The 56,378-nt window shown below is 68.5% G+C and carries 54 protein-coding genes and 6 pseudogenes (1 of these 60 running past the window's edge); 36 read left to right on the top strand and 24 right to left on the bottom strand.

Translation table 11 applies throughout. From position 1 onward, the window contains the following. Window positions 1-390: 390 nt before the first annotated feature. The 5 genes and pseudogenes from IG78_RS52810 to IG78_RS0133275 all read left to right on the top strand — a co-directional run. Window positions 391-441, top strand: a pseudogene (locus IG78_RS52810) (hypothetical protein); the annotation flags it as partial. Between the two features lie 107 nt (window positions 442-548). Further along, window positions 549-758, top strand: a complete 210-nt coding sequence (locus IG78_RS51805) for a hypothetical protein (protein WP_225882329.1) — start codon at window positions 549-551, stop codon at window positions 756-758. 341 nt (window positions 759-1,099) lie between these two features. After that, window positions 1,100-1,633, top strand: a complete 534-nt coding sequence (locus tag IG78_RS52815) for an AAC(3) family N-acetyltransferase (RefSeq protein WP_404827797.1) — start codon at window positions 1,100-1,102, stop codon at window positions 1,631-1,633. Window positions 1,634-2,062: 429 nt separating this feature from the next. Beyond that, window positions 2,063-3,229 (top strand): cytochrome P450, encoded by a 1,167-nt coding sequence (locus IG78_RS0133270; protein ID WP_051853153.1) that lies wholly within the window; start codon window positions 2,063-2,065, stop codon window positions 3,227-3,229. A gap of 376 nt (window positions 3,230-3,605) precedes the next feature. Next, on the top strand, window positions 3,606-5,072 hold the full coding sequence (locus IG78_RS0133275) for an aminotransferase class I/II-fold pyridoxal phosphate-dependent enzyme (protein WP_030570595.1): 1,467 nt from the start codon (window positions 3,606-3,608) through the stop codon (window positions 5,070-5,072). A gap of 94 nt (window positions 5,073-5,166) precedes the next feature. On the opposite strand, the gene IG78_RS0133280 is transcribed toward IG78_RS0133275, so the two are convergent. Continuing rightward, window positions 5,167-6,372, bottom strand: a complete 1,206-nt coding sequence (locus IG78_RS0133280; RefSeq protein ID WP_030570598.1) for an amidohydrolase — start codon at window positions 6,370-6,372, stop codon at window positions 5,167-5,169. A 331-nt stretch (window positions 6,373-6,703) separates the two neighbouring features. Between IG78_RS0133280 and IG78_RS0133285 the strand changes: the two genes are divergently transcribed. Further along, on the top strand, window positions 6,704-6,931 hold the full coding sequence (locus tag IG78_RS0133285; RefSeq protein WP_030570601.1) for a DUF5133 domain-containing protein: 228 nt from the start codon (window positions 6,704-6,706) through the stop codon (window positions 6,929-6,931). A gap of 31 nt (window positions 6,932-6,962) precedes the next feature. Continuing rightward, window positions 6,963-7,412 (top strand): DUF6098 family protein, encoded by a 450-nt coding sequence (locus IG78_RS0133290; RefSeq protein ID WP_030570603.1) that lies wholly within the window; start codon window positions 6,963-6,965, stop codon window positions 7,410-7,412. Window positions 7,413-7,842: 430 nt separating this feature from the next. Here the strand turns inward: IG78_RS0133290 and IG78_RS0133300 are convergent, their stop codons facing one another. The 4 genes from IG78_RS0133300 to IG78_RS0133315 form a co-directional block, all read right to left on the bottom strand. After that, a complete protein-coding gene (locus IG78_RS0133300; protein ID WP_051853154.1) occupies window positions 7,843-9,084 on the bottom strand; it encodes a PP2C family protein-serine/threonine phosphatase in 1,242 nt (413 codons plus the stop codon). Between the two features lie 760 nt (window positions 9,085-9,844). Further along, window positions 9,845-10,045: a hypothetical protein gene (locus tag IG78_RS0133305; protein WP_030570611.1), complete on the bottom strand. Its 201-nt coding sequence runs from the start codon at window positions 10,043-10,045 to the stop codon at window positions 9,845-9,847. Window positions 10,046-10,070: 25 nt separating this feature from the next. Then, entirely contained in the window at window positions 10,071-10,481 is a 411-nt protein-coding gene (locus tag IG78_RS0133310; protein ID WP_030570614.1) for a DUF2795 domain-containing protein, read from the bottom strand. Window positions 10,482-10,562: 81 nt separating this feature from the next. Beyond that, the gene (locus tag IG78_RS0133315; RefSeq protein ID WP_030570617.1) at window positions 10,563-11,783 is read right to left on the bottom strand and encodes a baeRF2 domain-containing protein; all 1,221 of its coding nucleotides are present in this window, start codon (window positions 11,781-11,783) and stop codon (window positions 10,563-10,565) included. 401 nt (window positions 11,784-12,184) lie between these two features. Between IG78_RS0133315 and IG78_RS43050 the strand changes: the two are divergent. The 3 genes and pseudogenes from IG78_RS43050 to IG78_RS51810 all read left to right on the top strand — a co-directional run. After that, window positions 12,185-12,663: pseudogene (locus IG78_RS43050) on the top strand (DUF6328 family protein). A gap of 107 nt (window positions 12,664-12,770) precedes the next feature. Beyond that, complete coding sequence (locus IG78_RS50330; RefSeq protein WP_169749736.1) at window positions 12,771-12,872, top strand: NAD-binding protein; 102 nt, start codon at window positions 12,771-12,773, stop codon at window positions 12,870-12,872. Between the two features lie 50 nt (window positions 12,873-12,922). Next, window positions 12,923-13,288, top strand: a pseudogene (locus tag IG78_RS51810) (UDP-glucose/GDP-mannose dehydrogenase family protein); the annotation flags it as partial. A 106-nt stretch (window positions 13,289-13,394) separates the two neighbouring features. Here IG78_RS51810 and IG78_RS50340 read toward each other — a convergent pair. The 3 genes from IG78_RS50340 to IG78_RS0133350 form a co-directional block, all read right to left on the bottom strand. Next, window positions 13,395-13,565, bottom strand: a complete 171-nt coding sequence (locus IG78_RS50340) for a hypothetical protein (RefSeq protein WP_169749737.1) — start codon at window positions 13,563-13,565, stop codon at window positions 13,395-13,397. Window positions 13,566-13,595: 30 nt separating this feature from the next. After that, window positions 13,596-13,787: a hypothetical protein gene (locus tag IG78_RS0133340; protein WP_030570624.1), complete on the bottom strand. Its 192-nt coding sequence runs from the start codon at window positions 13,785-13,787 to the stop codon at window positions 13,596-13,598. 806 nt (window positions 13,788-14,593) lie between these two features. Beyond that, a complete protein-coding gene (locus IG78_RS0133350) occupies window positions 14,594-15,142 on the bottom strand; it encodes a hypothetical protein (protein WP_157855963.1) in 549 nt (182 codons plus the stop codon). Here IG78_RS0133350 and IG78_RS0133355 point away from each other — a divergent pair. After that, the gene (locus IG78_RS0133355) at window positions 15,116-15,688 is read left to right on the top strand and encodes a hypothetical protein (RefSeq protein WP_225882315.1); all 573 of its coding nucleotides are present in this window, start codon (window positions 15,116-15,118) and stop codon (window positions 15,686-15,688) included. The genes IG78_RS0133350 and IG78_RS0133355 overlap by 27 nt on opposite strands. 140 nt (window positions 15,689-15,828) lie before the next feature. Here IG78_RS0133355 and IG78_RS0133360 read toward each other — a convergent pair whose 3' ends face one another. The 3 genes from IG78_RS0133360 to IG78_RS0133370 all read right to left on the bottom strand — a co-directional run bounded on the left by IG78_RS0133360 (window position 15,829) and on the right by IG78_RS0133370 (window position 18,643). Further along, complete coding sequence (locus tag IG78_RS0133360; RefSeq protein WP_030570636.1) at window positions 15,829-16,566, bottom strand: phosphotransferase family protein; 738 nt, start codon at window positions 16,564-16,566, stop codon at window positions 15,829-15,831. A 120-nt stretch (window positions 16,567-16,686) separates the two neighbouring features. Beyond that, window positions 16,687-17,250: a dihydrofolate reductase family protein gene (locus IG78_RS0133365; protein ID WP_030570639.1), complete on the bottom strand. Its 564-nt coding sequence runs from the start codon at window positions 17,248-17,250 to the stop codon at window positions 16,687-16,689. Between the two features lie 217 nt (window positions 17,251-17,467). Further along, window positions 17,468-18,643, bottom strand: a complete 1,176-nt coding sequence (locus IG78_RS0133370; protein ID WP_030570640.1) for an epoxide hydrolase family protein — start codon at window positions 18,641-18,643, stop codon at window positions 17,468-17,470. 103 nt (window positions 18,644-18,746) lie between these two features. Between IG78_RS0133370 and IG78_RS0133375 the strand changes: the two genes are divergently transcribed. From IG78_RS0133375 to IG78_RS0133385, 3 genes and pseudogenes are all read left to right on the top strand, one after another. Further along, a complete protein-coding gene (locus IG78_RS0133375) occupies window positions 18,747-19,316 on the top strand; it encodes a CGNR zinc finger domain-containing protein (RefSeq protein ID WP_030570643.1) in 570 nt (189 codons plus the stop codon). A gap of 499 nt (window positions 19,317-19,815) precedes the next feature. After that, window positions 19,816-22,841 (top strand): annotated as a pseudogene (locus IG78_RS43055) (CARDB domain-containing protein). Window positions 22,842-22,959: 118 nt separating this feature from the next. Next, on the top strand, window positions 22,960-23,730 hold the full coding sequence (locus IG78_RS0133385; RefSeq protein WP_030570646.1) for an ATP nucleotide 3'-pyrophosphokinase: 771 nt from the start codon (window positions 22,960-22,962) through the stop codon (window positions 23,728-23,730). A gap of 343 nt (window positions 23,731-24,073) precedes the next feature. On the opposite strand, the gene IG78_RS0133390 is transcribed toward IG78_RS0133385, so the two are convergent. Further along, complete coding sequence (locus tag IG78_RS0133390; protein ID WP_030570649.1) at window positions 24,074-25,393, bottom strand: amidohydrolase/deacetylase family metallohydrolase; 1,320 nt, start codon at window positions 25,391-25,393, stop codon at window positions 24,074-24,076. Window positions 25,394-26,349: 956 nt separating this feature from the next. On the opposite strand from IG78_RS0133390, the gene IG78_RS0133395 reads away from it, so the two are divergent. Further along, the gene (locus tag IG78_RS0133395) at window positions 26,350-27,558 is read left to right on the top strand and encodes an alpha-lytic protease prodomain-containing protein (protein WP_030570652.1); all 1,209 of its coding nucleotides are present in this window, start codon (window positions 26,350-26,352) and stop codon (window positions 27,556-27,558) included. 154 nt (window positions 27,559-27,712) lie between these two features. Further along, window positions 27,713-28,624 carry a polysaccharide deacetylase family protein gene (locus IG78_RS0133400; protein WP_030570655.1) on the top strand — a complete coding sequence of 304 codons (912 nt, stop codon included), beginning with the start codon at window positions 27,713-27,715 and terminating at the stop codon, window positions 28,622-28,624. A 68-nt stretch (window positions 28,625-28,692) separates the two neighbouring features. Here the strand turns inward: IG78_RS0133400 and IG78_RS0133405 are convergent, their stop codons facing one another. Then, complete coding sequence (locus IG78_RS0133405) at window positions 28,693-29,145, bottom strand: MarR family winged helix-turn-helix transcriptional regulator (protein ID WP_030570658.1); 453 nt, start codon at window positions 29,143-29,145, stop codon at window positions 28,693-28,695. A gap of 63 nt (window positions 29,146-29,208) precedes the next feature. Here IG78_RS0133405 and IG78_RS0133410 point away from each other — a divergent pair, with 63 nt between their 5' ends. The 8 genes and pseudogenes from IG78_RS0133410 (at window position 29,209) to IG78_RS0133445 (ending at window position 38,178) form a co-directional block, all read left to right on the top strand. After that, window positions 29,209-29,577: a VOC family protein gene (locus tag IG78_RS0133410; protein WP_030570661.1), complete on the top strand. Its 369-nt coding sequence runs from the start codon at window positions 29,209-29,211 to the stop codon at window positions 29,575-29,577. Beyond that, a complete protein-coding gene (locus IG78_RS49670; protein WP_157855964.1) occupies window positions 29,570-30,037 on the top strand; it encodes an SDR family oxidoreductase in 468 nt (155 codons plus the stop codon). The genes IG78_RS0133410 and IG78_RS49670 overlap by 8 nt, the downstream gene beginning before the upstream one ends. 136 nt (window positions 30,038-30,173) lie before the next feature. Next, window positions 30,174-30,827 (top strand): class I SAM-dependent DNA methyltransferase, encoded by a 654-nt coding sequence (locus IG78_RS0133420; protein ID WP_030570666.1) that lies wholly within the window; start codon window positions 30,174-30,176, stop codon window positions 30,825-30,827. A 198-nt stretch (window positions 30,828-31,025) separates the two neighbouring features. Beyond that, a complete protein-coding gene (gene rph, locus IG78_RS0133425; protein WP_404827800.1) occupies window positions 31,026-33,650 on the top strand; it encodes a rifamycin-inactivating phosphotransferase in 2,625 nt (874 codons plus the stop codon). Window positions 33,651-33,781: 131 nt separating this feature from the next. Beyond that, window positions 33,782-34,795, top strand: coding sequence for an urea transporter (locus tag IG78_RS0133430; RefSeq protein WP_225882317.1), 1,014 nt, complete (start codon window positions 33,782-33,784; stop codon window positions 34,793-34,795). Between the two features lie 300 nt (window positions 34,796-35,095). Continuing rightward, a pseudogene (locus IG78_RS51815) lies at window positions 35,096-35,623 on the top strand (dienelactone hydrolase family protein). A gap of 220 nt (window positions 35,624-35,843) precedes the next feature. After that, window positions 35,844-36,656 carry an SAM-dependent methyltransferase gene (locus IG78_RS0133440; RefSeq protein ID WP_030570676.1) on the top strand — a complete coding sequence of 271 codons (813 nt, stop codon included), beginning with the start codon at window positions 35,844-35,846 and terminating at the stop codon, window positions 36,654-36,656. Between the two features lie 1,225 nt (window positions 36,657-37,881). Further along, on the top strand, window positions 37,882-38,178 hold the full coding sequence (locus IG78_RS0133445; RefSeq protein WP_157855965.1) for a hypothetical protein: 297 nt from the start codon (window positions 37,882-37,884) through the stop codon (window positions 38,176-38,178). A 199-nt stretch (window positions 38,179-38,377) separates the two neighbouring features. On the opposite strand, the gene IG78_RS0133450 is transcribed toward IG78_RS0133445, so the two are convergent. Beyond that, window positions 38,378-38,686: an STAS domain-containing protein gene (locus IG78_RS0133450; protein ID WP_078968725.1), complete on the bottom strand. Its 309-nt coding sequence runs from the start codon at window positions 38,684-38,686 to the stop codon at window positions 38,378-38,380. A gap of 488 nt (window positions 38,687-39,174) precedes the next feature. Between IG78_RS0133450 and IG78_RS0133455 the strand changes: the two genes are divergently transcribed. Together IG78_RS0133455 and IG78_RS0133460 are read left to right on the top strand one after the other, a co-directional pair. Next, window positions 39,175-39,732, top strand: a complete 558-nt coding sequence (locus IG78_RS0133455) for a DUF5994 family protein (protein ID WP_037687034.1) — start codon at window positions 39,175-39,177, stop codon at window positions 39,730-39,732. Continuing rightward, the gene (locus tag IG78_RS0133460) at window positions 39,729-40,025 is read left to right on the top strand and encodes a hypothetical protein (protein ID WP_037687035.1); all 297 of its coding nucleotides are present in this window, start codon (window positions 39,729-39,731) and stop codon (window positions 40,023-40,025) included. The genes IG78_RS0133455 and IG78_RS0133460 overlap by 4 nt, the downstream gene beginning before the upstream one ends. Here IG78_RS0133460 and IG78_RS0133465 read toward each other — a convergent pair whose 3' ends face one another. From IG78_RS0133465 to IG78_RS0133475, 3 genes are read right to left on the bottom strand one after another with little or no spacing between them, the layout of a single operon-like run. Then, a complete protein-coding gene (locus tag IG78_RS0133465; protein WP_030570691.1) occupies window positions 40,026-40,382 on the bottom strand; it encodes a PRC-barrel domain-containing protein in 357 nt (118 codons plus the stop codon). It abuts the gene before it with no gap. Window positions 40,383-40,428: 46 nt separating this feature from the next. Further along, the gene (locus tag IG78_RS0133470; protein ID WP_225882318.1) at window positions 40,429-40,791 is read right to left on the bottom strand and encodes an ANTAR domain-containing protein; all 363 of its coding nucleotides are present in this window, start codon (window positions 40,789-40,791) and stop codon (window positions 40,429-40,431) included. Between the two features lie 55 nt (window positions 40,792-40,846). Further along, entirely contained in the window at window positions 40,847-41,098 is a 252-nt protein-coding gene (locus IG78_RS0133475) for a hypothetical protein (protein ID WP_225882319.1), read from the bottom strand. A gap of 387 nt (window positions 41,099-41,485) precedes the next feature. Between IG78_RS0133475 and IG78_RS43070 the strand changes: the two genes are divergently transcribed. From IG78_RS43070 to IG78_RS0133520, 9 genes are all read left to right on the top strand, one after another. Next, the gene (locus IG78_RS43070) at window positions 41,486-41,665 is read left to right on the top strand and encodes a hypothetical protein (protein ID WP_037687037.1); all 180 of its coding nucleotides are present in this window, start codon (window positions 41,486-41,488) and stop codon (window positions 41,663-41,665) included. Between the two features lie 141 nt (window positions 41,666-41,806). Then, entirely contained in the window at window positions 41,807-42,433 is a 627-nt protein-coding gene (locus IG78_RS0133485) for a hypothetical protein (protein ID WP_063760836.1), read from the top strand. Then, window positions 42,430-42,849 (top strand): hypothetical protein, encoded by a 420-nt coding sequence (locus IG78_RS45010; protein WP_030570704.1) that lies wholly within the window; start codon window positions 42,430-42,432, stop codon window positions 42,847-42,849. The genes IG78_RS0133485 and IG78_RS45010 overlap by 4 nt, the downstream gene beginning before the upstream one ends. Window positions 42,850-43,736: 887 nt before the next feature. Then, a complete protein-coding gene (locus tag IG78_RS0133495; RefSeq protein WP_225882320.1) occupies window positions 43,737-44,159 on the top strand; it encodes an STAS domain-containing protein in 423 nt (140 codons plus the stop codon). A gap of 65 nt (window positions 44,160-44,224) precedes the next feature. After that, on the top strand, window positions 44,225-44,821 hold the full coding sequence (locus IG78_RS43075; protein WP_225882321.1) for a hypothetical protein: 597 nt from the start codon (window positions 44,225-44,227) through the stop codon (window positions 44,819-44,821). Beyond that, window positions 44,821-45,564, top strand: a complete 744-nt coding sequence (locus tag IG78_RS0133505) for a GAF and ANTAR domain-containing protein (protein WP_037687069.1) — start codon at window positions 44,821-44,823, stop codon at window positions 45,562-45,564. Before IG78_RS43075 ends, IG78_RS0133505 begins: the two co-directional genes overlap by 1 nt. 89 nt (window positions 45,565-45,653) lie before the next feature. Continuing rightward, window positions 45,654-46,370, top strand: a complete 717-nt coding sequence (locus tag IG78_RS0133510; protein ID WP_030570716.1) for a GAF and ANTAR domain-containing protein — start codon at window positions 45,654-45,656, stop codon at window positions 46,368-46,370. 398 nt (window positions 46,371-46,768) lie between these two features. Further along, the gene (locus IG78_RS0133515) at window positions 46,769-47,887 is read left to right on the top strand and encodes a hypothetical protein (protein ID WP_488356436.1); all 1,119 of its coding nucleotides are present in this window, start codon (window positions 46,769-46,771) and stop codon (window positions 47,885-47,887) included. Window positions 47,888-47,928: 41 nt separating this feature from the next. Beyond that, the gene (locus IG78_RS0133520) at window positions 47,929-48,936 is read left to right on the top strand and encodes a TauD/TfdA family dioxygenase (protein ID WP_030570722.1); all 1,008 of its coding nucleotides are present in this window, start codon (window positions 47,929-47,931) and stop codon (window positions 48,934-48,936) included. Between the two features lie 471 nt (window positions 48,937-49,407). Here IG78_RS0133520 and IG78_RS52285 read toward each other — a convergent pair. The 7 genes and pseudogenes from IG78_RS52285 to IG78_RS0133550 all read right to left on the bottom strand — a co-directional run. Continuing rightward, a pseudogene (locus tag IG78_RS52285) lies at window positions 49,408-49,551 on the bottom strand (3-oxoacyl-[acyl-carrier-protein] synthase III C-terminal domain-containing protein); the annotation flags it as partial. A 180-nt stretch (window positions 49,552-49,731) separates the two neighbouring features. Continuing rightward, window positions 49,732-50,040, bottom strand: a complete 309-nt coding sequence (locus tag IG78_RS0133525) for a MarR family winged helix-turn-helix transcriptional regulator (protein WP_159398277.1) — start codon at window positions 50,038-50,040, stop codon at window positions 49,732-49,734. A gap of 477 nt (window positions 50,041-50,517) precedes the next feature. Further along, complete coding sequence (locus IG78_RS0133530; protein ID WP_225882323.1) at window positions 50,518-51,687, bottom strand: amidohydrolase family protein; 1,170 nt, start codon at window positions 51,685-51,687, stop codon at window positions 50,518-50,520. Next, complete coding sequence (locus IG78_RS0133535; RefSeq protein WP_078965779.1) at window positions 51,684-52,508, bottom strand: ABC transporter permease; 825 nt, start codon at window positions 52,506-52,508, stop codon at window positions 51,684-51,686. The genes IG78_RS0133530 and IG78_RS0133535 overlap by 4 nt, the downstream gene beginning before the upstream one ends. After that, window positions 52,505-53,317, bottom strand: coding sequence for an ABC transporter ATP-binding protein (locus tag IG78_RS0133540; protein WP_030570731.1), 813 nt, complete (start codon window positions 53,315-53,317; stop codon window positions 52,505-52,507). Before IG78_RS0133540 ends, IG78_RS0133535 begins: the two co-directional genes overlap by 4 nt. After that, on the bottom strand, window positions 53,314-54,087 hold the full coding sequence (locus IG78_RS0133545) for an ABC transporter permease (RefSeq protein WP_051853162.1): 774 nt from the start codon (window positions 54,085-54,087) through the stop codon (window positions 53,314-53,316). The genes IG78_RS0133540 and IG78_RS0133545 overlap by 4 nt, the downstream gene beginning before the upstream one ends. Window positions 54,088-54,278: 191 nt before the next feature. After that, entirely contained in the window at window positions 54,279-55,406 is a 1,128-nt protein-coding gene (locus IG78_RS0133550; RefSeq protein ID WP_225882324.1) for an ABC transporter substrate-binding protein, read from the bottom strand. Between the two features lie 228 nt (window positions 55,407-55,634). On the opposite strand from IG78_RS0133550, the gene IG78_RS0133555 reads away from it, so the two are divergent. Then, on the top strand, window positions 55,635-56,378 hold the 5' portion of the coding sequence (locus tag IG78_RS0133555; protein ID WP_030570740.1) for a LacI family DNA-binding transcriptional regulator. The gene runs 315 nt beyond the window's last position; the window shows 744 of its 1,059 coding nt (coding positions 1-744); its start codon is at window positions 55,635-55,637; its stop codon lies beyond the right edge, outside the window.

A 56,378-nucleotide genomic window follows, 5' to 3' on the forward strand; every position in this document is an offset into this window, starting at 1 on the left:
AGCGACATGTTTTAGGTGAATCTTGGAGGCCAGCACACCGCCGGGACGGTAGGCCATTTCCAGGGCCAACGTCCGTCTGAGCATTCTCAAGTTGACCTGTCCGTCGGGGATTGCAGTGAGCCCGAGCCGCTGTCCGGCCGGGGAGTTCACCCAGTTCTAATGACCAGTAAAAACGCCCGCGCTGCGGCAGAAGCCCTGCGGGCACGGCTGAACGTCATCAGCCAACTCGCCGAGGAACATCTTCCCGACCCGGAGGTGGAGGCCAGGCTACGGCGGCTCAAGGACGGTGCCAAGGAACACCGTTCCGGTGAACGCGTCAGTATCCACGGTCGCCGCCCGCTGCTCGATGCCCTGCTCGCGCTGGTGCACAAGCCACAGCAAGGACCCATTGTGCTCGCCGGGCCGGGTGGAGCAGGCAAGACAACGCTGGCCGTGGCACTGGCAGAGGGTGTCCGGGCTCAGGGCGGACAGGTGTGGTGGATCTCGGCTCGCGATCCGGTCACGCTGTCCCAGGACCTGGGGGCCGTGGCGCAGCAACTGGACGGAACGTGTCCGACGTCGAGGCGATCACTCGTGGTAAGGCAGACGCAGCCGACCGGTTCTGGCGGTTGCTCGACAGGGCATTTCCGGACTGGTTGCTTGTGTTCGACGAGGCTGATGACCCCCACAGTCTGGCTGTTGCGAACTCGCCCGCCGGAATCCAGGACCTGACACCATCAGTCTCGTCGATCAAGGAGGCCTGCGATGATCCTGGCTGAACATCTCCAAAGAGCAGCGGACCAGTTACTGCCGCCGGACCGCCCCGTCATGGTGCACGCCTCGCTGCGCTCCTTCAAGGCGCCCGTCAACGGTGGTGCAGACACCGTGCTCGACGCACTGCTGGCGAACGGCCGTACTGTATTGGCGCCTGCCTTCACCGAGCCCCAGTTCGGCGTGGCTGCCCCTGCCTCCCTGCGGCCCGCGCGCAACGGCATCGACTACGCCGCACTCCCCCCCTGCATCGAACCTCGCAGAGGGCACCACGTACACAGTCGACTGCGGCCTCATCAACCCAGGTCTAGGTGCGCTCCCAGCGACTCTGGTCAACCGTCCTGGCGTCGTGCGCGGCACGCACCCACTCAATTCATTCGCTGCTCTCGGCCCGCTGGCGAACAAGCTGATCTCGGCACAGAATCCGACACATGTATACGGCCCGATCCGGGAACTAGCCGCCCACGATGGCCGAATCCTCCTCATCGGAGTGGAACTCAACCGTATGACAGCACTCCACCTGGCCGAACAACAATCAGGACGCCACCTGTTCCTGCGCTGGGCACGAGACAGCGTCGGCAACGTCTCCATGGTCGAGGTCGGATCCTGCTCCGAAGGATTTCCACGACTGGGACCAGCCCTCCGTCCCTACTGCCGTTCCGTGACCGTCGGCTGCTCTCAGTGGCAGGCCTACCCCGCGGCCCTGACACTGGCAGCCGCGACAGCAGCCATCGCCGCCGACCAGACCATCACCCGCTGTTCCGACAGCGATTGCTTGCTGTGTCGAGACGCAGTCGCCGGGGGTCCCAGCACAGCATCACACCAATCTGCCACACAGAACGGCATGGACGAAGCGCTCAAGGCGTCAGGAACACACCTATGAGGTCGCCAGAAGGTGCCACAGTGGACCTTACGCTGCCATTGACTCTGAACAACCCGCGCGCGGGGACAACCTCCTGCCCGCCCCGGAAAAGAACCGAAGCCTCGGACCATCGCCGCACGTGCAGGGTCGACACCGACCCGTACGCCACGCCGCCACCGCGAAGAGAGCATCCCCCGCGCGTGCGGGATCGACGCCACCAGGGCCTGGCTCCGCGTCTCGTGTCAGGACGTGCAGGCGCGAGGTGCTCTTCTGCCGAGGCCGTCGGGCGGGAATAGTCAGACATATACGTCACCTTTTGAGTGACACGGTGAAGGGACCAGTTTCTCACTCCCTGGCACGGGCATCCCGTGGTCGGTATGACATCGGCCCGGGGCCCGGCACTGCCGGTCCGGCGTCCAGGTGCCAAGAAGCCGGGCAGGAGGTGACGGAATGAGGATCAGCGACAGGCGTCAACTCCGGCGAGACCCACTGGCCCACCTCGACAACCTCCGTCGTCGCAGCACGACAGGCCTGATCCAGCTTCCCTGGGGTGGTTGGTGCGTCAGTGATTCCCATCTGGCACAGACACTGCTGCGCAGCCCCGAATATCATGCGGGTAAGTCAGGCTTCTTCGGCGATCTGCTCCCTACACGCAGCGCCCAGGTCGATGTCGGACATGCGGTACGCAACCTTCTGCGGGCGGGCATGCCCCACTACCGCGCCGCCCTGACCCAAGCAGTAACCGAACTCCCCACGGCCAGCCGATGGCCAGCCGCCGGCACCCGGCTGCTCTTCCGTTGCCTCACAGATCTGTTGCTGCATCGCGGCACACCCGCCGGGACGCGCAGATTGCTGCAACGGTCCGCGTACGGAGGCGTAGCGGTCCGCGCACCGCACGTGTGGCAGCGAGCCCGAGCGGAGTTACTGCGCGCACAACTGCTCGCTGCGGTGACCGAACAGGTGGGACACCGCCGGAAACACCCGGCCGGTGAGCAGCGCGATGTCCTGGACGCCGTGCTCAGCGCATGCCCGGCCGACCGGACGTCCGACCGGACCGCTGCCGAGCTGCACTTGATGATGTTCCGGGCGATCATGTCCCCCCTCAGCACCTCACTGGCGTGGACGGTGCTGCTGGCCTGCCTGCACCACACAGCACCCACACCATGGCCATGGCCCGCCGATCACGTAGTGCGTGAGGCACTGAGACACCGCCCGGTGGCCTGGATGGTCGGCCGCACTCTCCCCCGTCCCGTCGACTTCGGTGGCATCGTCCTGTCGCCCGGTGTTCTCCTGTCCATTAGCCCCTACCTGCTCCACCACGACGAACACCTGTGGAGCGCCCCCGAAGCGTTCCGGCCCGAACGCTGGGCCACCAAACGCGGACACGGCCCCTACATCCCCTTCGGCATGGGCCCCTTCATCTGCGCCGGCGCGGCGGTGGCACACACCCTGCTCACCGAATCACTGACCGCCCTCTGTGACAACGCCCGCCTGACCGTCACCGGCGGAGACCCCCGGGCCGTCATGGCTGAAAGCACTGTCCCACGGCCATTTACCCTCCACCGCTTTCTCAGGCCACTGACCACCACACGACAGAGGGGAGGTGATAATCCATGACCGCGATGCGACGCATCTTCACCACCAAGCCCGCGAGGCGCTGGTACTGGTACTGACAACAACAAACACACCCACGGCCCGGACACCCACCAGGCGTCCGGGCCCGACCGCGCCCGCCCCCTCCCAGCGGCACCGGCAGGCGGGTCCCCGGACCGAGCCGCAAGGACTCCTCCCCGCCCCCGGGGTGATCATGTCGCCGCTTACACTCCGGGAGAAGGGGACACATCGGGCAAATCTGTAACCCTTATGGCCGCATCGCCGATCAGTCATCCCGACCCCCGCGCCACCACGGTCGGCCTCACGTGTGGCCGCCGCCTGCGGAGTCACGACAACCAGTGCGGTTTTTGCCCCGTTTCTCCGGGGAATCCGCTCTGCCATGGACCACTCCCAGGCACCCGTGCTCGACGCGCTCGTCGCATACCACGCCGAGAACCAGACCCCGTTCACGCCACCCGGCCACAAGCAGGGACGCGGCGCCGACCCCCGCGTGCGCGCGATCCTCGGTGACGCCGTGTTCAACTCCGACGTGCTGGCCACCAGCGGCCTGGACGACCGGACGCAGTCCAAAGGGGTCCTGGCCAAAGCCCAGGAACTGATGGCCGACGCCGTCGGAGCCGAACACACCTTCTTCTCCACCTGCGGCAGCTCCCTCTCCGTGAAGGCCGCCATGCTCTCCGTGGCCGGGCCGCACGAGAAGCTGCTCGTGGGCCGCGACGCCCATAAATCCGTGGTCTCCGGCCTGGTCCTGGCCGGCATCGTGCCCATCTGGGTGGACCCCCAGTGGGACGCGGGGCGCCACCTCGCCCACCCGCCCTCCGCCGACGCCTTCCGCACGGCCTTCACCGAGCACCCCGACGCGCGAGGCGCCCTGGTCACCACGCCCACGCCCTACGGAACATGCTCCGACCTGTCCGCGATCGCCGACATCTGTCACGCACACGGCGTGCCCCTCATCGTCGACGAGGCGTGGGGGGCCCACCTGCCGTTCCATCCCGACCTGCCGACCTGGGCCATGGACGCGGGCGCGGACCTCTGCGTGACCTCCGTACACAAAATGGGCTCCGGCCTCGAACAGAGCTCCGTCTTCCACCTCCAGGGCAACCTGATCGAACCCGCGGTACTCAAGAACCGCGAGGACCTGCTCGGCACCACCAGCCCCTCCGTCCTCATCTACGCGGCATTGGACGGCTGGCGCCGGCAGATGGTGGAACACGGCCACGGCCTCTACGACAACGCGCTGGCCCTGGCCGCACGAGTACGCGCCCAACTCGGTGAGATCGAGGGCATGCACGTCCACGGCCGCGAAGACTTCTGTGGCCCCCGCCTCGCCACCGACCTCGACCCCCTGCAGATCACCGTCGACATCACCGCCCTGGGTACAACCGGTTACCGCATCGCTGACTGGATCCGCGAACACCACCACATCAACCTGCACCTCTCGGACCACCGCCGCATCAGCGCCCAGCTCACCCACGCCGACGACCACCGCAGCACCGAAGCCCTGACCGCCGCGCTGCGCGACGCCGCCGCCCACGCGGAAAAACTGCGCCCGGCCTCCCGGGTCCAGGTACCCGACCCCTGCGAACTCCGCCTCGAACAAGTCATGCTCCCCCGGGACGCCTTCTTCGGACGCACCGAACAAGTGCCCCTGGACGAAGCGGTGGGCCGCATCAGCGCCGAGATGCTCACGCCCTACCCGCCCGGCATCCCCGCCGCCCTGCCCGGCGAACGGCTCAACACCGAGGTCCTGCAGTACCTGCACAGCGGGGTCGAAGCCGGCATGGTCGTACCAGACGCAGCCGACACCCGGATCAGAACAGTACGAGTATCCGCAGAAGACTGACCAACAGCAGCGACAACCGGGACCGACACCCACAAAGCCGCCGCACGCCGGGCACCCCCCATACAGGGACGCCACCACCCACACGCGGTTGAGATCACAAACCGGCCGCAGCCTTCTTCTCGAAGGCCGCCCAGGCACGTGCAGGGACGTCCGGCCTGAGCAGCACATCAGCGGCCGTGCCCGCCAGGGCGCGCGCCGCGGCCAGCATGACCCGGCGCCCACGCGGACCAGCCGCGGCCCGCGCGAACTGCGGCGTGTGATCGGAGCCCTTCGACCCCATGATCGCGACAAACGGATGGATCGCGGGCACCCGCGTGCTGACATTGCCGATATCGGACGACCCCAGATAAACACCCGCCTCCGGCTCCGTAAGAGTGATTCCCGCAGCCTGAAGATGCCGCGCGAACAACCCCGACAGAACATCATTGACGCGAAAATGTTCATAACGGCCACCCACATCAGTGACTTCCGCCGTAGTGCCGGTGGCGAGGGCCACACCCTGCGCACACGAACGCAGCTCGTCCACGAGTTCGGCAAGCGCGGACGTGGTTTCGCCGCGCAGTCCGAACAGGCCCTCCGCGTAGTCGGGGACGATATTCGTGGCCCGACCCCCCTCGGTCACGATGCCCTGGATGTGCGATCCGGCAGGCAGCCGCCTGTCCAGAACGCCGAGCGTGTTGAAGAGCTGGATCAACGCCCCCAGCGCGTCGATGCCCTCAGTCGGGTTGCCCGTAGGGTGTGCGGCCCGGCCGTGGAAACCCACTCTGACCTGAGCGCTCGCTGTCAGCGGTGCCCATGTCCAGTCGTAGACACCGGGATGGAACATCAGCGCCGCGTCCACCCCGTCGAACAGGCCCGCCGCCACCTCGTCGAGCTTGCCGCCGCCGGTCTCCTCCGCGGGCGTCCCGACGGCCGACAGGGTGCCGGCGATCGGGTCGAGCGCGGCACGCACGGCCAGCGCCGCTCCGAGCCCGGCCGCCGCGATCAGGTTGTGGCCACAGGCGTGCCCGAGCTGGGGCAGCGCGTCGTACTCCATCAGCAGCGCGACGCTGGGCCCCCCGCCGAGCTCGGCCGCCGTCCCCGTGCGAGCGGTGAACGCGGTCGGCAGTCCCGCGACGCCGCGCTCCACCAGAAAACCCGCCCGCTCGAGCTCACCTGCCAGGAGCCCGGCCGCCCGCCGTTCCTCGTAGGCTGTCTCCGGTTCACGGTGCAGGGCGAGGCTCACGTCCCAGAGCCTGTCGGCGCGGGCAGCGACCTCCTGCTCGATACGGGCATACACAGATTCCAGGCTGTGTGTCACGTGACCTCCTCGACAGGACCCGCGCGGTCTCCGCGCGTCGGCACGGCACGTGTTCCACGGAACATGCGGGTCAATGCCCAACGCCAGGGACGCCCTGGCCGACGAGGCGACCAGCCGCTGCTGGAGGGAGCTGCGACGCGCCGACCGGAACATCGCAGCCATGCCGGTTACCCTGCTCATAAGGACGCCGCGCAACCGTGTAGAGAACCGCAAACGTCCGATTGCATGGCCCCGGTCTCGCAGTCATGCAATCGCACGCATAGGTCTTGGGCCCCAGGGCAAGCGAATCGGTGTATTACCCATGTGAAAGATGACGAAAGGGAGACTCCTGATGCTCATGGCGCACCCGGCGGTCCTCTGTGACCTGATCGAGGAGTACGAGACGCTGCGGCTGCTGCACGCCGAGAGTGGCACCGAGCAGGCACGGCAGCGTATGGACGACGTCGCGTACACCTTGTGCGTGTCCACTGGTACCCGTGACATCCAGACCGCGCTCGTCGCCGGACGCCATCGGCTTCCCGGCGCCCGGGCGACGGACGATTCCCTCCTCCCCGTCTGAACGTCTTTCGAAGTCGCGAGCGCGCAGGATCATGATCCACACCGAGAGACTGCCGACGTTTGCAGGCCTGGACGAGCTGACCCGGCTCGTCACCAGCCGCCGCGGTTTGTACGTGCGTTGGTCCCGCGGCCCGCAGCATGATCTGCCCGAGGCAGCCAGCACGGACGACCTGACCGGGGTGAAACTTCCGGGGCTGTCCGCCAACTGCCTGGACATCGAGGCCTGGTGGGGACAGCGCCCCGTACACGTCTGGGTTGCCCGGCGGCTCTATGACTACTGCCACCTGCCTCGGGTCAAGGACCCCCACGCCCGTCCCTGGCTTCTGCGGGGCCGTGAAACCGCCCGCGGCCCCGACAACGAACCTCTGGTCATCGACGTCGCACCGCTCGGCTGGATCGCCGACCACGTCATCGACGACGCCCGCGGCATCATCACTGGCCTGCCGGGCAACTGGGGGCCCCTGCACCGCGGTACGACCTGAAAGACGGGACCCCGCAACCGACCAAGGGGCGCGTCGGGGGCGGAACCCTTTCGCAAACCCCACTGAACCGCCGAAACCTGCACGAGGACAGTGGGGCGCCGGGGAGCACGTGGTTCAGAGGCTTTTGCGCGCGATGACGGCGAGCGCGGCGGCTGCGAGAAGGACCCAGGCCAGCCCGGCGAGCGCCCTTTGACCGACACCCCGGACGTGCTCATACCTGTCGCGTCCCGTATCCGGTCGTAGCGGTCAGCGGCACCCCCAGGAGGACGTCGGCCTGCGCCGACTCGGGGTGGCGTGGGAGGCGACCCGCCACACCTATAACGGCACGCTTTACTCCGGGCCGCCACCGCGCTGTTCGAGCATCTGGCCGAACGGCCGTTCGTACGCAGCCGCCGGTTTGGCGAGGTCGGCAGCAGGGAGTGACCAATGCTCACCGGCGGCCATTCGCTTCCCTTCCATGCTGGTCCACGGCGGTCGTGCCGCTCTCGCCGTGCCATTCGCACAGCAGGACGGTGGCGTCGTCGTTGAGTCGTCCGTTGTGGTGGTCGAGTACGGCGTGGACGAGGCGGCGCAGTGTTTCGGGGGTGGCCAGGCCGTCGGCCTGGCGGCGGATGATGAAGTCGACGAAGCGGTCGTGACCGAACTCGCGGCCCTGGTCGTCACGGGCCTCGACGATGCCGTCGGTGTACAGGAGCAGTTGGTCGCCCGGCTCGAGATGCTCGCGGCACAACGTCACCGGAAGGCCCAGGCCGGTGCCCATGGGGTGGGTGGGCGGGCAGCCGAGGTGAGTGGTCCAGCGTCGGCCGCGGATCAGGACCGGAGGGTGGTGACCGCAGTTGATCCAGGTCAGGAGGCCGCTGGTGAGGTCGAGGTCGGCCAGGACCGCTGTTGCGTACCGGCTTCGGGTGAACTGCTCCATCAGGTTCGCTTCGATGGCGTCACGGGCTTCGACAAGGCCTTTGCCCTGGCGCCGCTGACTGCGGCAGGTGGCCATGGCGAGGTTGGCCGTGAGGCCTGCCGATGTGTCGTGACCCATGGCGTCGAAGACTGCGAGGTGGGCCGTGTCGCCGGCCAGAGCGTAGTCGAAGGCGTCACCCGCGGTGGCGTAGGCGGGTTCCATCGCGGCGGCGATCGTCACCCACTTGTTCGAGAAGGTGCGCGGTGGCATGAGGGTCCACTGCATCTCGGCGGACACCGACATGGGGTTGATCCGGGTGAGGCGGGCGTGTGAGTCGCTGTGGTGCCGTTTGGAGACCAGCAGCATGCCCAGGAGGGAGGCTAGGTCCTCCATCGCCGTTCGGATGTGCTCGTCGGGGGTGTGCACGGTCTCGACGCTCAGTACACCGAGGCGCTCGGTACCGTCGAGCACCGCAAGCCAGTGCTGTATGTGGCCGTCGGCGGTCGCGGTGTGTGTGCGCCCGCTGGTGAAGACCCGGCCCGCCAGCGTGGCATCGATCCGCAGCTCCTGCCCGCCCTGCCCCGCGTCGCTGCCCAGTCCGGTGACTTCGCGCAGCACCACTTCCTGCAGATCGGCCAGGTAGAACCGTGCACGGTGCAGACCTGCCTTGACGGCGTGGCTGCCGATAAGGGCGGGCAGTTCCTCGAAGGCGGAGAGGTGACTGGAGCGCAGCAGGGCATGAAGCATACGGGCGGAGTCTTCGAGCGACGTCATGCGATCAGCCTGTCGGACAGGGACGGCCCGTCCGCCCGTCAGCCTCTGGGACGCGGGCAACGGGTCCTGTTGATCGGCAGACGAAAACGAGAAGCCCAATCGAATGTCACCACCACCTTACGGCCGCAGTACCGGGCGATGTGGCGAATCACGGCGGTTGCCCTCCGCGGCACGATTGCACTCCCTGGTGGGGGCGTTCACGACGTCGCCGGGGGGCGAGATGGCTGAAAAAGTCTGTGTGGGTCTCGCAATTCTGGTGACTCGACATCTGTTGCAGACCGCGCGCCACCATGGCCGGAGCAGCGGCTTGGCCAGCCGTACGCGGTCGCGGTGACGTTCGGGGCGACGACCTCCTGATCGTCGGTGAGGTCGGTGTCCACGAAGCCGCCGCCCCCAGCCCAACCCGGCGTTGAAGGCGGCGAAATCGATCGTCAGGCCATCGAGCAGGGCCACCGTGCTGCGCCTGCTGCCTCCACGGGCCCGACCGGACGATTAGTTCGTTTCTCCGGTCGCCAAGCCCTGGTGAGGAGGGCAGCTCATCGGCACTCCCAACCCTTGTACGACTGCCGTACGTCTAACCCGCAGAACAGCGCTGACAGCACCTGTGCGCAGACCGTAGGACATCGGAGGCTTGGTAAGGGGTGGCGGCGAGCAGTGCTGGTCGGGGCGGTGCGGCTCCGTGCGGACCGTGATCGATCACAGTGCGCGGATGTGATGGCCGCTGCATTCAGCGGGGGCGGGACGTCGAAGGGCTATGGGGTCAGTCGGCGTTTTCGGTTTGCTCGCCCTTCGGGCCCCGGCCGCGTTCGGTGCGCGGACCTCGGCTCTGCCAGTCGGGATCGTCCTGGAGCGTCTCGTTCGCGGCCTGGCCGGCCTCCTGGTCGCTGACTCCCGACTGCTCCGCCTCCTTGCGCAACCGCGCCCGGCGGGTGTCGTACTTCTTGCTTCCTGGTTCAGGCATGGCCGTCGCCTCCTGGGATCGTGTCTCACTCCGCCTGGCGGCGGTCGCTCTCGGTTGCGAGGAGTCCGGACACATTCGCGTACGTGCCGCTGTCCGGCAGGCTTCGCACGAAGTCCAGCAAGGTGTCCGGCGCGTGGTGTGCTTGGAGGGCTTCCAGTACCGTCTGCCGGTCGGCCGGGAAGACGGAAGGTTCCAGGTGGCGCGCCAGCTCCAGGCGCAGTGACTCCGTCTCGCCGTCCGCCCGGGCTTGCTCGCGTTCCGCGCCCGGCGGGGGTACCGGTCCTCCCGGGTCGACGCGGATGTCGTCGTCCGCCGGGGGCTCGGGGTCGTTGCCTTCCTCCACGTGCGTGTGCTGGCCGGACTGGAGATAACCCTTCAGTTCGTGCTTCAGCTCGTCGTCCTTGCGGGGACCGACCGGGTTGCTGCCTCGCTCCATGCGCGCGCACCTCCGCTGACTCTTCCGAATCGTTTGTTTTTGATTACCGTGCGCTACCGGACGGGTCGGACGTCCAGTGGGCTAGTACGTCCAGCGCAGCAAGGCGCCGATGCCCCCGGCCGGGGTGTCGGTGTCCGCCGTGCCGACCGCGCTCGTCGTGCGCCCAGGACGGGCGCTGACGTCCGTGTCGTCCCTGGTTTCCCGATCCGCGTCGCCCGACAGGGAGGGCTCTTCGTCGGGTACGGGGATGAGCAGTACGTCCGCTCCCGTGGCGGCGGCCGAGCGCAGCAGTGCGTCGTCCGCGCGTACGGAGACAGGGTCGCTCTCCCCCAAAGTCTGCGCGTCGCCTCGCCGGACCGCCACTTGGTCGGGCTCGGTGCCCACCCAGGTCTCCCGGCTCAGGTCCGGGCCACCGGGCCGGAGCAGCAGTGTGTCGATGCGGTGTTCGCGGGCGGCCTCCACCACGGCCGGGACGCCCTCGACCGCGTCCGTCGGCCGGTCGGTGCCCACCCGCCCGGCGCGGAAACGGTCCATGGCCACCTCGACGCGACGGGCGGCGCACTCGCGGCGGGCACGCTCGATGGCCTCTTCCAGCGCCGGGGAGTCGGAGCCGGCGGCCCGCCCGCCGTGCTCGGTCTCCACCGTGGCCTCGCGAACGGCGTCGGGGAGCTTCTCGCGCACCACCGACCGCTCACGGGGGTCGCCCACGAGGACCGCCACCTCGGCGCCGGACTCCTCGTACGCCGTGACCAGTGCTTCGGCGATCTCGCCTGCGTTGTGCTCCCAGGTGTTTTCCACCTTGAGCTGGAAGTGCCGCTCGGACCAGTCCGACGTGGACGTGCGGTGGACGGGCCACTGCTGCCCCTCGACACCGCCCGCGTCTCGCGGCCCCTCGGCTCCTCGGCGTTCGAAATCCGCACCCGTGCGGTCGATGTACGCCACAAGACAGACGGGGTCCTGGCCACACAGCTCCAGCAGTGGAGCCAGGCGGGGCAGCGGGGACCAACACGCGATCTGCCCCTGCGGGGCCCGGGAGAGGCGAAGGCTCAGCACCACTTCCCCGCCGGCGGCGAAGAGAGCCCGGCCGGCCGGGTTCTCCGCCACCGACATGCCGGCCAATGCCTCACCGACCGCCTCCTTGGTCACCGCGTCGGCGCCCTGCTCCTCCAGCGTCCGGCGCACCTCTCGTACGGACAGCTCACGCCTCTTGGCACCCGACTCGTCGTGCCGGCCCGGATCGAAGTAGACCGTGGCCCACGGACCGGAGCGGTCGAAGAGCGGTTCAAGGAAAGACAGTTGCATGCTTCCTCCTCAGTCGTCCCGGTTCCTGCGGGTTCACGGAGTTCCGGCTCAAGCGCCCGGACGGCAGGGAAGGACACACGCGAGGATCTCGACCTCGAACGTGCTGGGCACAGGCCCGGGCCGCCGCAGTACTCGCAGGGGCACTGCAGCGGCGCCCCGCGCTTTCCGCGCCGGCTTTCCCAAGCTACCGCCGAGCGTGGCGCGGGCCAGATGGGTTGAGCCGTACGGGTGAGATGGCCGATCAGACTTCGCCACGTACACGAGTGCCGGATCCGGTCGTCCAGATGGGGGGGGTGGACGGAGCACGACCGTGACCGACCACCGCACCATCGTCGGCAAGAAACCATCTGCACGGAAAGGTGCGGGCGGGGCATCCGGTTCCCTCAACCTGGGAGGATGCCATGGCCATGACGGAGCGACCGGTCGAGTCGGTGCAGGAGGGCACCGCCTGCTGTGCCGACCACCACAGCCGGGATTGGCGAGCCGAACGTGCCGAAGAGCCGGAGACGGCGCGCGAGAGTCAATCGTCGCTGGCACGAGATCCTGCAGGAGACGAGGGTCGCCCAGACGGGTGTGCAGATCCTCTTCGGATTCCTGCTCAGCGTTGCGCTCACCCGTGTCCCTGCACCGCTTCCTGTCGGGCCAGCGCATGAAGGACGAACTGGTGGAGACCGCAGAGCGCCTGATGACGTGTGGCATGGTCCTCCTGGCACTGACCATCGGATGCACCCTCCTGTTGATCCTGCGCATCGTGATCCCCGGCCCTCTCGCCGAGACCCTGGCCACAGGGGTCATGCTGTGGTTCGGCATCCGCTGGTACGCACTGCCCCTGAGGCTTCGCCGCCGCGTCGGTCGTCGCTCCCGCATCGACAGCGCGTAGCGTGCTCCTTTCGCTGGGAGTCACCCGTCTGCCCACCGCAGCCCTGTCGGCTCCCGGGCAGGCCTGCTGGCGCGCGGTGACCGTGCGCGGCGAAGCGGGAGGACCTCATGCGTGTCGCAGTCGTCGGACAGGGCTACGTGGGGGTGACCGGTGCCATCGCCCTCGCCCGGCAGGGGCACCGGGTGAGCGGGATCGAGCAGGACCCGTGAGGGAAACCGCGGTCTTGCTGCCCGCACCGTATGTGGTGCTCAAGTCGACCGTGCCGCCAGGAACCAGCGAGGCCCTGCCGGCCGCGTATCCGCGGCTGCGCCGGCGCTACGCGTACAACCCGGAGTTCCTCAATCAGGGCAGCGCACTCGACGACTGGACCAGTCACTCCCGGGTGGTGTCCGGAGCGTGGTGCGAGGCGATGACAGACGTCCTGCGTGAGCTGTACGGAGCGCTGACCTGCCCGTGGGTGACCACCACGCCCACCACCGCGGAGATGGCCAAGTACATCAGCAACACGTTCCTGGCCATGAAGATCAGCTTCTCCAACGAGGTGGCCAGGCTTTGCGCGGCGCCGGAGACGAACATCGACGACGCGCTGCGCACCGCGGGCTGCGACCCCCGGATCGGACACGCCTTCCTGCCCGGGCTCGGTTTCGGCGATTCCTGCCTGCCGAAGGACGGCGCGGACCTGACCGTACGGCCGCCCTCGACCCGGAGGGCGGCGGGCACAGGCGTGGTCGTCACGTGTCGTCCCGCACGTCCTCCGGTTCGATGCCGGCTTCCTCCATCGCCTCGCGCAGCGTGCGACTGGTGGCGCCGTTGTCCTTACCGGCGTCCTCCCGGTCGGCGCCCGTCGCGATGACCTCGTCGGTGGAGGTCGTCTTGGGGCGGTTTTCCTCAGGGACGGTCATGCTCTCTCCTCGCGTAGGAAGGGGACCTGGTCAGGCCGGGTGGTCGGGCTGCTGTTCGGGAGGAGTGCCGCCGCCCTCGCCGCCGCCCTTGTTCCCCCGGTCCGTACCGTGGGCGTGCCCGCTGCCCTTGGCGGGCTGTGCGGCCTTGCGGGCCTGGCTGTCCTGCGGGGTACCCGCCCCCTTGTCGCTGCGCCGCAGCTCAGGCTGCTGAGGATTCGACATGAGTACTGCTCCTTTCCTGCGGACCTTGCCTGCGCGCGTCCGCCGTGGCGCGCTTGCCGATCACTCGGGTAACCCGGCCCACAAGAGACGAAACACGCGCAGCTCTGTGACAGCGATGGCGACAACGACCAGTCCCGTTCAGTTCGCGGGCACGCGCCCAGCACCGCCTCCGCAGAACCGTCACACTGCGCTCCGCCGGTCAGGCTCCGCCAGGCCTGGGACGCTGCACGCCGAGAACGGGAAACCCCGGCGGCGAGGCCGCTCGGCGGCCGTCGCTGCACAGCAGGCCGACGCGGAGCCCGTACTGCCGGGCCGAGTCCTCACACAGCGGTCGGCGTGGCCGGGCCGTTGCGGCGTTCGGGCGGCTCTCATGGTGCGGCGCAGAGCGGTCTCCGCGGCGTCGATCAGCGGATCGCCCTCGGTCCGTGGATGCCGTGCGACACCGAGTTCGACATCGTGGAACGCGGGCAGGGCGTCCGCGTCGTGGCAGGCCGTGCCCGGTTCGAGGTTCGCGGGGAGGGGCGGCAACGCGGCCCGGGCAGTGCGGACCGAGACGAGGGAATTCAGGTCGAACGTGTCGGACGACTGCTGCAGCACGGACGATCACACCGGAGCTCAAAGTCACCGGCGTGACCGGCGTGTCCGTGGACCTTTCCGAGTCCGGGTCCTGCCGATGTTCCCGGCCTGACGCCCGCGTGCTCCATGGTGCTCAGGCCGCTGCTCCGAGCGCGAGGGTCTGTCCCGGCGGGATGGGGTCGGCCGCCGCTGGTGGCGGCCGATCCGCTCCCTGTGTGCGGTCGCGGTACTCAGGTGGCCTTGCCGCGGGCGATGTAGAGGTTCATGTCGGTGAAGTCGACGGTGATGTTGTAGGGCTTGTGGAAGCTGTGGAAGAAGGCGGCTCGAATGTCGAACCCGTAGGGGGCGAGCGTGGCCTGTGGGTGCGTCTCGCAGTAGATGTCCTTTGCGGCGGCGTCGCCGAGGCGGATCTCCTTCGGGTAGCAGGGGTAGGTGACGGCTGGGTGGCTGTGGGCAAAGGTCCCGATCGGGCGGTCGTAGTCGCTGCGGATCCCCAACTGCTCGGCCGTCTCCCCGAAGACGACCGCGGCGCTCTCACCGCCGCTTCCGCCGAAGTTCACGCCCACCACCCCTGAGCGGGAGCCTGCGACGCCGGTGATGCTGCCCCTGGTGTGCAGATACTGCTCAGCCAGCCACAGCGGCAGGGCCTCGGCGCCCGCCCGTGCGGCGGCGGCGCGTACCTTCCTGGCCGTTTCGGGTGTGCGGCGGCGCAGGATCAGATGCCGGCCCGCGTAGTCGAAGGTGGTCAGCAAGTGGGTGAAGACCCAGGTGCCGATCATGCCGGCGCTGTCGGTGCCGACATCTTCACCCGACTCCACGGCAAACTGGTGGTCAACGTCATGGCCGGAGTCCGCATCGACGAGCTGCGCCGGACACTCGCCACCAACGCCCAGGTGGTACGAGCCATCCCCCTGCCCACTGTACGAGAGCGCCGCTCCGTCACCGTGACGTGCCCCTCGCATCCGGCGGTGAACGCCTTCTTCGAGCACCTGGGCGGGGCGCTCCCGGTCGAGGACGAGGCGGCCTTCGACGTCTTCTCCGCCCTGACGGGGACGCTGACCACGCACTACTCCTACCTCGTCACGCTCGCCTCATGGGCCGCAGAGCACGGCATCGCCGCCGACGACGCGGACAGCTACGTACGCAGCCTCTTCCAGGGAGTCGGCCGCTCCCTGAGCGACGGGACGCGCTCCCTGCAACAGCTCGCCGCCGACCACGAGACCCCGAAGGGAAACAACGAACGCATCCGCACCACGTGGTTCGGCCCGGCCAACTCCGAAGCCCTCCGCAAGGCCCTCGACGGCCTGCTCGCCGATCTGAGGTAGTCCGGGCAGTTGTACACCGGGATCCGGCTGCACGGGCCGTGCCGCCTGCGCATCCGCTGGGAGATCCGCGACGGCATCCACCGCGCGTTCGTCACCCTCGGCTGCGCCGTCCTCCAACGGCGACGACGAGCCCGCGCTCCTCACATCCGGGATCTCAGCACGTCGACCTCACAGCCCGGCGCGGACGGGTCGAAGCCGTGCTCGACCAGCCAGCGAACCCCCAGCAGGCTTCGCAACGACCACCACGCGCGGATCACGTCGAGGTCGACGTCGGTGCCGTAGCCGGCGACGACGTCACCGAGGTGCTCCTCGTGTCCGAGCGTCAAGGTGGCGAGGTCGAACAGGGCATCACCCTGCCCCGCCTCGGACCAGTCGATGATGCCAGTGACCTCGTCGCCTTCGACGAACACGTGAGCGATCTGTAGGTCGCCGTGCGTGAACACCGGAGTCCACGGCCGGAGCGCGGCCTCGGCGACCTGGCGGTTGCGGGTGACCAGGTCGGCGGGCAGGACACCGTTCGTCACGAGCCACTCGCACTCGCTCTCGAGTTCCGCCGCCAACTCGTCGAGGCCCCGGCCGGGCCAGGGCGGCAACGGAGCGTCGTGCAACTTCCGGATGGCGGCGCCCGCCGCGGCCCACGCCGCCGGCGACGCGGTCGACGGCTCGCCGAGGCGGCCGAGCACCGTCCCCGGGACCGCGGCGATCGTGAGCACGGGCGGCTCGCGCCACAGGACCTTCGGGGTCGGGACCGGTGCCAGGGCCATCGCCTCGACCTCGACGTCGATGCGCGCCTGATCGGCGTCCACCTTCAGGAACACGTCGCCGACGCGCAGAGTCGCGCGTTCGGAATGGGCGACGACGACTTTGACCTCATCCATGGGCGATCAGTATCCCGGGGCCGACCGTCGGCGTCACCGGATTTATCGCGGCTGCCCTGCGCGTGCCTGGCCGGTGCCGAGGAGCCCTCCCGGGCGGCGCTGCTGCGGGGTACCAGGCCGCTAACGCGCCACCCGGTAGCGGAGGTAGACGACCTTCGAGCCGAAGGTGCGCGTCTCGGCGAGTTCGAGGTCCACCCGGCGCTCGCACCGGGGAAAGAACGGGGTGCCGCCGCCGACAAGGACTGGGTGGACCACGGCCCGGTACTCGTCGATGAGACCCGATGCGGCCGCCTCGGCGGCGAGCGTCGCGCCGCCGATCGCGATCTCGCCCTCCCCCGGCTCGGCCCGCAACCGCTCGATCTCCTCCGCCAGGCCGCCGGAGGCCAGGCGGGCATTGCCCCGCACCTCCGACAGCGTGGTGGAGAACACCACCTTGGGGAGCGGCTTCCAGAGCGCGGTCCATTCGAGCGTGGCGTCGTCGAGCGAGGGGTCCTGGTCGGCGGTCTCCCAGTACAGCATCGTCTCGTACAGCCGTCGTCCCAATAGATGGACACCGACCTGACGGATGTCGTCGATCCAGAAGCGAAAGACCTCCTCGTCGGGATCCGTCCAGTCGAAGGTGCCGTCCGGCCCGACGATGTAGCCGTCGAGTGAGACGCCCATCGAATAGGTCACGCTGCGCATCAGTCGTCCTCCTCGGTGACGGGTTCGACAGTACGACCGCCGGACGCCGCAGGACTCATCGCAGTTCGCGGAGCCGGTCTCTCGGCCAGGGTCGCCTGGGAACGGTGCCGACCCTATGGGTGCCTCACCCGACGTGCCGGAGCGACACCCGCCGATGGCCCGGCCACGTTCACCGCCGATGATCCGGCCACGTTCACCGCCGATGATCCGGCCGCGTTCACCGACGGGCGGCCAACACTGCCGCGAGGCCCTCTTGCAGATCCTTGACGAAATACTCGGGAACCTCAAGGGACGGGAAATGGCCCCCGATTTCGGGCGACCTCCATCGGACGATCTGTCGGTACCGCTCCTGTGCCCAGGGGCGCGGGCACTTCTCGACGTCGCGGGGATACATACTGAGTGCCGACGGGACGTCGACCCGGAGTTCGGGGTCCAGCGAGTTGTGGCTTTCGTAGTAGATGCGGGCCGCCGACGCACCGGTCCGCGTCAGCCAGTACAGGGTGACGTCGTCAAGAACGCTGTCCATGGAAATCGTCTCGAACGGGCTGTCCTCGGTGTCTGACCACTCGGCGAACTTGTCGAGGATCCAGGCAAGGAGCCCGACCGGTGAATCGACGAGCGAGTAGCCGATGGTCTGCGGTCGGGTCGCCTGCTGCTTCGCGTACGCCGCGCGGTGGCGCCAGAAATCGCGGGTTTCCTCGGTCCACCTACGCTCGACCGCGGTCAGCCCGTCCGTCGGCAACCCGGGCGGCGCCTCCGCGAACGTCGTGTGGATGCCGAGGACGTGCGCCGGGAACCTGCCGCCGAGAACCGTGGTGATATTCCCTCCCCAGTCGCCGCCGTGGGCTGCGAACTCGCTGTAGCCGAGCCTTCCCATCAGTTCCACCCACGCGGCCGCGATCTTTTCGGTTCCCCACCCGGTGGTGGCCGGCTTGTCGCTGTAACCAAAGCCCGGTAGTGACGGCACCACGACGTGGAACGCCGGCGCGTCCGCGTCTTTCGGATCTGCCAGCTCCTCCACAACATCGATGAACCGAACGATGCTGTCCGGCCAGCCGTGCGTCAAGATCAGAGGAGTGGCATCGGCACGCGCGGACCGGCGGTGCAGGAAGTGGATTCCCAGATCATCAATGGTCGTACGGAACTGACCGATCTGGTTGAGCCGCTCTTCGAACGACCGCCAGTTGTACCCGGTGCGCCAGTAGTGCACGACATCGACGAGGTCGGCGAGAGGCACGCCCTGCTCCCAACGGCGAGGGTCGGGCGCGGGGCGAAAGACCGTCTCAGCCTCGGGCAGTCGCGCCGCGGCTAGTCGCGCGCGCAGATCGTCCAGGTCGGCGTCAGTTGCGTGGGCTTCAAATGCTTGCACGTCGTCGTTTGTCGGACGGGGCATGAGACCTCCTGGCCGTCGCGGAACCGGCTACGATCTATCGAGAACCGGCTAAGACGGTTCTAGCAGCTTCCCGAGGCGCGCGGCAACCAGCTAAGGTGGTTCCATGTGTGCCGCGTTCCCTGACTTCCGCCTCGGTAGCGTGCTGGCGACCAGCTTCACGGGGACTCTGTCGGAGCGTCACGGCACGGCTGTGGAGCGCATTCCCACGCCGCACCGGCTCGTCGACTGGCTGGTGGTGAGCGGCCTCGCCGTGGACTCCTGCACCATTGCCCAGCTCGACCTCGCTCGGGAACTTAGGGAGTCGATTCACGCCGCCGCGACAGCGGCCGCGCTCCAGGAAGCTCTCCCCGCGCGTGCCGTCCACGTCATCAATGACTGCAGCGCTCAGGGCCGGGCCGCGGCGATCCTGACGCCAGAGGGCAAGCGGCGGTGGCGGCTCAGCTCGGCTTCCCGTGTGGAAGATGCCCTCGGCGTGATCGCCGCCGACGCGATCAGCATCATCGCGGGCGAACGAGACGGAAAATTGGCCTTGTGCGCATCACCGAGCTGCCAAGCCGCCTTCTTCGACACCAGCCAAAGCCGTACCCGCAAATGGTGTGACATGAACACGTGTGGGAATCGCCAGAAGAAGGCGCGCTTCAACGCCAATCAGCGCAAGACGGGGCAGCCTTAGAAGAGGGCCAACGGGTTGACGAGCATGCCGGTCAAGCCGTGGATGCGCGGCGGCGCGACGGTGAGCATAAATGAGTAGCGCAGCAACTCGGCGCAGGCCGCGTCGAGTTCGCCGGTGGTCGGCAGCCCGGGCGCGAGCCTCGTCGTCGATGAGGTTGAGGGTGTCGGATCGACGTAGAGCCAGTCGACGTACTTGTGACTGCCGCCAGGGCATGGCCATGCACTGACATATGCGGCTTAGCAGCCATATGCAGGCGCGAACGAATTCGCGAAGCTGCGACCTTGCGACCTTGTGACCGGGGCAACCATGCACCCGATGAACTGTCGATTAATTGCAGTATCTGCTCAATATCTTGCACTCCAGTGTTGATGGCGCTTGAGTACAGGCCAAGCCCAGCCCCGCGCACCGGCAGGAAGATGTCCCCGCCGCCCATGCATTGCCGAATATGCACCTTCGATATGTCATGTTCACGCCATCCCCGAACACCGAGAGGCACACCGTGAGATGGAAACAACGGAGCCGACGGAACATGATCCTCTGGCTCGTCGCCGCTTTGACAGCCGTCGGGCTCCTGCCCGTCGCCGCCGCCCACGCGGCGCCGACGGAAGAGAAAGCTGCAACCCAAACCGAAACCACCACCGAGACCAGGACGACCGTCAATCTGGCGCTGAAGAAGCCGATCGAGGCGTCCTCCTCCACCCAGCACTACTTCGCGCCCAACGCCAACGACGGCAGCGTGAACACCTATTGGGAGGCGAGCGCGCACCCCTCGACGCTGACCGTGAAGCTCGGCGCCGACGCGAACCTCACTTCCGTCGTGCTCAAGCTCAACCCGGACCCGGCTTGGTCGACCCGTACCCAAACCATCGAGGTGCTCGGGCGCGCTCAGTCCGCCGACGGCTTCAGTACGGTCGAGGCGAGCGCCGACTACACCTTCTCCCCCGCCTCCAACCACAACACCGTGACGATCCCGGTGTCCGGACGCTACGCCGACGTCCGGCTCAAGATCTCAGCGAACAGCTCCGGATATGCGGGGCAGGTCGCCGAGTTCGAGGTCAACGGTGAACCGGCCCCCAATCCCGACCTGACCGTCACCGACTTGAGCTGGCAGCCCGCACAGCCCAGCGAGAGCGATGCCATCAAGGTCGCCGCCACGGTGCGCAACACGGGTTCGGCCGCCTCGGCCGCCACGACAGTGGACGTGAGTCTGGGCGGCACGGTCGCGGGCAGCGCCAAGGTGGGCGCGCTCGGAGCCGATGAGTCAGCCACGGCCTCGGTCGACATCGGCAAGCGCGCGCAGGGAAGTTACACCGTGTCCGCGGTGGTGGATCCCGACGACACCGTCGCCGAGCAGAACAACGACAACAACAGCCGGACCGCCGGCACGAAGCTGACTGTCGGCAGAGCCCGGGACCCGACCTCCAGGTCACCGGCATCACGTCCAACCCGGCCAACCCGGCAGTCGGCACCGACGTCACCTTCTCGGTGAAGCTGCACAACCGCGGAACCAGCGCCGTGAACGCCGGGTCAGTGACCCGCCTGACCGTGGGCGACAAGACGCTGAGCGGCACGGCACCCGCCATCGCCGCGGGCGCGAGCGCGGGCGTCGACCTCGCGGGCAGGTGGACCGCCACCAGCGGCGGCGCCACGCTGACCGCGACCGCCGACGCCACCGACGTCGTGGACGAGACGAACGAGGACAACAACGTCTTCGCGCGCTCCATCGTGGTCGGGCGTGGCGCCGCCGCGCCATACGTCGAGTACGAGGTGGAGGACGGCAAGTACGACGGCACGCTCCTTGAGGCGGACGCCGAGCGCACCTTCGGACACACCAACTTCGCCACCGAGTCCTCGGGGCGCAAGTCCGTACGGCTCACCTCGACGGGTCAGTACGCGGAGTTCACCTCGGCCGGCGCCGCCAACTCCATCGTCGTACGCAACTCCATCCCCGACGCGCCGGGCGGCGGCGGCCAGCAGAAGACACTGAGCCTCTACGCCGACGGCAAGTTCGTGCAGAAGCTGACTCTGTCGTCCAAGCACAGTTGGCTGTACGGCAACACGGACCAGCCCGAAGGTCTGACGAACACCCCGGGCGGCGACGCGCGCCGGCTCTTCGACGAGTCACATGCGCTGCTCACCCAGACCTACCCCAAGGGCACCACCTTCCGTCTGCAGCGCGACGCCGGTGACGACGCCGCGTACTACGTACTCGACCTGGTCGACCTGGAGCAGGTCGCACCGGCGGCGAGCAAGCCCGCCGCGTGCACCTCTATCACCGAGTACGGGGCGATCCCCAACGACGGTATCGACGACGCGAACGCGATCCAGAAGGCCGTGACCGCCGACCAGAACGGCGACATCGACTGCGTGTGGATCCCGGCCGGGCAGTGGCGTCAGGAGAAGAAGATCCTCACCGATGACCCGCAGAACCGGGGCCAGTACAACCAGGTGGGCATCCGGGATGTGACGATCCGCGGCGCCGGTATGTGGCACGCACAGCTCTATTCGCTCATTCCGCCACAGGACGCGGGCGGCATCAACCATCCGCACGAGGGCAACTTCGGCTTCGACATCGACGACAACACCAAGATCTCCGACATCGCCGTCTTCGGCTCGGGCACCATCCGGGGCGGCGACGGCAACGCGGAAGGCGGCGTCGGCCTCAACGGCCGCTTCGGCAACAACACCAAGATCGCCAATGTGTGGATCGAGCACGCCAACGTCGGCGCCTGGGTCGGGCGCGACTACAGCAACATCCCCGAGCTGTGGGGGCCCGGAGACGGCCTGGAGTTCAGCGGGATGCGTATCCGCAACACCTACGCGGACGGCATCAACTTCACCAACGGCACCCGCAACTCGACCGTCTTCAACTCCTCGTTCCGCAACACCGGTGACGACGCGCTCGCCGTATGGGCCAACAAGTACGTCAAGGACCCGTCGGTCGACATCGGCCACGACAACGCGTTCCGCAACAACACGGTGCAACTGCCGTGGCGGGCCAACGGCATCGCGGTGTACGGCGGTTACGGCAACAAGATAGAGAACAACCTCATCCACGACACCATGAACTACCCCGGCATCATGCTCGCCACCGACCACGATCCGCTCCCCTTCTCCGGGCAGACCCTGATCGCCAACAACGGGCTCTACCGCACCGGCGGGGCGTTCTGGAACGAGGACCAGGAGTTCGGCGCGATCACACTCTTCGCCCAGGGACCCGACATCCCCGGTGTCACGATCCGCGACACCGACATCCACGACTCGACGTACGACGGCATCCAGTTCAAGACGGGTGGCGGCGCCATACCCGACGCGAAGATCAGCAACGTGACGATCTCCAAGTCCAACAACGGCAGCGGCATCCTCGCCATGGGCGGCGCGCGCGGCAGTGCGACACTCACCCATGTGAAGATCAGTGACTCGCGGGACGGTGACATCCTGGTCGAGCCCGGCTCACAGTTCGTGATCCATGGCGGCGCCGCGCAGGCCGCCCCCGGTGTTCCGGGGACCAGGCAGGGGCTGTAACGACAGCGAAGGGCGACCCCGTTCCCCGGCATCCGGGAAGCGGGGTCGGCCGTAACCGGGCGCGCGCCGGGACCGTTGTGCCTTCCGCAAGATCATCCACCAGCGTGAAGGCGGAGCCATGACGACCGGTACGACCACCACTCCCCCCATCGGCCGAAGCCTCCTCACGGCGGCGCTCGCCACCGCGCTCGCCCTCGGTGCCGGACCGGCGGCAACCGCCGCGCCCGGCGACGACGGCTGGAGGGGAGAGGGCGGGCTCACGCTGAGCCCCGCTGACAACGCCGAGGTCAACACCTACATCGACCGGGCGAAGCAGGCGGAGCGGTCGATCAGCGTGGACGTGCGCACCGCCGCGCTCGCGTCCGACGCGGAGCTTGTGGGCTTCGACAACCGCCTCAAGTCGCCCGACTCCCTCAAGAGGAAAGTCGCCACCTCCCTCAAGGAACGCCCCGAGAAGAACCTGGACACGGTCCTCGCGGGCCTGACCGACGCCGTCCGCTACACCCTCCAGTGGCCGGACGGCGCCTACACCGACGGCGTGGCCACGGCGTCCTCCCTGCTGTCCGCCTGGGGCAACGACACCACCAAGTGGACCAACACCTGGGGCCGGGTCAGCGGCTACAAAGGCCTCAACACCGGCTGGCGCGCAGCACGCTCCGGGCAGCTCTTCGAGGTCCAGTTCCACACCCCCGCCAGCAAGCACGCCCAGGAAGTGACCCACGCCCTGTACGAGGAGCAGCGCCTGCCCTCCACAAGCCCGGCCCGGAAGAAGGAGCTCCAGGCCCAGCAGGACGCGGTATTCGCCGCCGTTCCCCTGCCGCCGGGCGCCGACCGGTTGAGCCCGCCGACCCCGCTTCGGGCCCCGCTTCCGGTCTCGGCGACGGGCTGACCAGGAGCCATGCGCCAGCCTCGGCGGGCTTGCCAACTGACGCTGACAACATGCACTGGTCGTCTCGGTGTATGACGTCAACGGCAACGTCCTGGTCGCCGAGCGCGCCTTCTGACGGCGAGACCGCATGACGGGCCCGGGAGCGCTCGACGCGCTTCCGGGCCCGTTCGGCTGGGTCCGCCAGGGGTCAGTGCACCCCGCGCGTCCACGGCAGCGCGCACGAAGTGCCGCTGACCGCCATCTGGGGGAGGCTCGGCCCGCGACGGGCCGAGCCTCCCCCAGCCCGTCGCCGGGCACCGCGTCGACGCGGTGCCCGGCGACGGCCGGCGCGAACCGGGTCAGCTCAGTGCTCGTGCCCGCCGGTGGGCGGCTTCGCGTCCGGCGTCCACTTCTTCGCCGTCTTGCCGTTGAGGTCCCAGACCACCTGACCGGCGCGGACGGTGAGCTCCGCGGTCAGCTTCTGCGTGCCGTCCACCCGGAAGCCGAAGCTGTCCACGTACCCGAACGTGCCCTGCTGGCGGGCGAGCACCGCGATGTCGGCGGGCGCTCCCACCGAGAGGTTGCCCAGGTCGGTACGCTTGATCGCCTTCGCCGGCTTCCACGTCGACGCGTTGATGACGTCCTTCAGCGGCATGTTGAGGGCGAGGAACTTGGACATGACATTGGTCTGGTCCTTCATGCCCGAGTTCATGCTGCTGATGTGCAGGTCGGTGGAGATGGCGTCGGGGGTGAAGCCTGCCTTCAGCGCCGGGACGGCGACCCTCCAGCCGAAGCTGCCGCCGCCGTGGCCGACGTCGTAGAGGACGCCGCGGTCACGTCCCTGCTGCATCGCCGGGTTGAGCTTGCCGTCCTCGCCCAGCTCACCGCGGTTTCCGGAGTAGGCGTGCGAGTAGATGTCACCGGGGCGCAGCTTCTCGGTGAGCAGCGTCTTCAGGGGGCGCTCGGGGCGAGGCTCACCGAAGTCCACCAACACCGGGACGTTGGCGTCCTTTCCGGCCTGGATGGAGTTGTCGACCGGCGTCCACTCCGGTCCCTCGTAGTGCGCAGTCTTGATGCCGACGATCGTACCGGGGTGCTGGCGGGCCTTCTCGACGGCCGGGCCCGGCTTCATGTCGCTGAGGTCCTGCTCCGCGGGGTTGCCCGCCATGCCCTTGCCCACGATGTTGAGGAAGGCCAGAACGCGGGTCTTGGAGCGGTCGATGGTGTTCTTCTTGAAGAGGTCGAAGTTGGCGGCGCCGGCGGATCCCGCGTCCACCGCGGTGGTGACGCCGGAGCGGAAGGTGAACCCGTCGGGAGCGACGCCGTTCTTGCCGTTCGCGTACGCGTCCTCGGGCCCGTTGAAGAGGTGGGCGTGCAGGTCGATCAGGCCGGGCGTGACGAAGTTGCCCTCCGCGTCGACGACCTGCTTGGTCGCCGCGGTGTCTATGTACGCCGCGACCTTGGCGATCTTCCCGTCCTTGACGGCGACGTCACGCAGGTCATCGATGCCGTTCTTCGGGTCGATGACGTGGCCGCGCCGGATGACGAGGTCGTACGCCTCCGCGGCGCCGGCCTTCGTACCGGAAGACGCGCCGGTGGAGGGAGTGGCGCCGACCGTGGCGCCGAGGACCAGGGCGATCCCTGCGGGCAGAAGGAGTCGGTTGAGCCGGTGTCTTGTGGGCATGCGGATTCCCATCTCAGATGACGGCGATGCGGTCGAGGCAAACGTGTCCAACGGGGAGCGAGTCAATCCGTGTTGAGGCCACCTAGGTTCGCGGTCAGGCCGGAGACCGCGCGATTCAGGCCACAACAGAAGAAGCGCCGAAGCAGGGGTGCAGTGCCTTCGGACGTGGCTGCGTTCGGCGGTCGTGGTCTCTTCACGCCAGGCGGTCACGGAAGGTACGCACCGGGTAGTCCTTGCAGGACAACAGCCGGTTTCTGTTGCGGTTCCAACGGTGCCGGGCATGAATGGCGGTGTCGGTCGCCGGTGACGACTAACCGTCGTTGAACGCTCAACTCCCCGCCATGGCCTGGCTGTTGCGCGCCATGGAAGCGACAGTCCCGCCAAACGCCACCCTATTGCATCCTGTGCACTTGACGGCTTTTCCAATACCGGGCTATTGCGCCCTCTGCACTCGACTGCGCCTCTATCTCTTGACTGTTGCATCCTCTGCACTCGGCGCCGAATGAATTCTGACCTGAATACACAGCCCCCCAGCAGGACCGAAGAGTGGCCTCGCTGCCGCTGCCGGTACCACCGCCTCGACGACAGCGGCACCCGTCGGTGGCCGGACTCTCGCGCGCCGATCGCGACGACGACCCGAGCGCGTCCTGGGCATCAAGACGTACGGCTCAGACCGGTACAAAGCGGAACGGGCCGCCGAGACACCCACCAGCGTGGGTAACCCACCTGATCACCCGGCAGCCCAGTACACATGCCGTAACCCCTTAACAATTCCGCCGACGCTTCTGTGAAATGTTGCCCCCGGTACGCGTCTTGCGAGTCAGTGATGCGCCGAGTGATAGTTCCGGACACGGCGAGACCCCACACTCCCGTCAAGCAAGGACCACCCCTCAGCGAGGCGGAGTCTGCGCATTCGAGCGACTCCTTCGCGGGTTCCTGTCTGCTATTTGGAAGGAATGAACGTGCGCAATTCCCGTAAATTCGGCATCGCCACGGTAGGCGTTGTCCTCTCGGCCGCCGCGGTCCTCGGGACCCAGACCGCGGCGCAGGCGCAGGACTCGGTGTCCACTCCGCGCTACCAGCCCGAGATGGTACGGGCGCTCGCTGCTTCTCTCGGCGTCAGCGAAGAGGCCGCGATCGACCGTCTGGACCGGCAGGACGCACAGCAGGACAAGCTCGACGGTCTGCGGAAGAGAGGCATATCCGACGACGGGGCGTTCTTCGACGCCACCGGCAACCTGACCGTCAACGCCACCGGCGCCGACGACGCCGCCCGGATCGAGAAGGCAGGCCTCGACGCCCGCTCGGCCGCCCGCGGCCAGGACAAGCTCGACGAGATCAAGGCCGAGCTGGACACCGCAGCCCGCGAACGCACCCCCTCGGGCATCACCGCCTGGTCCGTGGACCTGGCCTCCGACAAGGTCGTCGTCAAGGTCAACAACACCCGCGGAGCCGCCGCCAAGGCCTTCCTCGCCGAGGCCGCGAAGCACGGCTCCGCCGTCAAGGTCGTACGGAACCAGGAGAAGCTCGAGCCGCAGGCCGCGATCTACCCCGGCAGCAAGATGACGATCAACAACTCGTCGGGGTACTGCTCCGTCGGGTACGGGGCCCGGGACCAGTCCGGCAGGCAGTACCTCGTCACCGCCGGGCACTGCGTCGCCAACCTGCCCACCCTGCGCTTCGACGGCACCGCCTTCGCCAAGGGCACCAAGACCCGCTACGCGCTCGGCACCCGCAGCGTCGACATGGGAATCGCCACCATCAACTCCGGCCACTCCATCACCACCTCGGTGGGCACCTGGGGTCAGGCCGGCAACGTGGCCGTCAAGGGCAGCAGCCGCACCTCGTCCGGCGCGGCCCTGTGCAAGTCCGGTGCCACCACGGGGTGGACCTGCGGCGCGGTCGGCTCGTACAACATCACCGTCACCTACACGGACCCCAATGGTGGCCCCGACACGGTCGTCACGGGTCTGGCCTCTTCCAGCGTCTGCACCGAAGGGGGTGACAGCGGGGGTGCCTACATCTCCGGGAACCAGGCCCAGGGCATGACCTCCGGCGGCCCGATCGGCCAGCAGTGCTCCGGCGTCAACTCCCGCGGCTCCTCCTACTTCCAGCCGCTCGACGACACCCTCCGCTACTACGGACTGACGCTCAACACCAACTGAGCCCGTCCGCAGTACAAACCGAGAAAGCGCGTCGCAGCACGGACCGAGCACGTCCGCAGCACGGCCGACCACGGGCCGCTCACCCGTTAGGGTGGGCGGCCCCCGGCCGCTCCTCGCACCAAGACGGCCATCGAGCCGCCCGCTGGAAGAACGCATGCCGAACACTTTCGACGACGGCCCCGACGCGACGTTCGCGACCGTCTTCCGCCAGGCCCTGCGTCGGCGCGGGCTGCCCCTGGAACGCATACGAGACCACCTTCAGGCCCATGGGATCCACGTCAGTCTCGCCACCCTCAGCTATTGGCAGAGCGGGCGCAGCCAGCCCGAGAAGGCGCAGTCCCTGCGCGCGGTGGACGCCTTGGAGCCCCTGCTCGGCTTCCCGGCGGGCACACTGCGCTCGTTGCTGGGTCCTCGCCGTCCACGTGGCTGGGCACCACCGCACAACCCCACCGCCGTCCGGGACGTCTACGGCGAGAACTCCGACGTCGAGCAGGTCCTCGGTGAGAGCTTTCCCCATTTCAACGCCGGTGTCCGGCACCTGGTCATCCACGAGACGGTGAACGTCAACGAGCACCGCTTCGTGGACGAGACGCGGGTCACCATGGTGGTACGAGCCGTGCGCAGCGGCGTCGAACACCTGACGGTCATCCACTCCCTGGACTCGCCGGAGGCCGAGACGATCGCGCTCAGTGTCCCCTTCGGACCGCCACCGCCCATCCGGTTCCTGCCGGGGCTGGACTGCGTGGCAGCCGACCTTCCCCTCGCCCGGCGACTGGCGACGAACGAGACCGCGGTCGTCGAGTACACGCTCCGCGCCGCTTCCACCGTGGGGGTCTCCACTTTTCACGAGCGCCGCGTCATCTCGCCGCTGCGGTCCTATCTGCTCCAAGCGCGTTTCCACCCTCGGGCGGTGCCGTCGAACTGCTGGCACTTCTACCGCAAGCAGCTCGGCGACGAGCCCCAGAGCCGTCACCGTGTGACCCTCGACGAATTCCACACGACGCACCTGCTGCCCACGAAATGCACGCCCGGCGTGTACGGCATCGAATGGGAATGGCCGGTCTGAACGGCGGCGACTGAAACGGCGCCCGGGACCGAGACGATGCCAACGGGTTTGTCTCTGTACGTCACGAGCTATGCACCGTCGTCGCCGGCGCGCAGGGAACGGATCATGCTCTGCAGGATCCGGAACGCGCCTGACCGCTCGGCCTCGGTCATGCCGGCCAGCATCCTGACCTCGACGGACCGGACCGCTACGGTCGCCTTCTCCAGACTCCGTCGGCCGCTGGGCGTGAGCCGCGCGGGAAGCGCTTTTCCGACGGGTGCCGCCGCGGGCCTGGTCACGTAGCCCTCTCGTTCCAGGGTCTGGAGCAGCACGTTCATCGACTGCCGTGTCACGAACGCGCCTCGCGCGAGCTCGGAGTTCGACAGGCCCGGCCGTTGAGCCAGCAGCTCTAGGCAGGAGTAGTGCGTCACGCTCATCCCGAGCGGCCGCAGCACCTCCTCCATGGCTGAGCGGAGGACGCTCGACGCCTCCTTCAGCAGGTAGCCCAGTGACGTCTCCAGGTCGACACCGTCTTGATTCATGTCAGCATTCTGACATACATTGATCCGTGTCAGAAAGCTGACACGAAAAGAGGGAGCGCCACCATGCCCGTCACCGGCCCCGACTTCATCTCGCTGCAAGCGCGCGACCTCGATGCTTCGCAGGCGTTCTACGAGCAGTACCTGGGCCTCGTCCGCTCGCAGGCCGGACCCCCGCACGCCGTCGTCTTCGAGACGAAGCCGATCGCGTTCGCGCTCCGCGACATCGTTCCCGGCACCGATCTCGCATCCGTCGCCCAGCCCGGCATCGGTGCCGCGATCTGGCTCCACGCCACCGACGTCCAGGCCATCCACGATGCTCTCGTCGCCGACGGTCACACCATCGTCTCCGCGCCGATCGACGGCCCCTTCGGCCGGACCTTCACCTTCGCCGACCCCGACGGCTACCAGATCACCCTCCACGACCGTGGCTGAGGCGAGCACCCTGGTTCTCGGGGCTACAGGGGCACACGGTCGCCACGTCCTGGACGCGCTGGTCGCCCGGGTAACAAGGCCCGAAACAATCACCGCGGCCGGTCGGAATCAATCGCGCCTCGGGGAACTTGCATCCGCCGGATTCAGCACTGCTGCCGTCGACCTGTCGGATTCAGTCGGCGTCACAGAACTGGTCGCCGGACACTCCGACATTGTTTCGTCGGTCGTGCTGGAGCGAGAGGTCACTTACCAGCCTGTCACTCCCCAGGAGTTGCAGGCAGCGCTCATCAACACGGGGATGGACGGCGGGCTGGCCAGCTTCTTGGTAAGTCTCGATGAAACCATCGCTGCCGGGGCATTTGCCCGGGTCGGTGACGATCTTTCTCGACTCCTCGGCAGGCCAACGACCGGCCTTGTCGAGGGGCTTACAGCGGGGGCCCAGGGACTTACGGCGGGGTGAACAGTGGGGTCGGCGCGGGCGAGACGGCAACCGCGGCTCGCGCCATCCCTCCCGGTCGGTGTGTGTGACCGGCCGCACAGGTCTTCCGCCCAGCGTTCCTGAAGCGCCCGCATCCTTCACCGGCTACGGTCTCCGGGTGACCGAACTCCAGACCTTGCGTGCCACCCGAGAGTCCTACGACGCCATCGCCACCACCTACGCCGAGCTGTTCCAGGATTCCCTGCGCGACCGCCCTCTGGAGCGCGCGCTCCTGAGCGCCTTCGCGGAGCTGGTACGGGCGGACGGCGAAGCCGATGCCGAGGTCGCCGACCTCGGCTGTGGGCCCGGGTACGTCACAGCCCACCTGCAAGGGTTGGGCCTGAACGCCTTCGGTGTCGACGCCTCCCCCGTGATGATCGAGCTCGCTCGCGAGTCACACCCCGGGTTCCTGTTCGAGGTGGGCTCGATGGCCGCGCTGGACATCGAGGACGGCGCGCTGGGCGGGGTCCTCTCGCGGTGGTCCGTCATCCACACCCCGCCGCAGGAGATGCCCGCCGTCGTGGCTGAGATCGCCCGGGTCCTGGCTCCCGGCGGGCACCTGTTGATCAGCTACCCCGCCACCGACGGCCCCCATCACGAGACGCAGGCCTACGACCATGCGGTGGCAACGGCCTACCGCTGGTGCCCCGACCGTTTCGCCGCGCTCCTGAACGACCACGGACTGACCGATGCAGCCCGCACGGTGATCGAGCCGAAGCCCACCGACAAGCGACAGTTCCAGGAGGTCCAGCTCCTCGCCCGCAAGGTGTAGCCCCTCGGGCTGCCAGGCGTAATCCCTGCCGCTGCCAGGCGTCGTCCCTACGGCCGGCGGCAAAGCAAAGGCGAGGAGATGTCTCTCCTCGCCACTCTCAACTTATAGCGCACCGGGGGGCTTGCGGCAATACCCGGGTGGTGGCGCAAAATCATCCGCCAAGGCCACAACCTGCGGAAATGAGGGCACGACGTGCGTGTGTTGGCGACGTATGAGGGACGCGGTGACGTCGGACCAGAGGTGTGGGGTCTTGAGGAGATCGACGAGTCGCAGGTCGCGGTCGTCGGTGGCAAGGGCGCGCACCTGGGCGCGCTGACGCGGATCGAAGGCATCCGCGTACCGGCCGGCTTCTGCGTGACGACGGACGCCTTCCGGCGGGTCATGGCGGGCGCACCGTCGATAGCCGATCGGCTCGATGAGCTGTCGCGTCTGGACCCGGACGACCGGGAGACGATCCGCACGCTCAGCGCGCGGATCCGCCAGGACGTCGAAGGAATCGCCATACCGGGCGATCTCGCCGCGGCGATCACCCGCAAGCTCGCTGAGCTGGGCGCGCAGGCCGCCTACGCCGTCCGGTCCAGCGCGACGGCCGAGGACCTGCCGACGGCGTCCTTCGCCGGCCAGCAGGACACGTACCTGAACGTGGCGGGGCCGACAGCCGTCCTCCAGCACATCAGCCGGTGCTGGGCCTCCCTGTTCACCGAGCGGGCCGTGATCTACCGCCGGCGGAACGGCATCGATCACCGTACGGTCCACATGGCCGTGGTCGTGCAGCGGATGGCCTTCCCGTACGCGTCCGGAATCCTGTTCACGGCCGACCCCGTCACCGGCAACCGGAAGGTCGCCACGGTGGACGCCGGCTTCGGCCTCGGCGAGGCCCTGGTCTCCGGCCTGGTGAACCCGGACGTCTTCAAGGTGCGGGACGGCGAAGTCGTCGCCAAGGAGATCGCCGCCAAGGAACGTGCCGTTCACGCCCATCGCACCGGCGGTACGCAGGAAGTGGCGATCGACCCGCAGCGGCAGGAGCAGCCCGCGCTGACGGATGCGCAGGTCGTGGAGCTCGTACGGCTCGGGCGGCGGATCGAGGCACACTTCGGCCGCCCGCAGGACATCGAATGGTGCCTGGCCGACGACGGTTTCCAGATCGTGCAGAGCCGGCCGATCACGACACTGTTCCCCATCCCCGAGACCAACGACCAGGACAATCACGTCTACGTCTCCGTAGGCCACGGGCAGATGATGACCGACCCCATGAAGCCCCTCGGGTTCTCCATGTGGGCACTGACGGCCATGGTGCCGATGCACGAGGCAGGCGGGCGGCTGTTCGTCGACGTCACCCAGCGGCTGGCCTCGCCCGCGAGCCGCGCCGCTCTCCTGGATGCCCTGGGAAAGAGCGATCCGCTGATCAGGGACGCGCTGGAGACCGTCCTCGACCGCGACGATTTCGTGCCGTCGCTCCCGGACGCGGGTCCTGACGGACTCCCGGCCCATGGTGCGTCCGTCCCGATCGAGACCGATCCAGCCATCGTCACCGAGCTGATCGAGCGCAGCCAGGAGTCCATCGCCGCTCTGGAGCGCGACATACGGACGAAGACCGGACCGGAGCTGTTCGACTTCCTCATTGAGGCATTCGCGGAGCACAAGCGAGTCCTCAGTGATCCGCGGAGCTTCAAGGCGCTCATGTCGGGGATGGATGCCACGGAGTGGCTCAACGACAGACTGCGGGAGTGGCTGGGCGAGAAGAACGCGGCTGACACGCTCACACTGTCCGCTCCCGACAACGTCACGTCGGAGATGGGCCTCGCGCTGCTCGACGTCGCGGACGTCATCCGCCCGCACCCGCAGGTGGTGGCGTTCCTCCAGGGCGTCGAGGACGAGGGCTTCCTGGACGAGCTGCCGAAGCTGACGGGCGGGACCGGGGCGCGCGACGCCATCGAGGCCTACCTCGACCGGTACGGCATGCGCTGCGTCGGCGAGATCGACATCACGAGGCCGCGTTGGCGCGAGCGCCCCACGACGCTGGTGCCCGTGCTTCTCGACAACGTCAGGAACTTCGAGCCGGGGGCCGCCGGGCGGCGCTTCGAGGAAGGGCGGCAGAAGGCGCGGCAGAAGGAACAGGACGTGCTGGTACGCCTGCGGGCCCTGCCGGACGGGGAGCAGAAGGCCGACGAGGCCAAGCGGATGATCGACCGGGTCAGAACCTTCATCGGGTACCGGGAGTACCCCAAGTACGACATCGTCAGCCGCTACTTCCTCTACAAGCAGGCCCTGCTGCGGGAGGCCGAACGCCTGGTGCAGGCCGACGTGCTCCCTGAGCGGGAGGACATCTTCTACCTCACGTTCCAGGAACTCCACGACGTCGTACGCTCGAACCACGTGGATGCCCGACTCATCGAGCGGCGCAAGGACGCGTTCCGCTCGTACCACGCGCTCACCCCGCCCCGGGTGCTCACATCGGACGGCGAGGCCGTCACCGGGGCGTACCGGCGCGACGACGTACCGGCCGGCGCCCTGGTCGGCCTCGCGGTCTCCGCCGGGACGGTCGAAGGGAGGGCCCGTGTCGTCCTCGACATGGCCGATGCCGATCTCGAAGCGGGCGACATCCTGGTCACGGCCTTCACCGACCCCAGTTGGTCGCCGCTCTTCGTCGGCATCGCGGGCCTGGTGACGGAGGTGGGCGGCCTGATGACGCATGGCGCGGTGATCGCCCGGGAGTACGGCTTGCCGGCCGTCGTGGGCGTGGAGCAGGCCACCCGGCTGATCCGGGACGGACAGCGGATCCGCGTGCACGGTACTGAGGGGTACATCGAGATCCTCCCTTGACCGGCCCGGCCACACCGGGGAGCCCGCTGCGTGGCGGCGGTGCACGAATCGCTTGCTGACTCCCATATGTCACCCCTTACAGTGCACTTGCCGGTTACGGGCGTGTTTCGTCGGTGGGAGAGGGAGGTCTCGTGCGCAAGCCGCGCGCTGGGCGAGGGGGGCGAGGGGGGCTGTTCGCGGTGCATGTGCTGCGCGGCCAGGCACAGGTCATGTTTCTGCCGAACGCCCTCACCGGGGCGATCTTCGCGATCGCGCTCGTCGCGGCGGACTGGCCCTATGCGGTGTACGGGTTGCTCGGCACCGCCGTCGGTACGGGCACGGCGCAGTTCCTCGGGGTGGACGGCAAGCGTGTGACCGCGGGCGCCGAGGGTTTCAACGCCTGCCTGGTCGCGGTGGGGTTCGCGGTGCTGCTCGGGCCCTCGCACGCGTCCACCATGGTCCTCGCCGCCGGTGGCTGCGTGGTGGTCACGGTCGTCACCGCGGCCACCGCCGGGCTGCTGCGCGGCTGGGGGTTGCCCACGCTCACCCTGCCGTTCTGCCTCGTGGCCAGTGCGATGGCGATGGCGGCGCCGGGATTCCCGCGGGCCTGGCACGGTGGCCCGAGCCCGGCGGCACTCAGCGGCGCCGCCACGGGCTCGGCCCATCTGCAACTCGCCGACGTCGGGCGCGCGTTCTGCGCCAACATCGGCCAGGTCTTCCTGATGCCGCAGTGGTACGTGGGGCTGATCCTCCTGGTCGGCATCTTCGCCGCCAGCCGCAGGGCCGGGGCGATGGCCTGCGTGGGCAGTGCCGTGGGCATCGGTACTGCTTGGGGCCTCGGCGCCCCGGCGGACCGCATCACCGCGGGGGCTACGGGGTACAACGCCGTGCTCGTGGCGATGGCGCTCTGCGGAGTGCTGCTCGTGGCGGACCGGTGGAGCCTGGGGTACGCGGTCGTCGGGGCGGCGGTGGCCACGGTCCTTGGACCAGCGGTGGAGGCACTCGCGTCACCGGCCGGCGGGCACACCTTCACCTGGCCGTTCGTCCTCACCACCCTGGTCTTCGTGGCCGCGGTGCCTGGCCTGCCACGGCTGCACCGTACGAGCACGACGGTCGTCACGGCACGGCCCGAAGACGCCGACGCGGTGACGACGGCAGCCGTCTGAGGAGCCGGTCGTCGCGCTGCGAGGACTCGGCTCCCGGGTCGGGCAGGCTGAGCAGTCGGGGCCCTCGCGGCAGTCGGGCTCCCGGGGTGGCCGGGCCCCCCGGGGCGGTCCGCGCAGCCGGGGCCCTGGGGACCCGGCGTCTCACCGCGGAGGGTGCGCACAGATCGTACGCGGCCGCGCTTCCGCTCTTCGCTGGCGGCCACCTTCCGCAGCCGCCGCCCACGGGCTCGCCACTCACGCTCTTCTGCCGACAGTCAACACCGGCCCGACCGGGCTCGGTGATCACTACAGCCCATTCTCATGGCAACAGTCACCACGCACACGGTCGAGTACCCGGCCGACGGACTGACAATGATCGGGCACCTCGCGCTCCCTACCGGTGTCGACCAGCGGCCCGGGTCCTGCTCGACCCGGAAGGGCCGGGCCTGAACGATGTCCAGCGCCGCCGGGCCGATGCCCTCGCCGAACTGGGTTACGTGGCGCTTGCCTTCGACCTCCACGGCGGGCGCTGGTTCACCGACCCGCAGGAGATGCTGGCGCGCGTGACACCGCTGCTGGCCGACCCGAAGCGGATGCGGAGCATCGGTCACGCGGCTCTCGATGTGCTGCGCGCCGAACCGCGGACCGGACGCCGTCGCGTCCGAACTCCAGCGCGATGGCGCCGCCGGTGCCGTAGCCGATGGCGGCGACCCGGCCGGGGTCGCATTCCACCACCCGCCGGTCGATCAGCCCGTGCTCCCGGGCATCGGCTACCACCCGCGGCACGCGCAGCGAGCCTGGCGCGACATCGTCGACCTGCTCGCCGAGTGCCTGCCCGTGACGGGGTGAGACGGTCGCGGTCTGCTCGCGTCACCTGTTCCGTTCCCGAACTGGCCCTGACATCGGGTGTGACCTCGGGCGTGGGACTGGTGACTCTGGCCCCGCTGAAACCTGATTCCCCTGACGCGGCGCTGCAAGGGCGCGACAATGGCAGGAAGGTCAGCCGACAGAAAACGCCGTGGTGTCCGTCTCCCCGGAGATCTCACCGGCGTGCCAGGAAGGGCAAGATGTGAGCGGGGTTCCGCAGCCGTCAGGCATACCGAGCAAGCTCAATACCGGAGTCGCGCACAACGCGCGGGTGTGGAACTACTGGATCGGCGGCAAGGACAACTACGAGGTCGACCAGCAGGTCGGCGACCAGGTCGCGTCGATGTTCCCCGTGATCCGGGACGTGGCCCGCGCCGACCGCGACTTCCTCGGCCGCGCGGTCCGGTTCCTGACCACCGACTGCGGAGTACGGCAGTTCCTGGACATCGGTACCGGACTGCCGACGCTGGACAACACCCACGAGATCGCCCAGCAGGCCGCGCCCGAGTCCCGGATCGTCTACGTCGACAACGATCCCATCGTGCTCGTCCACGCCCGCAGTCTGTTGATCGGCACCTCCCAGGGAGCCACCGACTACATCGACGCCGACGTCCACCACCCGGACAGCATCATCGACGGCGCCTCAGCGACCCTCGACTACGACCGGCCCGTCGCGGTCATGATGCTGGGCATCCTCAACTTCGTACTCGACACGGGCGAGGCACAGGACATCGTTCGCCGGATCATGGCCTCGGTCCCCTCCGGCAGCTACCTCGCCCTGACCCACCCGACCACCGACACCGACCTCGGTGGCGAGGGCAACGTCGAAGCCATGAAGTTCTGGAACGAGAACGCCACCCCACCGATCACCGCCCGCGGCCGCGCCGAGGTCAACGCGTTCTTCGAAGGCCTGGACCTCCTCCCTCCCGGCCTCGTCTCGTGCTCGCGGTGGCGCGCCGAGACAGCATCCGCCGCCGTACTTCCGCAGTTCGGGGCGGTGGCGCTGAAGCCCTGAGCGGCGAGCGCCGCCTTTCCGTCGACCGGGATCCAGCCGGTACTACCTGTCCCCCACCAGCCACGGATCCACCCTCAGCAGCCTCGCCCAAGGCCGGATCCGGGCCTCGCGCCCGCCGCCAAGCCCGGTATTTTTACCCCGAGTAGCAGCAGATACAGTCGGGCCTTCGGGCGATAAACACCTGCATTTCACACTGAGAACAGGATCAAAATCTGAGCCACTCCCCGCTGCCGCAAGCATGAGTCGATAACGAGCGTTGTCGACATAACCAGAAATTGCGATTTGCAGCCAAAGTTTACTGATTCAGTCTATTTAAAGACATTCGATCAGCATTTGGGCGCATGGGACGCTCCGTCTCCCCTAGGTTGGAAACTGTCAGGCGGAGTATCTCTCCGCCTGAACAATCGAAGGAAGTCACACCATGCGCACCATGCGCACAACCACTGCCAGGACCTTCCTGATCGCCACGATCGGGTGCCAACGGCAACGGAGGCAACGGAGGGGTCGGAGGCAATGCCAGCGGTGCCGCGAGTGTCGGCGGCCTGGGCGGCACGGGCGGAGCGGGCGGTGCTAACGGCAACGGTGGCATCGGCGGCTCCGGCGGCGAGGCCAAGCTCGGCGGTACCGGCGGCAAGGGCGGCGTGGGCGGCGTCGGTAACGCCGGGGCCGGCATCAACGGCGGCAAGGGCGGCAACGGCGGCGCCGCCGTCGTCACGGGCGGCCACACGGGCGGCACGGGCGGCGCCGGTGGCGCGGCCAGCCCGGTGTGCGCGCTCTCCGGTCGTACGCGGTCCGCCCGCACGCCGGCTTTTGCGACCACGTACCCCTGCCTGCGCGCTTCATTTGGGACCGTGTCATGTTGCTCTGATCGTTCTTCGTATCGGCTGTGGAGGCAGGGGGGTTCGGGGGGAGCTGAACCCGTAGCGGCCTTTAGGCGTGGCAGCTACTTTTCTAACAGGCGCGTACCAGCAACGGGGCTTCATGATCGAGCTGTCGAAGGTGATCCAGGATCTCCGCGAAGAAATCAGCTCGGCTTCCGCCACCGGCGCGGGTGAGGGGCCATCCAATTCGAACTCGGCACGATCGTGCTCGAAACGCACGTCGAATTGAAGCTTGATCTGGGAGCAAAGGCAAGGTCCGTTTCTGGGTCGCGGACGCGAGCGCCGGTGCAGGGCTGAGCCGGACCTCGCTGCACAAGGTCACCACCCCCCTTACCCCGACAGTGGTGAATCCGGCCGACCCCACCGGCCCAACACCCTGCGACCCGCACCGTCGTGTGGATGACATCGAGAGCGCAAGCAAACAGGCAGCCGAGCAACTGCGGAAGATGTCGCACGGAGACTGGCGGGACCCGGCGACCTGGGTGCTCCGGCGTGCGGTGCTGCCCCACGTGGAGGCGCTCCTCAAGCACATTCCCCTTGGTACCGAAGACACCGCATACCTGGAGCGGACGATTTCCCTGTATGAGCAGGCACTCGTCGAGTCGATCGTGAGGCTGGGCGAAGGCCACCCGGTTAGATAAGTGATTCGGCAGAACCTCAGAAGGCTGGCTGAGGGGGCGGTACGAGTGTTGACGTCTGATCCTTAGTTTCATCCGCGGTGAGAGCGGGCAGGTCGCGGCTGCGCCGGACGGCTATGGCCGGGACTGGGTCGCCGTGACAGAGAATCTCACGCGAGTGTCCGGGCGACAGCGGGTGGCCACCCTTGCCAGGAGCACAGGTTCAGAGTTCGCCGCTGAGGGCGTCCTGGATCGTGGCGTGGCGTTCGAAGATGTTGCTGAGGCCAGCAGCTTTGAGGATCCGCAGGTGCCAGGGCCTGCCGCAGACCAGAAGCAGCCTGCAGTCGTGTTCCAGGGCGCGGCGCCGGGCCCGGCACAACAGGCCGAGGGTCGCGCAGTCGAGGAATTCCACCGGCCGTAGATCGACGATCATCCGGGCGCCTGGTGTTGCCCCGGCGTCGTGTGCGCGTCTTGTATGTCCATGGCAGTTCCCAGGGGGAGATCCCTCTGCGTCGAGGGAGTTCACGATCATCCGACCGTCACCAGGGGCTGGGGCAACTCCATCACCCTAGGAAGCGCCAAGCGTGCAGAAACGTCCATGCGTCCAGTCGTTCACACCTGCGAGTGATAAGCCGCTGCGGCATAGACGTACACGGGCACTGACGCAGCAGAGAAGCCCCCCTGCGTACGGATGCCGGGCCCCAGCACCGTTCCCGCCACCCCGTCCTGTCCGGCTCGGCATCCCAGCGCACAGCGATGCCGACACCTCCGCCCTCCTGATGACCGCGGCGGCCGACCCCGCTCTCCGCCTCACCAGGACCGCTCCGGTGGCGACCGGCGCCCGCCCCGGATGACGAGCCGGACAGGACGGGCGGCGCCGGATCGGCCGCCGGCGTCCGGCAGAGGAGTACTGTGGTTGTACCAGGGGCACTTCGTACTCCGGCATCCAGCGGGTCTCGTCCTCGGTGAGCAACGGCATCGGGGACGACGACCGTGTCGCTCCGAAGACGGGTTCGCGTCATGACTGCGACCACCACCCTCACACGCACCACCCGCCCCCCTTCACCTCTCGCCGCCCGGGTGGCACTGCGGTCCCCGACGGGCCGCGGGCTGCTCGACGGCGCCTGGTGGCCCCGTTCGCGCGACCTGACCGCCGAACTCCCCGCTCTGGCGGACGTACTCGATCCGCTGTGGGGTCGCATCACCCGCATCGCCGTCAACCCGATGCTTTGGCCCGTCGTCCCGCGTAAGGTGACCCTCCGCGACCACGTACTCAAGATCGGTTGGTTCACCTCCGAACTGGACCCTCACAAGGTGCTGTTGCTGTCTTACGGAACCGGCCGCTGGGACCTTCTGGTGATCCCGCCCGAAACGGATGCGGCAAGCGCCGCCCGGCTCATGGCCGCCGCCATCTCCCCGGACGGGCCCCCGCTGACCGCCACCGATCTCGTCGCCGCCGAGATCGCACACCACCACGACGCCATGAACGGCGACCTCCCGCGGAACGCACAGGAAGCCTGGGAGTGCGAGGGCGGTGCGACCTCCACCCATGTCGGCCCCACGGGCGCTGGACGGTGACCACTGCCGACATTGCACTCACCGCAGCCGCCTTTCTGCTCCTGATCGTCACTGACGCGTATGTGGTCCACCGCCTCAACGCACAGCACTCCGAAAGGATCGCCTTGCGCACCTACAGCGGCACGCTGCCCGGCAGTCGCACCCCTGTCGTACCAAAGGGCGGGGACACGCCGACTCATGAGCGGCCCCCGGCGGTCTCCCCTGCCGATCGCCACGACCATCGCGACGGGGGCCGCGGGCGGCTCCACGCGCGCCGCCGCCGCGACCGCACCACACACAAGCAGCTCCGCTGATCAGCGGCGGGCGAGTTGCCGCTCGCCGCGGGTGCCCGGCTCGTAGGTCAGGCCGTAGTGCTGGAAGACCGCCGCCTCCTGCTCGGCCGGGAGCACGTCGTCCGTACCGATCGAAGGGGCTTTGCGCACCAGCGACTTGGCGTAGCGGATCTTGAGGTAGCCCGGTCCGACGATCGCCTCGTCCAGGGGGACGAAGAGCAGCCGGTGGCGGGTCGGCAGCCCGGTGCGCACCGTGGCCATGGCCGGCTCGTCGGTGGTGGTGTCGACGTATACCGCTTCAAGGATGCCGATCTTGTGGCCTTCGATGTCCAGGACATTCTGGTCGCGCCACTCGCGGACATCTGCTGACTGGGTCATGGGCTTGCCCTCTCTGGGCGGTTGCCTTGGTGGCTGGTGGGGGATGTCACCGCCGGTTCTCGGCGTGAAGTAGCCCCCGTGCGCGGCGCAACTCCTTGCGCAGTGGCTCGGGGAGCTTTTCGCCGTCGGCGGTGGCAACCAACGCCGTGGCCACCTCGCGGAGTTTGACGTTGCTGTGCTGCGATACGTCTACCAGCAGACTTCTGGCCGTCGCGCTCGAACACGGCGCCAGGATCATCACCATGCCAATCGCCTGGTCGATCACCGCCCGGCTGGCCAGCGCCCGCTGTAACTGATCGTTGGCGGCGCGCAGTTCGACGAGGGCCAGCTCCAAGGGCGCGTCGTCACTCCAGGCCACCTCTTCTGCGGGCATTCTCACGTCTTCCTGGATCCTGACTGTCTGGCCCATGAAACCTGTCTCCCCCCGAGACGCTCGGGTGCCGGATACCGGATGCCGGTAACTGTCACCGGTGATGTTGTTGGTCCCGGCGGTCCTGCCGGTTCCAGCGCCCCTGGCGCTGGCGTCGGTAGCGGCGGTCCCAGCGGTTTTGGCGGTCCCGGTAGTCCCGATAGCCGCTGTACTCGGAATTGCCGCCCTGATCCCGGCTCCCCTTGCCGTAGTGAACAGCTCCGAACATCAGTACGGCCGCGGCCACCCACCACATGGGATTCAGAAATCCTAGGCCGAGCAGAGCCATGACAAGGATGACGAACAAGACGATTACGGCAAGCCTCCCGGAGCGGAACAGATCATCGCTGCCGGGGACTGGGGCCTCACATCGCAGCTTAGCCCTGTCAAGAGGTCGTGGATACGTTTCGACGCCGCCGCACATCGCCGTACGCACGTGGCCACTTGACAGCTTGCCAGGAAATGAGGCGGCGATCAGCGTGCGCGGTGCCGCCCCGGCCCCCGGCAGCATCGACTGGTTGCCGCGCCCCTCACAGGCGCCACTCGCGCACCGCAGGCGGCATCGCCGCGTCACGCACGTTGCCGCCTTCGCCCTGCCTCCCCCGCAGCGACCACGGCAACGGCTCGGTGCGCTCCACGCGGGCATCCAACCACTGCTCGCCTCACCGCACATGCCCCCAAGCAGGCGGTATTCATGTACGCGCTGGTCGCTCTCGTCCCCTTCATCCTGCTCGCCACCGTGATGAGCTTGTCCTGGTGGGAGGATCGCATCCTGCCGACGCCGGCCGACCCGACCGACGCTTCCCGCACGGCTCCGACAACCCCAGTGGGCCCGCAACCCACGCCTGACCCCCTGCCGCTCAACGGCCGTTGACAGGAGTCATGGGCAGGCGTTGACTGGCGGCACGGTGTAGGACTGTGCCACTCCAGACCCTTGAGGTGGGGCATTTCACCTTCCCGCTTCGCCCGGACCCCGCGGATGTCAAGAACCTCCGCGCGCTCTGGAGGCCCGGCCATGTTCATCAGCGTGATCATCGCTGTGGTCGTCATCGCGGCGGCCGCCCTCCTTTTCATCAAACGGACGCGGACTCCGGGCGGCGGCAAACGCGGACTGCAGAGCCGCTTCGGACCCGAGTACCAGCGCGCGATCACTGACCACGACGGTGACGTCAAAGCAGCCGAACGGGAACTCAGCGAGCGTGTGAAGCGGCATGGTTCGCTCCAGGAGCAGCCGCTGTCGCCCGAGGAGCACGAGTACTACGTGGTTCAATGGGAACACGTTCAGGAACAGTTCGTCGAGTCGCCGCAGAAGGCTGTCGCCGAGGCCGACATGCTGTTGGCGCGGCTGGCCAGCGACCGGGGCTACCCCGCCGGGGAGCAGTTCGAGGAGCGGATCGCCGCACTCTCCGTCCACCACGCCCACTACGTGCAGGGCTATCGCAGCATGCACACCGCGGCTCGTGGTCGGAGCGGTACCGAGAAGATGCGGGAGGCCATGGTCGAGGCCCGCGGCCTCTTCGAAGCACTGGTCACCGCACCACCCACCCACAACGACCGGCACCATACGCAGTCCCCCGAAGACCACGGCCACCCGTCGCGGACACCCGGGAGGCGGCACGCCAAGGGAAGTGGCACCTCATGAGGTACGACCAAGAACGCGCCCAGCAGCCTGCAACCACGAGCCCGGAATCCGCGAAGCAGCGCGCCCCACAGGCAGCTCCGGCCGAACCGGCCCGCGCGCCGCACCAGTCCGGCATCAGCCCCGCCAATTCTGGTCAGACCCCGACGAAGATGCTGATCACGCAGGGCGACCGGGACAAGATGACCATGCGCCTCCAGCAGGCCCTGAGCACTTTCGTCGAGGACCCGCACCAGGCGGTCCAAGAGGCCGACAGCGTCTTCGAGGAAGCCGCCACCCACCTGACCGACGTCCTCTCCGAACGACGCCACACCCTGCGCGCAAGCTGGCAGGACCGGGACACCGAAACACAGACCGAGGAACTACGCCTCGCACTGCGCCAGTACCAAGAGATCACCGAGCGGCTGCTGCGCATCTGATCCAGGACGGGCCAGTGGCAGGCCCAGCGCGGGCTGCGCGTGTCACGGCCCTTCGTCCTTCGGCCGCACGGTCCAGCAGGTACCGCAGGAGGTCCCTGCTTGGCCGACGGGCGCGACGAGGAACTGCGGAGGGTCCGTCAACGGATCCTCCGCCTCGATCCAAAGATCGTGGCCCACCAGTTGCAGAGCGATGCCATCCCCATTCGGCGCAGCGGTCCAGGTCGTATGCCCCGTACCGCTCGACAGCGTCGTCACGGCCGCGCCGGCCTGCGGCCCGCACCCCCAACGGCCGTCCGGTCGCCGCGTTTCTCAACCGGACTCCGGCCATCCAAGACATCCACACTCCACCGCTCGCGAGGGCCTCGAACAGGAACGAGCAGCGCGGCAACACCGCCACCGGCATCGACCGTCCCCAGCACCAAGCCCGTAAGGGTGGCTATGACTTCACGGACTTCCCTACGCAGGCAACCATCGGTCGCCGCATTTCGTACCAGCCTCCAAGTACCTGGTGGCACGACGGATATGCACACCAGCTACCGCAGAACCTGGCCGATGTCCAGCCTCTGAGAATGGGCGGCTTACGAACTCCTGCTTGGGCGGGATGGGGACTATCCTGAAGTACGGACGTCCTGGACCCCGGCGGACCTGTTGTTGCTCAACATGGCTGCGGGGAGCGGACCACGTCGTCCGGTCGCCCGGTGCATCCCTTGGAGGGAACTGGCCGGTTCCCTCGTCATGGTGGACGGATCGTTGGACCGCCTGTTCGCCTGCCTCCGCCGAATGTATGCCTCTGCCGGGCCCGTCCCGAGAGGAACCGGGAGTCCGATTCCTCTGCGTGGCTCAGCTCGGCGGATCTCTGGAACTGAGGCGTCATGCCCTTACCGCGGTTGAATATCTACCGGCACGACAGAAGGACCAGGACGCTGCTCACCCTGGCCGGTGAGATCGATCTGGAGACGGTGCCGCTGATGCGCGCGACGTTTGAGCGGTGCCTCCGGGACGGCATGCGCGTCATCGACGTCGATCTCACCCCTGTCACCTTCTGCGACTGCAGCGGCCTCAACACCTTCATCGAAGCGTTCCTGCACTCCACCGCGGCTGGGGGAACGCTACGGCTGCACTACCCGCCTCCCATGCTGGCGTGGATGATCGACCTGAGCGGTTGCGGTTTCGTGCTCATGGGGCTGCCCGCTGTTCCAGGACCAGCACCCCTCCAGGGTCCCCTCTCTGCTGCCCTAATTCCACGTCCCGTGGCAGGTATCGAGGCAGTGCGTCAGCTCGCTCCTGCTGTCTCGGGCGGTGTGCTGTGACTGTCTGTTCCCGGCGGCAGCGGCCACGGAAGCCCGCAGGCGACGAGTCGCCCGACATCGGCGGGGTGCGGCTGCGCCGGGTGAACCGCTGGCTGGTGGAGGACCTGCTTGGGGATCTGGCGGATCTGTACGTGGAGTCCTGCGAAACGAAGCCGAGCGAGGACTGCCGCAGTCGCAGTCGGCAGGACTTCCTGAACCGTCTGGCCGGTGACATCCGTCGGCCGGGGTTCGCCATGGTGATCGCGGAAGCGGATGGCTTGGTGGGATGTGTCTTCGGATTCCCGGTGCGCAGCGACGGCTTCTGGTGGTCGGGGTTCGACGGTGAGCTGCCGCGCAGCATTGAGCAACGCACTGAGTCCGACCGGGTCTTCGCGATCACCGACATCCTGGTCCGCCCGCACCCTCAGGACCCGGCTCTGGCCCGCCGTCTGCAGGAGCGGCTGTTGGGCGACCACCAGGCGTCCCTGGGCGTCACCTTGGTGGGTCAGGCCGATCATCCGGCCCTGGCTGCCTTCCGGGCCTGGGGGTGGCGGGACATCGGAGAGAGCTGGAGGCCGACCGGAGCCATGGTGTTCCGTGTGCTGGTCCTCCCCCTCGGAGAGCGGACCATGGCGAGGCTGGAGGGACTGGCCCATCACTCCTGGACGCGGTGGCCCGGGTGATGCCCACCAGCCGGTCGTCCCGGATCCGCCTGCTGGTCGCCGAGCAGGCGGCCCGGCGTGGTGCCCGGGTCGGGGTGATGGACGTGTGTACCGCGGCGGTGGCCTCACTGCCGGTCGGTGGGGCCGGGGTGTCGGTGATGTTCCGGACCGGGGCGAGTCATCCCCTGTGCAGCACCGATGACGTCAGTGAGCAGTTGGAGGAACTGCAGCTCACGCTGGGCGAGGGACCGTGTGTGGATGCCTTCACGCACGGTGCGGCCGTCCTGACGCCTGACCTGCGGACCGGTGAACTGCAGGACTGCTGGCCCGTGTTCGCCGACGCGGCCCTGGAATCCGGGGCGCTCGCGGTCTTCGCACTCCCGCTGCAGATAGGAGCGATCAGCCCCGGGGTCCTGGATCTGTACGCCCCGGTCCCGGTCCGGTTGGACACCGAGGAGCTGGCCGACGCACTGGCTTTCGCCGATCTCGCGACGCTGGTCCTGCTCGACACCCGGATCGATGAAACGGGCGCATCAGGGAAGGGACAGAGCGAGGACCTGGGCGGGTACCGGGCGGAGATCTCCCAGGCCACCGGCATGCTCACCGTCCAGCTCGGTGTCGGTATCGAGGAAGCCTTCGTGCGGCTGCGCGCCCATGCCTATGCCCACGGGCGTCGGCTCACCGTCGTGTCCGCCGACGTGGTGGCCGGTCGGCTCCGCTTCTCCCCCGACGCGGAGCCGACCCGGAGCGACGAGGACACATGACGCCCTCGCTCGATCCAGTGAACGCACGATGCGCCGCGCTTCCCTCCCCGTTCGGGCAGGGCCAGCCCTTCTTCACAGAGGTGTAAATGATGGATGAGCGACTCCTGGCCAAGACCTTCGTCGAGTTGGCGGACACCTTGGTCGCCGACTTCGACCTGATCGACTTCCTGCGCCTGCTGACCGACCGCTGCGTAGGGATGCTCGGCGCGAGCGCCGCCGGCGTGCTGCTCGCCGACCGCGACGGCGAACTGCGGGTGATGGCCGCCTCCGACGAACAGGTGCGCCTGCTGGAGCTCTTCCAGCTCCAGAACGACGAGGGCCCCTGCCTGGACTGCTACCGCACCGGGACGCCCGTGGCCGTCCCGGACCTGTGTACGGAGACCGCCCGCTGGCCCCGCTTCGCCGCCCGGGCCCAGCTTCACGGCTTCAGCGCGGTCCAGGCCCTGCCCATGCGGTTGCGGGACGAGGTCGTCGGCGCGCTGAACCTCTTCCGTGCCGCCCCCGGCCCCTTCGATCCGATGGGCACGCCCATCGCCCAGGCCCTGGCCGACGTCGCCACCATCAGCCTCCTGCAACAGCGCACCACCCAACGCACGACGGTCCTCAATGAGCAGTTGCAGACCGCGCTGAACAGCCGTGTACTGATCGAACAGGCCAAGGGAAAACTCGCCGAACGCCAGGGCATCGACATGGAACAGGCGTTCACCGCCCTGCGCAGCTACGCCCGTGCCCACAACCGTCGTCTGATCGACGTGGCCCGTGCCTTCATCGACGACACCGAGCCCCTCGCTGATCTGGTGTCCTGACCCAGGCCACCAGGAGTGACGGCTGCTTCCTGGGGCATCGTCGGCGTTCTCGGAAGACCGTTGTGGTTGACGCGTCTTTGGCCACACTGCCCAGCATGGTTGCTCCGGGCGCGGGCAGGGGCCCTGCGCCGGGAACGCGGGATCTGGGCCCGGCCCTCCCGAAGGAGCCTAAAGCGTGTTGCACAACGGCGATCACGTTCGGATCCGGCCACCAACCACGAGGACACCGGCCCGATTCTGTACCCGTTGTCGCTGGTCTGGTAGGCACCGCTAAACGGTCGCGAAAGATCGTTCGATCGTTGTGCAACACGCTTTGGCTGGCCAAATCGCGCGCCCGCACCAGAGCGATGGCGTCATCTGGGTTTCGGATGGAGTGCGCATGGCGAAGTTGTTCGACTATGGGCTTATCACCGGTTGCCGTTCTTCCCGCTGTCGCTGTCTTCCGTGAGCCCCGAGGCGGGTGCCCCGCCCCCGCGTTGGGCCCACGCGTCGTTGCCGAGGCGCAACGAACCGTGCGCGTGTTGGCCGACGTAGCGACCCACGCCAGACCGGTTGAACGGTCCCTCGCTCTGCGGCAAGCCGCCGCGACGGCGAGCAGTTTGGCGGCCTCACTGGCAGAGCTGGATGAGGCCGTGCTCGGTGAGGGCATACCGGCTCAGTCGATCAGTCAATCCTACTTCCGGGTCCGTGAGGAAGAGCTGTCGGATCAACAGGCCGCCCTGCACGGCGTCCTGGTCATCCACCGCGCTCTGGAAGACCTGTGCGACGCGCCCCTGGCGGGCGGCGACCTGGCACTGGAGACAGCCGGCATGCGACAGGCCGTAGTCGACCTCACCGGCGCGACACCGGACACCGACCTCGACTTCGAACCGCCCACCCCCGTCCCCGCAACTGGGACGGGGGCGTCGTTGGAAGACGTGTGGAGCGCTCGCTGGCTCATCGGCCACCAGGTCCATGTCCTGTTCAACGTCTGCGCCGCAGCAGCCGTCGCCGACGCCACCGGCCACCTGCGGCGCGGCAACCGCGAGACCGCGCTGCGACGGCTTGCGGACGCGACGGTGTACGTGCGCGGATTCCCCGCAGCCATGACCCACGCCAGTACGATCCCGGCTGATTACTACCGGACGGCGATACGCCAGACCATGGCGCCCCCGTCGGTGGACATCCCCCTGAGCGGGCGCCAGCACCGTGGCTACAAGCTGTTCCGGGCGGCGATGAAGGACCTGCTGGCTGTCGCTCCGGACTCCTACGAGCACTTGGCGGCCCGGGCCCCGGAGCTGGCCGAGGCCCGAGGCGCTCTGCTGGAAGCCGACATCATCGACGGTGAACGGCACGTCACCCTCGCATACTCGATGGTGCATCTCGATCGTTCCATCGCTCAAAGGCCCGACAGCCCCGATAACGCCGTCGCCGAACTACGGCTCATGCGCCATCGCCGCGCAGCCCAGTACGCCCCCTTGATCCGGTACGGGGACCACTACGTCGCCGACGCCGTGGCCGGCCTGCGCCACTCGTGAGCTCGCGTGCCTGCCGCCCACATTCCCATCGGGAGACTTCTATGGCCGATACGACGCCCGACAGCACCCATGGCACCGGCGTGGTCGGCCGGGAACTTGATCCGGCCGATGCCGCCGCGTGCGAGCGGCTGGCCCGTGCCCTGTGCACCGAGGGACACGACGAGGTCGACAGTCCTGAGTGGGTGGCACGGGCCAGGGACGCCTGGGAGGAGCTTCCGCTGCCGCTGCGCCGTCAGGTTCGCCGGTTTCGAAGGCATTCCGGTCCGAACGGAACCTTGGTGATCGGCGGCCTGCCCGTCGACCGGACAGCCCTGCCCCCGACGCCGGCCGTGCCCGACTCGGTCCAGCGCCGGGCCACCGTTTCGGCCGCTGTGCTCACCATGGTGGCTTGTGGTCTCGGGGAGCCTCTCGCCTACCTGGCGGAGAAGGCCGGTGCCCTCGTTCAGGACGTTGTGCCCGTGCCCGGGCAGGAGACCTTTCACGGCAACGCCGGGTCTGTGCCGCTGTCCTTCCATTCCGAGAACGGATTCCACCCCCACCCGCCTGACTACGTGGTCTTCCTGTGCCTGCGCGCCGACCATGACCACATCGCCGGCATGCGTGTCGCAGGTATTCGCCAGGTGTTGCCGCTCCTCTCCCCCGCCAGCCGCGAAGCCCTGTTCACACCACAGTTCGTCACCACTCCCCCACCCTCCTTCGGCCCTGACACCGGCGCGAGCAAGCCGGATGTCGAGCCCCGGCCGGTGCTTTCCGGAGCCGTGGAGGACCCCGACATACGCATGGCCCAACTCGTCACCACCCCGCTCAACGCCCTGGCCGCTGAAGCACTCAGCGCATTCGGCCGCGCCTGTGAGGCGGCCTCCCTCACCCTGCGCCTGGCACCCGGTGACCTGGTCATCATCGACAACCGCGTCACCGTCCACGGCCGCACCGCCTTCCACCCCCGCTACGACGGAGCCGACCGCTGGTTGCAGCGCACATACGTCACCTGCGATCTGCGCCGCTCCCGCGACCACCGCCCTCATGACGGCCACGTCCTCACCCGCTGACCGCTGTGACGTCGCCGGACGAGGTCCCGCTCCAGGCCGCCTTGCGATCACCCTGGCAGGGCAAACCCAGGGGCAGGAACCGAACTGCTTGTTACTGCGTCCTCCACCGCGCGTGCGACCGCTGACGCCTCCGCGTTGACGACTGCGTCGGAGCAGTCGGCAGTGAGGCCGGCGATGCGTGCAGACGTCATCTCGCAGGCGTGTGGGCCCGATACGTCCAGCGCGATCGCCCGCAGTGCGAGACCTTCCGCTTCTGCTCGCTTCGACAGCCTGTCCGTTTCGTCTTGTGTGCGGGCTGTGGCGCACACGCCATGTCCGGTTCGGGTCAGCCGAAATGCTGTGGCCTAACCGATGCCGTTTCCGGCACCGGTCACCAGCACGCTCCTGGTCATCGACGTCTCCTCCTGTCCGAGGCGCTCCGGCTCCCGCCTTGAGGTCTGGGACGGAGGCGGATGATCGTGACGTGGCGCTGAAGCCGCTGGCGAAGCCGATCAGGGGAACCAGGTCCCCGGGGCCAACGCGGCCGGTCTCCTGAGCCCGAGCGAGTTGCAAAGGCAGTGAAGCCGAGGCGGCGTTGCCGTGGCCTGCGACCATGAGCATGCACCGTTCCGCCAACAGGTCGAGGCGTCACACAGGCGCCCGTCTCGTACACCCGCGCCCCGTGTCCTGCCAGATCCCCGACTTCCTGTCGAATGACGTGCGGACGCCCTGGCCGCGTGGGCCCCTGCGCCGCGGCGCCCCCTCCCCCCCCATTGCCCCCGGGCTCCGCGCCGTTCGCCGGTACGACCCGGCCGCCTACAACTCGTCGTAGATTCCGCTCAGTCGGTCGAGGACATCTGCGGCGATGGCGAGATCCCCCGTGCTCAGGTGGGTGAGGGGCTCGGCCAGTGCGTCGGCGAGGATGCGCTCCCGGTGCCGGTCGCGCCCCTTGGCGGTGAGGCTCACGCGGACGGCACGGCGGTTGCCAACGTCGGGTTCCCGGTCGACGTAGCCGACATTGACGAGGCCGTTGACCAACTGGGTCGCGGCGGCGCTGGTGGTTTCGACGCCCTTGGCGAGTTCGGCGATCGAGAGCGGGCCGCGCGCGGTTAAAGCGTGTTGCACAACGGCGATCACGTTCGGATCCGGCCACCAAGGGTTGGCACCGCTAAACGGTCGCGAAAGATCGTTCGGTCGTTGTGCAACACGCTTTAGGGCCTGTCTGGCAAGGACTTTGGCCCGTCAGGCGTCTTCCACTCGCCCGACTAAGAGCCTAGCCCGATCTACGTTGTCACTCCCACTTACTTCCACCGCTATCGCGTTCCCGACAAGCTCTTCCGGTCTATGTCCGGTCCAAGTCCCGCCTCACCATCCGGCGTCCCGCCCTGACTGACGCGGTCGCGCGGCGAGCACATTCGGCCAGCTCCACACCGGAGTACAGCCAGAACGAGATCCCGGCGCGGCGGAGGTCGTAGGGCCGCTCGGCCGGTCCGGAGGCGAGTTCCGTACGGGGTAGGACGGACTTCCGCACCCGCGCCCATGTCGTGCCGTACGCAGCGACATCCACGTAGTTGCTTCGCACCACCGATGCGCGGGCATCGCTCAGCCCGGCAGCCGCATCAGGCGCAGCAGGTTTCCGTGGTAGATCTGCTCGCGTGCGGTGGCCGTGAGGTCGAGCGTGTCCAGGACGCGGATCGTCTCGCGGATGAATCCGGGGCCGCCCTCCGGGTCGAAGGGGCAGTCCGTACCGAACAGGACGTGTTCGGTACCGAAGAAGTCCAGGCCGCACCGGATGCCACTCGCGGACGCCGACAGGGCCGTGTCCGCGTAGAAGCGGCGGAAGTACTCAAGGGGTGGGCGCGGCGGCGTCGTGCTCCGCAGCCGCGTGAGGTCCTCGCCCGCGGTGCGGCTGCCGAGCTGCTCGCTCCAGCCGAGCCTGATCCGCCCCTCCAGGTACGGGATCATCGCGCCCAGGTGGTGGGTGATGATCTTGATGTCGGGGTGCCGTTCGAGCAGGCCGGAGAAGACGAGCCGGGCCATGGCGACGCTCGTTTCGTACGGCCAGCCGAGGGCCCACCAGATCTCGTACCGGGAGGTGTCCTCGGCGGCGTAGTCGGCGAAGCCCGCGCCGCGCGCCGGATGCAGCCAGACGGGCAGGTCACGCCGGGCCATCTCGGCGAAGACGCCGTGGAAGGCCGGATCGTCCAGCGGCCTTCCGTTGACGTTGGTGAAGACCTGCACGCCGCGGGCGCCGAGTTCGTCGAGCGCGAAGGCGATCTCGGCGAGGGCGGCGTCCGGGTTGTTCATCGGCAGGGAGGCGACGAACGCCGGGAACCGGTCGGGGTGACGCTCGCACAGCGCGTGCATCGACTCGTTGGCGAGCCGTGCCAGAGCCGGGGAGTCCCGCGGTCCCGCGAGCAGTTCGATCGGCGGTGAGGAGAGGGTGAGCACCTGCTGGTAGCCGTCGCCGAACGCGTCCATCATCCGCAGCCGCGCGTCGACGTCGTGCAACGCGTCCAGTTCCAGCCAGCGCTTCAGGGCGCCGGAGTCGACGGCGAGCTCCCGCATCCGCGCGAAGTAGGGGGCGGGCAGGATGTGGCTGTAGGCATCGAGTCTCCGCATGTCCCTCTTCGAGTCGACCGTGTCCATCGCGCCTGCTCCCGAGTCCACCGCGTCCATCGTCCCTGCCTCCAAGTCGACCGCGTCCATCGCCCCTGCCTCCAAGTCGACCGCGTCCATCGCCCCTGCCTCCGAGTCGGTTTTCGTCCTCATCCCTCTTCCTTCCATGTACGGGGGACCCAGCGGGTGACCCTTCGGTCGACGGCCTGGACCAGCGCGATGGCTGCCAGGGCGACGGCGATCACGACCAGCAGTACGGCGAGAACGCCCGCGCTGTCGAAGCGGCCACCGGCTTCGGTGACGAGGCGGCCGAGGCCCACCACGGAGATGAACATCTCTCCGTTGACCATGCCGGTGACGGCGCGGCCGACACCGAGCCGGACCCCGGCCATGATCAGGGGAGCCGCGGCGGGAAGCGCCACGCGTACGAGCACCCGCCACTCGCTCGCGCCGTACGAGCGAGCCATCTCGACCAGGTGCGGGGGCACCGACCGAACGCCCGCTGCCGTGTTGACGACGACGACGAACACGGCGTACGTCACCACCACCGCCACGATCGAGGCGCGCCCCGCACCGAGCAGCGAGAAGAACACCGGGGCGAAGACCAGCGACGGGGCGGCCAGCAACGCGTGCACGTACACGCCGAGCGCCGCGTCGACCCGGCGCCAGCGGCCCATGGCCGTGCCCACGAGGAGCCCGGCGGCGAGGGAGATGACGAATCCCAGGGCCAGATTGACGAGGCTGTCCGCCAGGCTGCTCACGATCGTTCCCTGTCGGGTCGCCGCGACGAGCCGGTCGAGCACCGTGCTCAGCGGCGGCACCGCCGACGCGTCGGCGGTACGCCCCACCGCTTCCCAGACGACGGCGCCGGCCGCGAGGCTGACGGGTGCGGCGGGCAGGCTTCGCAGGCGGGCGGCCGTCGGGCGCCGCGAGGAGCCGGCCGACCGGCGTTCCACCGAGGTCGGCGCGGTCATGAGGCCACCTTGTCCGGACGGTGGGCGCGGTCCGGCCGGTGCTCCGCGTGCATGTCGCGCAGCCGCTCCCACAAGTACGCCGTGATCTCCGCGTACTCGCCGGAGCGCGCGACACCGCCGGCGTCGCGCGAGCGGGGCCGGGGCAGGCGCACCGGCACGATCTCGGCGATCCGTCCGGGGCGGGCGCTCATCAGGGCGACGCGGTCGCCGAGGAGCACGGCCTCCTCCATGCTGTGCGTGATGAACACGACGGTCATCCGGTGTTCCTCCCAGAGCGCGAGGAGTTCTTCCTGGAGCAGCCGGCGCGTCTGCTCGTCCACGGCGCCGAACGGCTCGTCCATGAGCAGCACCCGCGGGCGGACGGCCAGGGCGCGGGCGATGCCGACGCGCTGCTGCATGCCTCCGGACAACTCGCCGGGCAGCTTGGCCTCACAGCCCTCAAGACCGACCGTGGCGATGAACGAGCGGGCCCGTTCGACGCGTTCGGCCCGTCCGACGCCGCGCATACGCAGGCCGAACGCGACGTTGTCCAGGACCGTCGCCCAGGGCAGCAGCGCGAAGTTCTGGAAGACCATGCTCCGGTCGGGCCCGGGGCCGCGCACCGGTGCGCCGTCGACGGCGATGTCCCCGTCGTCCCAGGGCACGAGTCCGGCGATGGCTCTCAGCAAGGTCGTCTTGCCGCAGCCGCTGGGGCCGAGGACGGTCAGGAACTCGTTCTCGCGCACGTCGAGGGAGACGTCCCGCAGCGCGTCGACTCTCTCGCCGCTCCGGGTGGTGAAGGACTTGGAAAGACCCTGGATGGTGATCATCGTTGGCTCCTCGCCGGGCGGGTGCGGGATGTGTTCGGGCGGGTCCAGCGGGTCAGCCTGCGCTCGGCCCAGTGCGCGACGGCTCCCAGGAGCAGGGCCTCGGCCAGGATGACGGCGATGGTGCCGTAGAGCTGCGGGGCCTTGAGCAGACCGCGGTAGGTGAGGATCAGGCCGCCGAGGCCGTCGGAGACCATGAGCAGTTCGACGAGGACCATCCCGGTGACCGCGCGCCCGAGACCGAGGCGAACGCCGGTCATCACGGCGGGCAGGGCGGCGGGCAGCAGGATCCGCGCCCAGACGGTCCGCTCACCGGCGCCGAACGAGCGGGCCATCTCGATCAGCGCGGGGTCCACCTGCCGTACGCCCGCACGGCTGTTCACGATCACCATCACGACCGCGAAGAGCGCGACGAGCACGACGCGGGAGGCCGTTCCGACGCCCACCGACATCACGAGCAGCGGGATGAGGGCGGCCATCGGTGTGACGAGGAGGATGTTCAGGTGGACGTCCGCGTACCGCTCAAGCAGCGGGAAGCGGCCGAGCGCGATGCCGAGCGGAACGCCGACGACCACCGCGAGGGCGAAGCCGAGCACCAGCGCCTGGTTGCTGACGTAGAGGGCGCGCCACAGCTCCGCCTCTCCGAGAAGCCCGGCCGTGGCCCGGACCGTTTCGGTGAATCCGGGCAGCAGCAGGCCGCCCCGCGCGCGGGCGTACAGCTCCCAGCCCGTGGCGAAGACCGCGAACGTCAGGAGCTGGTAGGGCAGGTTCATGTCGAGGAAGCGGCGCAGCGGTCCGGCGGGACGGGCGGGTCGCGGGCCGGCTTGCGTGCCGTGACCGCTTCGGCGTTCCTTCCGGTGTGTGGGCGCGCGCCGGGGTGTGGTCGCGCTCCGGGGTGTGGTCGTGTTCGGGCGCGTGGACGCGTTCCGGAACATGGCTGCGCTCCGCTGCGTGGTCGAGCGGGTCATGAGGCCGCCCTGATGAAGCTGAGGTCGACCGCGTCCTCCGCGGCCACGCGCCGCCCGATCACACCGGCCCGTGCGAAGAAGTCGATGGTGCCCTGGACGTTGTTCCGCGTGAGCGCCGCCGCGTCGAAGAGGCCCGCCTCGCGGTACCGCTCGGCGACCCGGGCCAGGTCGGACTCGTCCTCCCCCGGCAGGTAGGTGCGCGCGAGGCGTGCCAGGTGCTGCGGCCGTTCATTGATCCTGGCGTGCTCGCGCACCAGCGCCGTCACGAACAACTGCGCGACGTCCCGGTGACCGGTGAGGAAGTCCGCGTTGGCGTAGACCGTCTGCGGGTGCACGTCCGGCAGGCTCCGGGCGAAGTCGGCGAGCTTGGTGAGCCCGGCGGCGGCCGGTGCGTCCGCCGACTCCAGGGCGACGGCGTCGGACACCTCCAGCGGTGTCGCGTCTATCTCCCCCGAGGCGAGGGCCTGCGCGCGGACCTCGGAACCGCCGAGCGTCAGATAGCGCGGGCGCTTGCCGTCGCCGCACTGCGTACGCACCCAGTCCTTGGCCATGGCTGTCGCGACCGCGCCCGCGCTGAAGATGCCGAACGGACGCCTGTCGAGGTCGTCGCAGGAGGCGATGCCCGGCTTGCCGTAGAGGGCCCACTGATTGCCGACGACATCAGCAATGATCTTGATGGGTGCGTGCTGTTCGATGGCGCTCAGCGCCGGGCCCGTGGCCTCGGCCGAGATCGCGTAGTCGCCCTTGGCGAGGCCTTCGATCGCCAGCTCGGGTGCGGCGAGCTCCACGACGTCGACGTCGTGCCCCTGTCGGCGGACGGCGTCGACGGCTGCGAGGAGCGGCACGGTCGTGATGTCCGGTTCGACGACCGCCACCGTGAACGAGAGCGTTCCGTCCGCGCGGGTCTCGGTGCCCGTGCTGCTGCCGCAGGCGGTGGCCGCCACGGCGGCGGCGCACAGGGCCGCGGTGACGGCGAGCCGTTTGCCGCGGGTCGGGGCGGCGCGTTTCCCGTGAGTCGAGACGGCCCGTTTGCCACGGGTCGGGACGGCCCGTGATTCGCGGGCCGAGACGGCCCGTAAACCGGGCCGGGTCCAGTGCTGCATGGCTTCCCACTTCCCCCTCATGCTGCGTCAGTTTCCTCTGGTCAGCAGTCAGGCAAACGTATGCCTTGCTCTGATGTTAGACACCCGGAACGCGGAGCCGTCAAGTTCCAACTTGGCTTACAGTCCGGCCTGTTGGCGCACACGACCCAGGTCCAGGACTGTTCCTGGTGATCGCCGACGCTTGCGAACTCGACGCTCCTGTGCGAGTTTTGGCACCACGAAGGCAAACGTTTCACTGGACGGTGGTGTGTGAGTTCACTGGTGGAAGTCGCCCGGGCGGCGGGTGTGGCCGTGTCGACCGCGTCGCGCGTGCTGAGTGGTTCCAGTCACCCCATCTCGGCCAGGACGCGAGCCAAAGTCCTCGCTGTCGCCGCGGAGTTGGAGTACTCCCCCAGTGCCCTCGCCCGCGCCATGGTCTCCCCGCACAGTCGGCTCGTCGGCGTCCTCGTGAGCGACATCGACAACCCGTACTTCTCCGTCATCGCACGCGGAGTGGACGACGTGGCGACCCGGGCCGGTTACGTCACCATGCTGTCCAACGTCGACCGGCGCACCGACACGGAGATCAGCCGCCTACAGGCCATGCGGGACTACCGTGCCGCGGGCGTCATCTTCGCCGGCAGCGGCCACGTCGACGATCCACAGGCCCCCGACCTGGTCAAAGCCGTGCGCCGCGCCCAGGAGCAGGGCATCCAGACGGTCTCACTCGCCGTGCGCGACCTCTGCTGCCCCTCCGTCGTGGTCGACAACCGCGCCGTGGCGTACGACATCACCGATCACCTCGTCTCGCTCGGCCACCGGCGCATCGCGTTCATCGAGGGCCCGCCCGGCATGACCGTCACCCGGCACCGGCGTGAGGGCTTTCTGTCGCGCATGGCCGACGCGGGGCTCGCCGACGGCGCGCTCTGCCGCCCCGGCGGCTTCGACTACCAGTCCGGGCACGCCGCCACCCTGCGGCTCATCGCGCACCGCCCGCTCCCGGACGCCGTCCTC

The sequence above is a fragment of the Streptomyces aureocirculatus genome, assembly GCF_000720475.1.
Taxonomy (GTDB): domain Bacteria; phylum Actinomycetota; class Actinomycetes; order Streptomycetales; family Streptomycetaceae; genus Streptomyces; species Streptomyces aureocirculatus.

Coding starts and splice junctions, on each gene's coding strand:
- IG78_RS0133350 (WP_157855963.1), bottom strand. CDS start 15,142: ATGATCGGCACCTGGGTCTTCACCCACTTGCTGACCACCTTCGACTAC.
- IG78_RS0133370 (WP_030570640.1), bottom strand. CDS start 18,643: ATGCCCCGTCCGACAAACGACGACGTGCAAGCATTTGAAGCCCACGCA.
- IG78_RS0133410 (WP_030570661.1), top strand. CDS start 29,209: ATGCCCGTCACCGGCCCCGACTTCATCTCGCTGCAAGCGCGCGACCTC.
- IG78_RS50340 (WP_169749737.1), bottom strand. CDS start 13,565: ATGACCGTCCCTGAGGAAAACCGCCCCAAGACGACCTCCACCGACGAG.
- IG78_RS45010 (WP_030570704.1), top strand. CDS start 42,430: ATGAGGTACGACCAAGAACGCGCCCAGCAGCCTGCAACCACGAGCCCG.
- IG78_RS0133545 (WP_051853162.1), bottom strand. CDS start 54,087: ATGAACCTGCCCTACCAGCTCCTGACGTTCGCGGTCTTCGCCACGGGC.
- IG78_RS0133530 (WP_225882323.1), bottom strand. CDS start 51,687: ATGAGGACGAAAACCGACTCGGAGGCAGGGGCGATGGACGCGGTCGAC.
- IG78_RS0133400 (WP_030570655.1), top strand. CDS start 27,713: ATGCCGAACACTTTCGACGACGGCCCCGACGCGACGTTCGCGACCGTC.
- IG78_RS0133285 (WP_030570601.1), top strand. CDS start 6,704: ATGCTCATGGCGCACCCGGCGGTCCTCTGTGACCTGATCGAGGAGTAC.
- IG78_RS0133515 (WP_488356436.1), top strand. CDS start 46,769: ATGGGCTTATCACCGGTTGCCGTTCTTCCCGCTGTCGCTGTCTTCCGT.
- IG78_RS0133360 (WP_030570636.1), bottom strand. CDS start 16,566: ATGGATGAGGTCAAAGTCGTCGTCGCCCATTCCGAACGCGCGACTCTG.
- IG78_RS0133540 (WP_030570731.1), bottom strand. CDS start 53,317: ATGATCACCATCCAGGGTCTTTCCAAGTCCTTCACCACCCGGAGCGGC.
- IG78_RS0133385 (WP_030570646.1), top strand. CDS start 22,960: ATGACGACCGGTACGACCACCACTCCCCCCATCGGCCGAAGCCTCCTC.
- IG78_RS0133390 (WP_030570649.1), bottom strand. CDS start 25,393: ATGCCCACAAGACACCGGCTCAACCGACTCCTTCTGCCCGCAGGGATC.
- IG78_RS0133290 (WP_030570603.1), top strand. CDS start 6,963: ATGATCCACACCGAGAGACTGCCGACGTTTGCAGGCCTGGACGAGCTG.
- IG78_RS0133485 (WP_063760836.1), top strand. CDS start 41,807: ATGTTCATCAGCGTGATCATCGCTGTGGTCGTCATCGCGGCGGCCGCC.
- IG78_RS0133300 (WP_051853154.1), bottom strand. CDS start 9,084: ATGACGTCGCTCGAAGACTCCGCCCGTATGCTTCATGCCCTGCTGCGC.
- IG78_RS0133270 (WP_051853153.1), top strand. CDS start 2,063: ATGAGGATCAGCGACAGGCGTCAACTCCGGCGAGACCCACTGGCCCAC.
- IG78_RS0133405 (WP_030570658.1), bottom strand. CDS start 29,145: ATGAATCAAGACGGTGTCGACCTGGAGACGTCACTGGGCTACCTGCTG.
- IG78_RS0133365 (WP_030570639.1), bottom strand. CDS start 17,250: ATGCGCAGCGTGACCTATTCGATGGGCGTCTCACTCGACGGCTACATC.
- IG78_RS0133310 (WP_030570614.1), bottom strand. CDS start 10,481: ATGGAGCGAGGCAGCAACCCGGTCGGTCCCCGCAAGGACGACGAGCTG.
- IG78_RS0133395 (WP_030570652.1), top strand. CDS start 26,350: ATGAACGTGCGCAATTCCCGTAAATTCGGCATCGCCACGGTAGGCGTT.
- IG78_RS50330 (WP_169749736.1), top strand. CDS start 12,771: ATGCGTGTCGCAGTCGTCGGACAGGGCTACGTGGGGGTGACCGGTGCC.
- IG78_RS0133455 (WP_037687034.1), top strand. CDS start 39,175: ATGACTGCGACCACCACCCTCACACGCACCACCCGCCCCCCTTCACCT.
- IG78_RS0133465 (WP_030570691.1), bottom strand. CDS start 40,382: ATGACCCAGTCAGCAGATGTCCGCGAGTGGCGCGACCAGAATGTCCTG.
- IG78_RS43070 (WP_037687037.1), top strand. CDS start 41,486: ATGTACGCGCTGGTCGCTCTCGTCCCCTTCATCCTGCTCGCCACCGTG.
- IG78_RS0133550 (WP_225882324.1), bottom strand. CDS start 55,406: ATGAGGGGGAAGTGGGAAGCCATGCAGCACTGGACCCGGCCCGGTTTA.
- IG78_RS0133470 (WP_225882318.1), bottom strand. CDS start 40,791: ATGGGCCAGACAGTCAGGATCCAGGAAGACGTGAGAATGCCCGCAGAA.
- IG78_RS0133510 (WP_030570716.1), top strand. CDS start 45,654: ATGGATGAGCGACTCCTGGCCAAGACCTTCGTCGAGTTGGCGGACACC.
- IG78_RS0133450 (WP_078968725.1), bottom strand. CDS start 38,686: ATGATCGTGAACTCCCTCGACGCAGAGGGATCTCCCCCTGGGAACTGC.
- IG78_RS0133520 (WP_030570722.1), top strand. CDS start 47,929: ATGGCCGATACGACGCCCGACAGCACCCATGGCACCGGCGTGGTCGGC.
- IG78_RS0133535 (WP_078965779.1), bottom strand. CDS start 52,508: ATGACCGCGCCGACCTCGGTGGAACGCCGGTCGGCCGGCTCCTCGCGG.
- IG78_RS0133305 (WP_030570611.1), bottom strand. CDS start 10,045: ATGCCTGAACCAGGAAGCAAGAAGTACGACACCCGCCGGGCGCGGTTG.
- IG78_RS0133375 (WP_030570643.1), top strand. CDS start 18,747: ATGTGTGCCGCGTTCCCTGACTTCCGCCTCGGTAGCGTGCTGGCGACC.
- IG78_RS0133315 (WP_030570617.1), bottom strand. CDS start 11,783: ATGCAACTGTCTTTCCTTGAACCGCTCTTCGACCGCTCCGGTCCGTGG.
- IG78_RS0133505 (WP_037687069.1), top strand. CDS start 44,821: ATGCCCACCAGCCGGTCGTCCCGGATCCGCCTGCTGGTCGCCGAGCAG.
- IG78_RS0133275 (WP_030570595.1), top strand. CDS start 3,606: ATGGACCACTCCCAGGCACCCGTGCTCGACGCGCTCGTCGCATACCAC.
- IG78_RS0133340 (WP_030570624.1), bottom strand. CDS start 13,787: ATGTCGAATCCTCAGCAGCCTGAGCTGCGGCGCAGCGACAAGGGGGCG.